55 protein-coding genes and 3 pseudogenes (1 of these 58 only partly in view) are annotated in these 57,088 nt (G+C 55.3%); 35 read left to right on the top strand and 23 right to left on the bottom strand.

What is annotated here, in order from left to right; translation table 11 throughout:
- Positions 1-205 precede the first annotated feature (205 nt).
- The 6 genes and pseudogenes from T8A63_RS19870 to T8A63_RS19850 all read left to right on the top strand — a co-directional run bounded on the left by T8A63_RS19870 (position 206) and on the right by T8A63_RS19850 (position 3,509).
- Positions 206-772 (top strand): hypothetical protein, encoded by a 567-nt coding sequence (locus T8A63_RS19870; RefSeq protein ID WP_322346223.1) that lies wholly within the window; start codon positions 206-208, stop codon positions 770-772.
- A 23-nt stretch (positions 773-795) separates the two neighbouring features.
- A complete protein-coding gene (locus T8A63_RS19865; RefSeq protein ID WP_322343857.1) occupies positions 796-2,019 on the top strand; it encodes an IS256 family transposase in 1,224 nt (407 codons plus the stop codon).
- Positions 2,020-2,122: 103 nt separating this feature from the next.
- Positions 2,123-2,464 (top strand): hypothetical protein, encoded by a 342-nt coding sequence (locus T8A63_RS19860; protein ID WP_322346222.1) that lies wholly within the window; start codon positions 2,123-2,125, stop codon positions 2,462-2,464.
- Positions 2,465-2,550: 86 nt separating this feature from the next.
- Positions 2,551-2,640: pseudogene (locus tag T8A63_RS22450) on the top strand (transposase); the annotation flags it as partial.
- Between the two features lie 99 nt (positions 2,641-2,739).
- A complete protein-coding gene (locus tag T8A63_RS19855; protein WP_114294110.1) occupies positions 2,740-2,937 on the top strand; it encodes a hypothetical protein in 198 nt (65 codons plus the stop codon).
- Positions 2,934-3,509, top strand: a complete 576-nt coding sequence (locus tag T8A63_RS19850) for an IS630 family transposase (RefSeq protein ID WP_322346217.1) — start codon at positions 2,934-2,936, stop codon at positions 3,507-3,509. The genes T8A63_RS19855 and T8A63_RS19850 overlap by 4 nt, the downstream gene beginning before the upstream one ends.
- A gap of 315 nt (positions 3,510-3,824) precedes the next feature.
- On the opposite strand, the gene T8A63_RS19845 is transcribed toward T8A63_RS19850, so the two are convergent.
- The 9 genes from T8A63_RS19845 to T8A63_RS19805 form a co-directional block, all read right to left on the bottom strand.
- Positions 3,825-4,220 carry a hypothetical protein gene (locus T8A63_RS19845; protein ID WP_322346216.1) on the bottom strand — a complete coding sequence of 132 codons (396 nt, stop codon included), beginning with the start codon at positions 4,218-4,220 and terminating at the stop codon, positions 3,825-3,827.
- 138 nt (positions 4,221-4,358) lie between these two features.
- Positions 4,359-6,131, bottom strand: a complete 1,773-nt coding sequence (locus tag T8A63_RS19840; RefSeq protein WP_416153263.1) for an ABC transporter ATP-binding protein — start codon at positions 6,129-6,131, stop codon at positions 4,359-4,361.
- Positions 6,131-7,078 carry an acetamidase/formamidase family protein gene (locus T8A63_RS19835; RefSeq protein ID WP_322346213.1) on the bottom strand — a complete coding sequence of 316 codons (948 nt, stop codon included), beginning with the start codon at positions 7,076-7,078 and terminating at the stop codon, positions 6,131-6,133. The genes T8A63_RS19840 and T8A63_RS19835 overlap by 1 nt, the downstream gene beginning before the upstream one ends.
- The gene (locus tag T8A63_RS19830) at positions 7,068-8,708 is read right to left on the bottom strand and encodes an ABC transporter substrate-binding protein (protein ID WP_322346210.1); all 1,641 of its coding nucleotides are present in this window, start codon (positions 8,706-8,708) and stop codon (positions 7,068-7,070) included. The genes T8A63_RS19835 and T8A63_RS19830 overlap by 11 nt, the downstream gene beginning before the upstream one ends.
- A gap of 39 nt (positions 8,709-8,747) precedes the next feature.
- On the bottom strand, positions 8,748-9,668 hold the full coding sequence (locus T8A63_RS19825) for an ABC transporter permease (RefSeq protein WP_322346209.1): 921 nt from the start codon (positions 9,666-9,668) through the stop codon (positions 8,748-8,750).
- Entirely contained in the window at positions 9,665-10,546 is an 882-nt protein-coding gene (locus T8A63_RS19820) for an ABC transporter permease (RefSeq protein WP_416153262.1), read from the bottom strand. The genes T8A63_RS19825 and T8A63_RS19820 overlap by 4 nt, the downstream gene beginning before the upstream one ends.
- A complete protein-coding gene (locus tag T8A63_RS19815) occupies positions 10,542-11,141 on the bottom strand; it encodes an ANTAR domain-containing response regulator (protein ID WP_322346206.1) in 600 nt (199 codons plus the stop codon). Before T8A63_RS19815 ends, T8A63_RS19820 begins: the two co-directional genes overlap by 5 nt.
- The gene (locus T8A63_RS19810) at positions 11,141-12,217 is read right to left on the bottom strand and encodes a transporter substrate-binding protein (protein WP_322346204.1); all 1,077 of its coding nucleotides are present in this window, start codon (positions 12,215-12,217) and stop codon (positions 11,141-11,143) included. Before T8A63_RS19810 ends, T8A63_RS19815 begins: the two co-directional genes overlap by 1 nt.
- Positions 12,218-12,437: 220 nt before the next feature.
- The gene (locus T8A63_RS19805; RefSeq protein ID WP_322346203.1) at positions 12,438-12,578 is read right to left on the bottom strand and encodes a hypothetical protein; all 141 of its coding nucleotides are present in this window, start codon (positions 12,576-12,578) and stop codon (positions 12,438-12,440) included.
- A gap of 118 nt (positions 12,579-12,696) precedes the next feature.
- Between T8A63_RS19805 and T8A63_RS19800 the strand changes: the two genes are divergently transcribed.
- Entirely contained in the window at positions 12,697-13,344 is a 648-nt protein-coding gene (locus T8A63_RS19800) for a hypothetical protein (RefSeq protein ID WP_322346201.1), read from the top strand.
- A gap of 282 nt (positions 13,345-13,626) precedes the next feature.
- On the opposite strand, the gene T8A63_RS19795 is transcribed toward T8A63_RS19800, so the two are convergent.
- On the bottom strand, positions 13,627-14,655 hold the full coding sequence (locus T8A63_RS19795; RefSeq protein WP_067629924.1) for an IS110 family transposase: 1,029 nt from the start codon (positions 14,653-14,655) through the stop codon (positions 13,627-13,629).
- 177 nt (positions 14,656-14,832) lie between these two features.
- Between T8A63_RS19795 and T8A63_RS19790 the strand changes: the two genes are divergently transcribed.
- Together T8A63_RS19790 and T8A63_RS19785 are read left to right on the top strand one after the other, a co-directional pair.
- Positions 14,833-15,486, top strand: coding sequence for a 5-formyltetrahydrofolate cyclo-ligase (locus T8A63_RS19790; RefSeq protein ID WP_322346199.1), 654 nt, complete (start codon positions 14,833-14,835; stop codon positions 15,484-15,486).
- Between the two features lie 804 nt (positions 15,487-16,290).
- On the top strand, positions 16,291-16,590 hold the full coding sequence (locus tag T8A63_RS19785) for a hypothetical protein (protein WP_322346198.1): 300 nt from the start codon (positions 16,291-16,293) through the stop codon (positions 16,588-16,590).
- 238 nt (positions 16,591-16,828) lie between these two features.
- On the opposite strand, the gene T8A63_RS19780 is transcribed toward T8A63_RS19785, so the two are convergent.
- The 5 genes from T8A63_RS19780 to T8A63_RS19760 all read right to left on the bottom strand — a co-directional run bounded on the left by T8A63_RS19780 (position 16,829) and on the right by T8A63_RS19760 (position 20,074).
- Positions 16,829-17,002, bottom strand: coding sequence for a hypothetical protein (locus T8A63_RS19780; RefSeq protein ID WP_322346196.1), 174 nt, complete (start codon positions 17,000-17,002; stop codon positions 16,829-16,831).
- Positions 17,003-17,232: 230 nt separating this feature from the next.
- The gene (locus T8A63_RS19775) at positions 17,233-17,571 is read right to left on the bottom strand and encodes a hypothetical protein (RefSeq protein ID WP_322346194.1); all 339 of its coding nucleotides are present in this window, start codon (positions 17,569-17,571) and stop codon (positions 17,233-17,235) included.
- Positions 17,572-17,709: 138 nt separating this feature from the next.
- Entirely contained in the window at positions 17,710-17,898 is a 189-nt protein-coding gene (locus T8A63_RS19770) for a hypothetical protein (protein WP_322346191.1), read from the bottom strand.
- A gap of 1,104 nt (positions 17,899-19,002) precedes the next feature.
- Positions 19,003-19,404: a plasmid mobilization protein gene (locus T8A63_RS19765; protein WP_322346189.1), complete on the bottom strand. Its 402-nt coding sequence runs from the start codon at positions 19,402-19,404 to the stop codon at positions 19,003-19,005.
- A gap of 274 nt (positions 19,405-19,678) precedes the next feature.
- Positions 19,679-20,074, bottom strand: coding sequence for a hypothetical protein (locus T8A63_RS19760; RefSeq protein WP_322346188.1), 396 nt, complete (start codon positions 20,072-20,074; stop codon positions 19,679-19,681).
- 126 nt (positions 20,075-20,200) lie between these two features.
- Between T8A63_RS19760 and T8A63_RS19755 the strand changes: the two genes are divergently transcribed.
- From T8A63_RS19755 to T8A63_RS19735, 5 genes are all read left to right on the top strand, one after another.
- Positions 20,201-21,031 carry a hypothetical protein gene (locus tag T8A63_RS19755; protein WP_322346186.1) on the top strand — a complete coding sequence of 277 codons (831 nt, stop codon included), beginning with the start codon at positions 20,201-20,203 and terminating at the stop codon, positions 21,029-21,031.
- The gene (locus T8A63_RS19750) at positions 21,024-21,824 is read left to right on the top strand and encodes a hypothetical protein (protein ID WP_322346185.1); all 801 of its coding nucleotides are present in this window, start codon (positions 21,024-21,026) and stop codon (positions 21,822-21,824) included. The genes T8A63_RS19755 and T8A63_RS19750 overlap by 8 nt, the downstream gene beginning before the upstream one ends.
- A gap of 383 nt (positions 21,825-22,207) precedes the next feature.
- Positions 22,208-23,500, top strand: coding sequence for a type II toxin-antitoxin system HipA family toxin (locus T8A63_RS19745; protein WP_322346183.1), 1,293 nt, complete (start codon positions 22,208-22,210; stop codon positions 23,498-23,500).
- Between the two features lie 12 nt (positions 23,501-23,512).
- Complete coding sequence (locus T8A63_RS19740; protein ID WP_322346182.1) at positions 23,513-24,334, top strand: metallophosphoesterase; 822 nt, start codon at positions 23,513-23,515, stop codon at positions 24,332-24,334.
- Positions 24,335-24,512: 178 nt separating this feature from the next.
- Complete coding sequence (locus tag T8A63_RS19735) at positions 24,513-25,328, top strand: hypothetical protein (RefSeq protein WP_322346181.1); 816 nt, start codon at positions 24,513-24,515, stop codon at positions 25,326-25,328.
- Positions 25,329-25,470: 142 nt separating this feature from the next.
- Here T8A63_RS19735 and T8A63_RS19730 read toward each other — a convergent pair.
- Both T8A63_RS19730 and T8A63_RS22445 read right to left on the bottom strand, forming a co-directional pair.
- A pseudogene (locus T8A63_RS19730) lies at positions 25,471-26,601 on the bottom strand (IS3 family transposase).
- A 30-nt stretch (positions 26,602-26,631) separates the two neighbouring features.
- Complete coding sequence (locus T8A63_RS22445) at positions 26,632-26,877, bottom strand: helix-turn-helix domain-containing protein (protein ID WP_416153258.1); 246 nt, start codon at positions 26,875-26,877, stop codon at positions 26,632-26,634.
- Between the two features lie 69 nt (positions 26,878-26,946).
- Between T8A63_RS22445 and T8A63_RS19725 the strand changes: the two are divergent.
- Both T8A63_RS19725 and T8A63_RS19720 read left to right on the top strand, forming a co-directional pair.
- Positions 26,947-27,167, top strand: a pseudogene (locus T8A63_RS19725) (SDR family oxidoreductase); the annotation flags it as partial.
- Positions 27,168-27,992: 825 nt separating this feature from the next.
- The gene (locus tag T8A63_RS19720; protein ID WP_322346179.1) at positions 27,993-28,289 is read left to right on the top strand and encodes a hypothetical protein; all 297 of its coding nucleotides are present in this window, start codon (positions 27,993-27,995) and stop codon (positions 28,287-28,289) included.
- Positions 28,290-28,508: 219 nt separating this feature from the next.
- Here T8A63_RS19720 and T8A63_RS19715 read toward each other — a convergent pair whose 3' ends face one another.
- From T8A63_RS19715 to T8A63_RS19705, 3 genes are all read right to left on the bottom strand, one after another.
- The gene (locus T8A63_RS19715; RefSeq protein WP_322346178.1) at positions 28,509-28,712 is read right to left on the bottom strand and encodes a hypothetical protein; all 204 of its coding nucleotides are present in this window, start codon (positions 28,710-28,712) and stop codon (positions 28,509-28,511) included.
- 613 nt (positions 28,713-29,325) lie between these two features.
- Positions 29,326-30,408, bottom strand: coding sequence for a ParB/RepB/Spo0J family partition protein (locus T8A63_RS19710; protein WP_322346175.1), 1,083 nt, complete (start codon positions 30,406-30,408; stop codon positions 29,326-29,328).
- A complete protein-coding gene (locus T8A63_RS19705) occupies positions 30,386-31,789 on the bottom strand; it encodes an AAA family ATPase (RefSeq protein WP_322346174.1) in 1,404 nt (467 codons plus the stop codon). Before T8A63_RS19705 ends, T8A63_RS19710 begins: the two co-directional genes overlap by 23 nt.
- Before the next feature lie 577 nt (positions 31,790-32,366).
- Between T8A63_RS19705 and T8A63_RS19700 the strand changes: the two genes are divergently transcribed.
- The 3 genes from T8A63_RS19700 (at position 32,367) to T8A63_RS19690 (ending at position 35,355) form a co-directional block, all read left to right on the top strand.
- Positions 32,367-33,644 carry a replication initiation protein gene (locus T8A63_RS19700; protein WP_322346172.1) on the top strand — a complete coding sequence of 426 codons (1,278 nt, stop codon included), beginning with the start codon at positions 32,367-32,369 and terminating at the stop codon, positions 33,642-33,644.
- 645 nt (positions 33,645-34,289) lie between these two features.
- Complete coding sequence (locus T8A63_RS19695) at positions 34,290-35,060, top strand: hypothetical protein (protein ID WP_322346170.1); 771 nt, start codon at positions 34,290-34,292, stop codon at positions 35,058-35,060.
- Positions 35,061-35,082: 22 nt separating this feature from the next.
- A complete protein-coding gene (locus T8A63_RS19690; protein WP_322346168.1) occupies positions 35,083-35,355 on the top strand; it encodes a hypothetical protein in 273 nt (90 codons plus the stop codon).
- A 151-nt stretch (positions 35,356-35,506) separates the two neighbouring features.
- On the opposite strand, the gene T8A63_RS19685 is transcribed toward T8A63_RS19690, so the two are convergent.
- The gene (locus tag T8A63_RS19685; RefSeq protein ID WP_322346166.1) at positions 35,507-37,633 is read right to left on the bottom strand and encodes a GumC family protein; all 2,127 of its coding nucleotides are present in this window, start codon (positions 37,631-37,633) and stop codon (positions 35,507-35,509) included.
- 596 nt (positions 37,634-38,229) lie between these two features.
- On the opposite strand from T8A63_RS19685, the gene T8A63_RS19680 reads away from it, so the two are divergent.
- Positions 38,230-39,528, top strand: coding sequence for a hypothetical protein (locus T8A63_RS19680; protein WP_322346164.1), 1,299 nt, complete (start codon positions 38,230-38,232; stop codon positions 39,526-39,528).
- A 36-nt stretch (positions 39,529-39,564) separates the two neighbouring features.
- Here T8A63_RS19680 and nusG read toward each other — a convergent pair whose 3' ends face one another.
- Both nusG and T8A63_RS19670 read right to left on the bottom strand, forming a co-directional pair.
- On the bottom strand, positions 39,565-40,080 hold the full coding sequence (gene nusG, locus T8A63_RS19675) for a transcription termination/antitermination protein NusG (protein WP_322346162.1): 516 nt from the start codon (positions 40,078-40,080) through the stop codon (positions 39,565-39,567).
- Positions 40,081-40,319: 239 nt separating this feature from the next.
- On the bottom strand, positions 40,320-41,663 hold the full coding sequence (locus T8A63_RS19670; protein WP_416153261.1) for a polysaccharide biosynthesis/export family protein: 1,344 nt from the start codon (positions 41,661-41,663) through the stop codon (positions 40,320-40,322).
- A 681-nt stretch (positions 41,664-42,344) separates the two neighbouring features.
- Between T8A63_RS19670 and T8A63_RS19665 the strand changes: the two genes are divergently transcribed.
- From T8A63_RS19665 to T8A63_RS19595, 15 genes are all read left to right on the top strand, one after another.
- A complete protein-coding gene (locus T8A63_RS19665; RefSeq protein ID WP_322346160.1) occupies positions 42,345-42,986 on the top strand; it encodes a metallophosphoesterase family protein in 642 nt (213 codons plus the stop codon).
- Positions 42,987-43,128: 142 nt separating this feature from the next.
- The gene (locus T8A63_RS19660; protein WP_322346158.1) at positions 43,129-43,488 is read left to right on the top strand and encodes a MarR family EPS-associated transcriptional regulator; all 360 of its coding nucleotides are present in this window, start codon (positions 43,129-43,131) and stop codon (positions 43,486-43,488) included.
- A gap of 160 nt (positions 43,489-43,648) precedes the next feature.
- Positions 43,649-44,833: a glycosyltransferase family 4 protein gene (locus T8A63_RS19655; protein WP_322346156.1), complete on the top strand. Its 1,185-nt coding sequence runs from the start codon at positions 43,649-43,651 to the stop codon at positions 44,831-44,833.
- Positions 44,834-45,125: 292 nt separating this feature from the next.
- Positions 45,126-46,430: a UDP-glucose/GDP-mannose dehydrogenase family protein gene (locus T8A63_RS19650; RefSeq protein WP_322346155.1), complete on the top strand. Its 1,305-nt coding sequence runs from the start codon at positions 45,126-45,128 to the stop codon at positions 46,428-46,430.
- Positions 46,431-46,444: 14 nt separating this feature from the next.
- A complete protein-coding gene (locus T8A63_RS19645; protein ID WP_322346154.1) occupies positions 46,445-47,455 on the top strand; it encodes an NAD-dependent epimerase/dehydratase family protein in 1,011 nt (336 codons plus the stop codon).
- A complete protein-coding gene (gene tviB, locus T8A63_RS19640; RefSeq protein ID WP_416153257.1) occupies positions 47,452-48,726 on the top strand; it encodes a Vi polysaccharide biosynthesis UDP-N-acetylglucosamine C-6 dehydrogenase TviB in 1,275 nt (424 codons plus the stop codon). Before T8A63_RS19645 ends, tviB begins: the two co-directional genes overlap by 4 nt.
- Positions 48,723-49,280, top strand: a complete 558-nt coding sequence (locus T8A63_RS19635; RefSeq protein WP_322346152.1) for a GNAT family N-acetyltransferase — start codon at positions 48,723-48,725, stop codon at positions 49,278-49,280. Before tviB ends, T8A63_RS19635 begins: the two co-directional genes overlap by 4 nt.
- Positions 49,273-49,707: an FdtA/QdtA family cupin domain-containing protein gene (locus T8A63_RS19630; RefSeq protein ID WP_322346151.1), complete on the top strand. Its 435-nt coding sequence runs from the start codon at positions 49,273-49,275 to the stop codon at positions 49,705-49,707. Before T8A63_RS19635 ends, T8A63_RS19630 begins: the two co-directional genes overlap by 8 nt.
- Positions 49,704-50,807, top strand: a complete 1,104-nt coding sequence (locus T8A63_RS19625; RefSeq protein WP_322346149.1) for a DegT/DnrJ/EryC1/StrS family aminotransferase — start codon at positions 49,704-49,706, stop codon at positions 50,805-50,807. The genes T8A63_RS19630 and T8A63_RS19625 overlap by 4 nt, the downstream gene beginning before the upstream one ends.
- Positions 50,804-51,703 carry a hypothetical protein gene (locus tag T8A63_RS19620; RefSeq protein ID WP_322346147.1) on the top strand — a complete coding sequence of 300 codons (900 nt, stop codon included), beginning with the start codon at positions 50,804-50,806 and terminating at the stop codon, positions 51,701-51,703. Before T8A63_RS19625 ends, T8A63_RS19620 begins: the two co-directional genes overlap by 4 nt.
- Entirely contained in the window at positions 51,654-53,198 is a 1,545-nt protein-coding gene (locus tag T8A63_RS19615) for an O-antigen translocase (protein WP_322346145.1), read from the top strand. The genes T8A63_RS19620 and T8A63_RS19615 overlap by 50 nt, the downstream gene beginning before the upstream one ends.
- A gap of 177 nt (positions 53,199-53,375) precedes the next feature.
- Positions 53,376-54,566, top strand: coding sequence for a hypothetical protein (locus T8A63_RS19610; RefSeq protein ID WP_322346144.1), 1,191 nt, complete (start codon positions 53,376-53,378; stop codon positions 54,564-54,566).
- Positions 54,566-55,645, top strand: coding sequence for a glycosyltransferase (locus T8A63_RS19605; RefSeq protein ID WP_322346143.1), 1,080 nt, complete (start codon positions 54,566-54,568; stop codon positions 55,643-55,645). Before T8A63_RS19610 ends, T8A63_RS19605 begins: the two co-directional genes overlap by 1 nt.
- A 62-nt stretch (positions 55,646-55,707) precedes the next feature.
- The gene (locus tag T8A63_RS19600; protein ID WP_322346141.1) at positions 55,708-57,060 is read left to right on the top strand and encodes a hypothetical protein; all 1,353 of its coding nucleotides are present in this window, start codon (positions 55,708-55,710) and stop codon (positions 57,058-57,060) included.
- On the top strand, positions 57,057-57,088 hold the 5' end (the start) of the coding sequence (locus T8A63_RS19595) for a glycosyltransferase (protein WP_322346139.1). The gene runs 1,174 nt beyond the window's last position; the window shows 32 of its 1,206 coding nt (coding positions 1-32); it begins with the start codon at positions 57,057-57,059; its stop codon lies beyond the right edge, outside the window. Before T8A63_RS19600 ends, T8A63_RS19595 begins: the two co-directional genes overlap by 4 nt.

The raw sequence follows: 57,088 nt of genomic DNA, 5'->3' as shown, positions 1-57,088 counted from the left end.
GAGGCAAACAGCCCCTTCGCAAAAATGCACAGGGGAACGCCAAAGATTAGTGTCTACAATACGACCTACGGAGTAATGTTACGGGAACAATAACGCGCTCATATGAAGGAGCTTAAGCCACCTCTGGCCTACGGAAGGCTTTGACACATAGAAAAATGATGTCCGAAGCAACCCATACGAACCACTAAGGGACTGTTTGCCCATCATGCCACAGCCACGCCCTAACAAGACTGCAATCCCAAGCAACTTAAACTTCGAAGGGATCAAGCGGGACGTCAAAGAAGCCGGTGGCTTTCACCACGAGACCGAGCATCACGTTATCACCTATACTCCGGGTAAAAGCCGGCTTCTCGTCAGCTTTGACAACCTGGCCTCCTTGAAATCGAAGCTCCCCCGGAAACCATGGGGACAGGATGTGGCCCAGAAGAACGGGTGGGGTTCACTTGGGGTGATGACCAAGAAAAATGATTGGTTCCGTTCAACCGAGCTTACCGACTACCTTTTAGGACTGCGCGCTCAAGGACTGTTTGAAAGCTATCCTGTAGTCTCTATGTACGGGGCTTCCATGGGGGGCTATGCAGCCTGCTTATTCGCGCCACTCGCTCCAGGATGTATCGTCGTTGCCTTCGCCCCTCAGTCATCGCTGTCCGCTGAGGATGCGCCATTTGAAAAGCGCTATCGTTTTGCGCGCCGTACTTATGATTGGAGCTCAACGGAGTGGCGCGATGCAGCACAAGGGGACTGTCCTGAATTTTGTGCTCTGGCGTGGTAACTGCTCTATAAGGAGACCCACGTATGAGCATCGACAAAAAGCTATTAGACCAACTGATGGAAGGCCGGTCCTCTGGCGACCTATTCGGCAAGGAGGGCATTCTTGCCGAGTTGACCAAAGCATTGGCAGAACGCGCTTTAACAGCTGAGATGGAGGAACATCTTGGGGCAGAGCGCGAAGAAGGTGTCGCGGAGGGCCAGAACCATCCGCCCAATCGTCGTAATGGCAGCAGCCAGAAGACTGTGACCACCGACAGTGGGAAGGTCATCTTGGATATTCCGCGCGACCGCAACGGCACCTTTGATCCGCTGTTGATCGCCAAGTATCAGCGTCGTTTTCCCGAGTTCGACCGCAAGATCGTCAGCATGTATGCACGCGGAATGACGACCCGTGAGATCCAAGGGCACATTGAAGAGATTTACGGCTTTGAGGCATCACCCAGCTTGATATCGGTGATCACTGAGGCTGTGATGGACGAGGTCACCGCCTGGCAGAGCCGGCCACTGGAACCCTGCTATCCCGTCGTCTTCATGGATGCGATCCGCGTCAACATCCGCAGTGATGGAGCGGTCTCGAACAAGGCGGTCTTCGTAGCCTTGGCGATCCGTCCAGACGGCACCCGGGACGTTCTGGGGCTGTGGTTCCAGGCCAACGAGGGTGCCAAATTTTGGGCAAAGGTTCTGAATGATCTACGTCACAGGGGCGTTCAGGACATTCTGATTGCCGTGGTCGACGGCCTCAAAGGCTTCCCCCAGGCCATTGAGGCGGCTTTCCCGGAAACCCAGGTCCAGACGTGCATCGTTCATTTGCTGCGCCACTCTATGAGCTTTGCCAGCTACAAGGACCGCAAGGCCGTGGCGACAGCCCTGAAGGCAGTCTACACCGCCTTGGACGTCGAAGCAGCAGAGGCTGCGCTGGCCGAGTTCGAGGAGAGCGATCTGGCCAAGCGCTATCCGGCCATTGCACCGAGCTGGCGCCGAGCCTGGAACGAGGTGATCCCGTTTCTCGACTACCCGCCCGAAGTGCGCCGATTGATTTACACAACGAATGCCATAGAAGCCCTGAACTCAAAAATCCGGCGTGCGGTGCGAACCCGAGGCCACTTCCCGAGCGATGAGGCGGCAGCAAAGTTGATCTTCTTGGCGCTCAATGCTACTTCCGTCGAGTGGAAGCGATCTGTGCGTGAATGGCACCGTGTTAAAAGCCAACTCGCCATCATGTTCGAAGAACGCTTTCCCATGGCGTAACTAAAGGCGTCAGGGCACAAAATTACGCACACTCCCAGCACAAGGGCTGAAAGCCGCAGGCAAGGCTTACCTGATTTATGACCCCACCATACCGGAGGATTTCATGCATGCACAGCGCCTCGCGGGGCCGCAAGTTACGCAACTGACCTGGCCGGGTTTGACCCATAAGGTTCCTCCGACCTTACGGCGATTGGGGATTTTGGGACCCCTGGCCAAAGAAGCCCTAACTGGAACGATGTCTCGTAAACGCTTCCATGATCTCATGCGGGTGAGGATGGAAACGCCCCTCTATGTGTTTCGTTTGATGGAACGCGCGAGCGCCAAGGGACATTACCGTTTGGTAGAACAAGCGATCGCGAGCCTGCCCGAAGGCTTTGCCAATTGGAAAATTCGCCAACTGCGGCGCAGAAATGCTGAGATGCTGAAAGGCTCAGTCCCCTCTTAGAACTAAAGCGTTTCTAACAAAACCTGAATCGCTGGGGATTCCCAAACTGGTCTGATTGTGATTCATCCTGTTTGGGAGGATGAACTATGTCAGCACCTTTGCCATCAGCGCTACGGGCACGGTTTCAAAGATATATTGAGGAAGGGTTAAGCGGGCGAGCGGCGGCAGCGCGCTTGAAGCTGTCGCCGGCAACGGGCGCACGGTGGCGGCATCAGATCCAAACGACGGGCCGGGCTGATCCTGCCGTACAGGGTCGTCCAAAAGGGTCAGGGAAATTGGCACCCCATGTTGGTTTTTTCGAAGAGTTGATTGCTCAAGACCCTGATATCACATTGTTTGAGTTGCGTGATGCGCTTGCTGATGCAACCGGACTGCAGGTCCAGCACTCTGCTATCGGGCATCTGCTAAAGCGCCTCGGGTTCACGCACAAAAAAAGTCACTGGTCGCTACCGAACGTCACCGTGCCAAGGTGAGGCGACGACGTGAGGACTGGTTCACACACCGTTTGCCAGCCATTGCGCGGATGCCGGAACGCGTTGTCTTTCTTGACGAAACAGCGGTCAAAACGAACCTCACCCGGCTGCGCGGATGGGCCCCGCGTGGCGAGCGCCTGAAGATGGATGCGCCCTTCGGCAGTTGGGGAACCCAAACCCTGATTGCGGGGCTGACACATGAGGCCCTGATCGCACCTTGGGTGATCAAAGGCGCGATGGATGGCCCTGCCTTCGCGGCCTATGTCCAAAAGGTCCTGATCCCTGAGATCGCGCCAGGCACGGCAGTCGTTCTCGACAACCTCGCGACGCATCGCAACAAAGAAGCCGCGGCGGCGCTCAAGGCCCATGGATGCTGGTTCCTCTATCTGCCGCCATATTCGCCAGACCTGAACCCAATTGAGTTGGCTTTCTCCAAATTGAAGTCTCACCTCAGACGCATCAGTGCGCGATCATTCACCTCGGTGTTCGAAGCCCTTGGTGATATCTGCGCAATGTACTCCCCGCAGGAGTGTTCAAACTACTTTCAGGCTGCCGGCTATGCCTCAGGTTAAATTAGAAATGCTTTAAGAACCTGCTTTTTTGCTATATCAAGCACATGTCTCGGCCCCCCAAACAGCCCCTTTAAAAGACGCCAAGGCCACCGTGGCACAAAAACCAGCGTGACTAGTGATCCATGGCCCTCAGATCACCTAAAGCCTGCAGCACATACATGTTGACCGGTTTAGCGCGGTGAAGTCTCGCCTCATATCGGAAGTCACCCGCGCATAAGCTTATCGCCAATAGTGTTTAGCGAGTAAAGCCAATGAACATTGCTCCAGCGGCGAATGAAACCCTTTACCCTTTTATCAGAACGAAGGCACCTGGAATTACCAAATAATATCAATAAGGCGTCCATCGCTATGTTGACACACCCCTACCCCACCGGCCCCAGTGAAACCACTGGAGTCAGCATATTGCAGCTGACAAGATAGAGTTGATCCTCGGCTGCCAATCAACGTAGCAACAAAGTCTCCAGTATAGCTAGACGTCACCAACGTAGACACACCAACATTACCAATCGTCGTAGAGCCTCCGCGCATGACAGCCTTGCCTGCGAATGCTTCCTGATCGATCCTTGCTGTTAGCCTGTCACTAGACATGCCTTGTTCGTATGTAAACGCTACCGGTTCGCCTGTACCCCGAACCACACCCTGCATGTTGCCACCGCAGGCCGAAAGCATGGAAAGCGCCAGTGCGGGCACTGCGATAAGTGATTTTGACATAAAAAGCTCTCTGATATTTCTAGACAACTTTAGAGTGGTAGAGGCAGTTGTGCAATTTGGACTTCTCCAGCACGAGAAAATTTGCGGAAAATGCGCCAAACATATTTCTCAACACTTCCCGGTATCGGTCTACCTCAACTACGAACGTGCCACCAAGTGGCCTTCGCCCACATTATCTAACGTCACAATATCAGGCGGGTCCCCAACGGCGCGAACCGGGCTCGGCGGATCGCTTGCGGCGAGCACCCGCGCGGGCAGCACGCGGTCAGGATCAGCATGAGGCACGGCTTCGATCAATCGTTGCGTATAGGGGTGGCGCGGATCACCGAAGACCTGCGCACCTGTCCCCATCTCTACGATCTGGCCCAAATACATCACCGCGACCCGGTCCGCGATATTCTCGACCACGGCCATGTCATGGCTGATGAAGAGATAGGACATGCGCATCTCGCGTTTCAACTCGGCCAGCAGGTCTAGCACTGTAGCTTGAACCGATACATCAAGTGCCGAGACGCTTTCGTCTGCGATAATGAGTTTCGGATCCAGTGCGAGCGCGCGCGCGATACAGATACGCTGACGCTGTCCTCCCGAGAACTCATGCGGATAGCGATCAAGCGCGTCCTCGCCCAGGCCCACACGTTCAAATAGCGCGGCAGCCTTCTCGCGACGGCTCGCTGCTGTGCCCACGCCGTGGATCACCAGTGGCTCGCGCACCAAATCACCCGCGGTCATGCGCCCATTCAAAGCGGCCATCGGGTCTTGGAATACCATCTGCAGCTCGCGGCTGATCTGTTTGCGCGTCGCGGCATCATTGCCCAGTGGTTTGCCTTGGAACCGGATCTCGCCACTATGCGGCACCAGACCGGCCAGGGCCCTTGCGATGGTTGATTTGCCACAGCCACTTTCGCCCACAAGGGCAAATGTTTCGCCGGGGTAAATATCAAAGGACACAGATTCAACCGCATGCACCCTCTGCACCACGCGGCCCAATAGCCCACCGTGCAGATCATAGGCCACCCGCGCTTCGCGCAAGCTAACCAAGGGCTCAGCATCCTTATCGGGATGTGCCCCATGCCCCTGCCCCATGCGCGGAACAGCTGCCAGCAACTGGCGAGTATAGGGCTGATCGGGGTTTGAGAAGAGCTTGCGCACGGGCGCGTGCTCCACCATCCGACCGCGCTGCATCACCAGAACGTCATCGGCCATCTCGGCCACCACACCCATGTCGTGGGTAATCAGGATTAGTGCTGTGTTCATATCGCGCGCCAAATCACGCAGAAGGTCGAGCACCTCGCGCTGGACCGTCACATCGAGCGCGGTCGTCGGCTCATCTGCAATCAGAATATCAGGACGCAGGGCGATGGCCATGGCGATCACCACCCGTTGGCGCATGCCGCCCGAAAGCTCATGAGGATATTGCTGCAAGCGGCGCTCTGGCTCGGTCAGACGCACGGCGCGCACGGCTTCAAGTGCGCGTTTACGGGCCTCGGCCTTCGATACGTCTTCATGCGCGCGGATCGCCTCAATCAGTTGCGCACCGATACGCATGACCGGATTGAGTGCGGTCATTGGCTCTTGGAAGATCATCGCGATGCGATTGCCGCGCAGCTGTTTTAGCTTGCCTTCAGCGAGCTTGGTCAGGTCTTGCCCATCGAAATTGATCGCACCGCCCGTGACCCGCACCGCGGGCGGCGGCAGCAGACCCATGATCGCAAGGGAGGTCAGCGATTTGCCCGACCCGCTTTCACCCGCAATCGCCAAGGTCCTGCCCTTATGCAAGGTGAAGGACAGGTCTTGCACAAGTGGCAGCATGCCCTGCTCGGTCCGGACCGAGATCGACAGGCCGTCCACCGTGAGGACCGGTCGGGCCCCCGCGGGGTGCGCCGCGGGGGAGGTTTGCATCGCCGCCATCATTCGAAGACACAGCGTGGGAAATAGAAGGACACGATCCAGTTTGGCATGTCCACGATTTCCGAGATGCGCAGATCGCCACAGGTGGAAACCAGCATATAGGCATCCTCCGGCGCCAAACCCTGCGTGGCGCAGAGCAGGTCGACCATTTGGCTCACTGCATCCCGTGCGCCCGTCATCAGATCCGGCCCGATCCCGGTGGTGACCTCATAGCCTTTGGCGTCAAGGTGGTTGGTCACCGGCCCCGGTGTTGTGAACCGTGGCATCTTAAGTTGTGCATCTTTGACCAGATCAAGCGTCACCGTGGCGTTCATTGGGCTCTCAATGGCGGTGCCGCAGACCTCGCCGTCGCCCTGTGCCGCATGGGTATCGCCGATGGAGAACAATGCGCCCGCCACCTCAACCGGTAGATAGAGCGTGGTGCCTGCTGCCAGATCGCGAATGTCGAGATTACCGCCCACACGCCGCGGCGGCACGATGGAATGCAAACCGTCTTCGGCCAGCGCACAGCCAATGGTGCCCGCAAAGGGTTTAAGCGGTACGCGGCCATGTTTGCCAAAAAGCGCCGGCGCCAGCGTATCGGGGTCATAGTCCCAGATCGTCAGCGCGGGGTCAGTGAATTGATCAGCCAAGAGCCCAAAGCCCGGGATATTGGCGGTCCAGCCAAACCCCGAGGGGGTGAACCCCTCGATGGTAATCTTGAGCGCATCGCCCGGCTCCGCGCCTTCGACATAGATCGGGCCCGAAACCGGGTTGATCTTGCCAAAATCCAGCGTCTCCACGTCCTTAACGGTGCTGTCTTTGGTCAACTGACCGGCAGAGCTGTCATGGCAGTGGAATTCGAGCGTGGACCCAGGGGTCACCGTCTCGGCTGGGACAAGCGCGTTGTCCCAGCCAAAATGGTGATGGCGTCCGTGGATCGTATAGTCAGGACATTTATTGCACATCGTTTACATACACATAGTCATAGTTAACGGGGATCGAGACGGGATCGACGTAGAGCGCATCGGCGCCGCCCATCCGCTCGGACTTCATGGTGTAGCGCTGTTCGTTGAACACCGGCACCCAAGGCGCGTCTTCCATGATCTTCATGTAGACGTCCGACCATTTTTCCAACCGCGCCTCCGCAGCATCGGGATCGGTCATGCTATCGGCCTCGGTGGCCATCGCATCGACCTCTTCGTTGCAGTACCACGACCAGTTCCAACCGCCCTGAACTGCACCAGCACAGCCCAAAATTGGGCCATAGAAGTTCGATGCATCGGGGAAGTCGGCAATCCACGCCATTCCGCCCGACCAGATCATCGGCGCTTGGTCTTCTTCACCGCCCGCAGCAATGACGCTGGCCTGCGCCAGCGATTGGATCGACGCGTCGATACCGATCTTGCTCAAGTCCTGCTGGATCGCCTGTGCGATACGCGGATTGGGGTCCGTGTTCATCACGTAGAGCTCTGTCTCGAACCCATCGGCGAAGCCCGCCTCAGCCAACATCTCTTTGGCTTTTTCCGGGTCATAGGCGTAGCCTTCATAACCTTCTGTATAGCCGGGCATGGAGGGGGGCAGCGGTTGGGTCGCAGGCACGGCGCGACCGTTAATCACTTGCGTGATCCGCTCTTTGTTGATCGCCATGTTCACCGCGCGACGCACATCCGCGTTGTCGAAGGGCGGCATCTTAGTGTTGAGGGTGATATAGCCGGTATGCAACTGGCCTCCTTCAACCACACGGGCCGCCTGCTCAGGATCATTCATGACCTCTTGGAATTTGGCCGGCGGGATGCCATCGCCGGGCACGTCCACTTCGCCGTTCTGAAGGCGCAGAAGTGCCACGATTGGCTCTTGGCCCACTTCAAAGGTCACGCGGTCGAGATAGGGCAGCCCTTCGCGCCAGTAGTCTTCGTTCTTTTCAAATACGAGGCGTTGGCCGATGGTCCACTCCCCCAGCTTAAACGCACCGGTGCCCATCGCGGTCTTGCCGAAATCGGCGCCCGCTTCTTCAACCGCTTCTTTCGCCACCACCGCGGCAAAGTTTAGGCCCATGACATGCAGGAAGGTTGCATCGGGGCGCGACAGAGTAATCTCCACAGTCAGCGGGTCGATGACTTTGACGCCCTCAAGGGTCTCGGTCTCACCGTTAGAGATCGCATCAAAGCCCGCGATGGAGGCAAAGAAACCTGCGCCCGGGCTTTGCGTTTTGGGGTTGGTGACCCGGTCGAGCGAATATTTGACGTCCTCAGCGGTCATCTCGCGGCCGTTGTGGAATTTCACGCCCTCGCGCAGTTTGAAGGTAAAGACCTTACCGTCCTCGGAAATCTCATAGCTCTCCGCCAGACCGGGGCGCAGGTCGGTGGTGCCGGGGGCATAGTCCATCAATCCGTCATAGAGCGATTTAATCATCGACCAGTTCTGCCAGTCATAGCCAATGGCCGGGTCCAGTGTGGCCACATCATCTTTGTAGGTGATCGTGATATTGCCGCCGGCTTTGGCGTTGGGGTCCATGTCGGAATGGCCGTCGGCAAACACCGTGCCCGGCAAGGCAAGCGCTGCGACCAGCGCCGTAGAGGTCAGGAACTTCTTCATTTTCGTCTCTCCTTGTTGGATCGTTTTTTGATTTAAGGTTTAGCGGACCTTGATCCGCGGGTCGGCAAACAGCGTGGCAATGTCGGCCACGAGATTGCCAAGCACGATGGCGCAGGCCGAAACCAGCGTGACGCCCATGATGATTGGAATGTCGACGCGCTGGATCGCTTGCCATGCAAGCTGACCGATGCCGGGCCAACCAAAGACAGATTCAACGATCACGATACCGCCCATAAAGATACCGATATCGATGCCGATCATCGCAATGACGGGCAGGATCGCATTGGGCAGCGCGTGGCGCAGCAGCACCCGCGCCCGCGACAGGCCTTTTGCATGGGCGGTGCGGATGAAGTCTTGGCGCAATACGTCGATCATCGAAGACCGCATCATACGGCTATACCAACCCGAGCCGAGGATACCCAAGGTCAGCGCGGGCAGCACCAGATGCGCGAAGGTGCCGTAGCCGCCGATAGGGAACCAACCCAGTTGGACCGCAAAAACATAAAGCAGCAAAAGCCCTACGACGAACTGCGGCGCGCTCACGCCAATAAAGGACGCGATCATCAGCGTGTTATCGGTGGTGGTGCCTCGGCGCAGGGCCGCGATAATGCCCATGCCCAACCCCAGCACCAGTTCCGCTGAAATCGCGCCGACCATCAACAAGAGCGTTGCAGGCAGACGCGCTGCAATCAGCGCGCTCACCTCGGTTTTCTGCAGGTAAGACCGGCCCAGGTCGAACTGTAGAAGGTCCATCAGGTAGCGCCAGTATTGCACGATGAAGGGCTGATCGAGGCCCAATTGCTCACGGATGTTCGCGACGGTCTGTGCGGTCGCGGACCGTCCGGCGATCTGGCGCACCGGATCGGAGGGCAGCAGATAGAGCAACGCGAAGGTGATGAAGGACACCCCCAGAAGGATCATGGCGGATTGCAGCAAACGGCGGCCGAGGAAATTGATCATTGGTCCTGCCCTCTTTGTGTCGGGTCGAGCACATCGCGGAGCGCATCACCCACAAGGTTGAAAGCCAGCGCCAAAATCACGATGGCCAAACCTGGAAAGAACACGAGCCAAGGCGCGGCCTGGAAATAGGTCTGGTTCTCAAAAATAATGTTGCCCCAGCTCGGTGTGGGCGGCTGCACACCGACCCCGAGATAGCTAAGCGTCGCCTCCAACAGCACAGTGGTGGAGATGCCAAGCGTGCCCCAGACAATGATCATCGGCACCAGATGCGGCAGAATATGGCGAAACAAAATGCGCAGATGCCCCGCGCCCAAAGTCTTTTCTGCGGCAATGAACTCACGCTGCGACAAGGATGACGTCTCGGTATAAATTACCCGCGCGGTCTGCACCCAGTTCACCGTGGCAATCACCAACGCCACGATCCACAACGACGGCTGGAAGATCGCCGCAAGGCAGATCGCCAGCAACAGCGCCGGAAAGGCCATCATCAGGTCCGTAAGCCGCATCAGCGCACTCCCAATGAAGCCGCGGAAATAGCCCGCCGTAATGCCGATCAGGGTTCCGATCACCAGTGCCACCCCATTCGCCACCAGCCCGATAATCAGCGATGTGCGCGCCCCGTATAGGATGCGGGCCAACAGATCGCGCCCCAACAGGTCCGTCCCCAGTGGAAACTGCGCTCCCGGTGGCATCGGCGCGCCCTGTAGCGTCAGCCCGTCAAACATCTGGTCATTGGGCTCATAGGGTGTGAGCCACGGCGCAAAGATCGCCCCAAAGAAGGTCAGCGCAATTAACGCAAGACCAATGAGCGCCAGTTTACGGCGGCGCAGACGGGTCCATACCGAGGGTGCAGCACTGCGCAGGGTGGCAGGTTCAATTGCAGTCACGCAAATTTCCTTCGTCTTTAGCATTTTCGACAATGCGCAGCGCGGCATCCTCAACATTGATGCGCCAAGCCATCGCCATTTGGCGCAGCTGGTCATAAGCGGCGTCTTGGGATTTGCCATGCGCCGACAGCAATGCCACGGCCTGCACCACGGTTTGACGCGCGGATACGCGATGGCGCAGTTGCTTGATCTCAGCGTTCAGGCTTTGGCGCAGTTCAAACGAATGATGCGCCATCAGCAGCGCTGAGAAGGCACCACTTGATCCCACCGGTTTGAGCAGCAATGCATCTGCGCCCATGCGCGCGGCCCATTCAATCCGCCCGGGCGCTTCGGACCCGACGAGGGCGATCATTGGCATCGGGGCTTGGCCCGGCTCCCAAGGAAACTGCGCGTCATAGCCCATGTCTGTATCGTAAAAGACAAAATCCGCCGTAATGGCCCAAGCTGGAAGGTCTGGCCAGGCATGGATAACCCTCAGACCGATCGCCTTGAGTTGGCGCAATAGGGCCGCAGCATGATCGGGCACGGGATGCACGACTAAGGCGCAGGCCTGATCGAGATTGGGGATACCAAGAAGACCCGCCATCAGGACACGACGCTCAGGCGGGGGCGGTCAATACGCGGGTGGCGCGCGGGCCGGGTCAGATAGGGATCAGGCGCCACGTCCGACCAATGGTGCAACACTTTGAAAACCCCATCACGCACCTGTGCCACATCAACCTCAAGCGTGCTGTGATGGGTTGCGGGATCTATTCCAAAAAGATCGCCCTGTTCGGCGATAAAACTTTCAAAGGGTTGTTCGCCTTGGGCCACGAGCATCGCCGCCAAGGTATGCACAGATTGGCGCGAGATATTCTCAAATGAGGAATCCCGTCCCCCCTCGCTTTGAGAGGCACAAAAGTGCGGCCCCACTGACACCAGCCCTTCAGCCGCATCCCCCAAGAGCGGGAGCTCTGCCTCTGTCAGGTTGCACGACACCACCGGGCATTGCTCTGCACAAAAATGCGGATCGCGCCGACCTAGGTCGGCATAGGCGCGCAGAAAAGCATAGGAGCTGGCACCCACCAATGAGTTCAGGATGAACCGGGGCCGCAGGCTTTCGATCTCAGCGATCAACGTCGCGACGTCTTCCTCGCCCAAGGGCAGATAGCGTTCGCCCAGAACCTGCCCGCCGGCGTCTTCAACCCTCATCCGCGCCACACGGCAGGTTTCCCAGCCCCAGATATAGTTCGAGCCGATCAGATACGGCATGGTGTCGAAGTTGCCGAAACACCAGCTTAGCAAAGGCAACAGATGCTGGTTCGCGCAGGCATGATTGTAGATCACCCTGTTTGACGTTTCGAACCCCTCGAAGGGAAGGTTGTACCAAAGCATCGCATTGGTCCGGTCTAGCGTGGGGATTACCTCTTTGCGCGAAGATGAGGTCACACAGCCAAAAACGTGACGCGCTTTTGAACTTTCCAGAATCTCAGCACAAAGCGGTGCATAGCGCTCCAACTGCCCCTTGGGGTCTCGAACAATAGGCTGGAAACGGATGGGATTGGAGGGATCGGCGTTGATCTCCTCAACCCCAGCGAGCGTCCCGCGCAGAACCGCCTGCGATATAGCCGCATAGGTGCCCGAACTTGAATAGAGCACGCCAAGATCAACGCTTCGCTTCACTTTTACCCCAAAAACAAAAAAAGCCCCACGCGCACTGAGAAGTGCGACATGAGGCCCGAATGCCATGCGGATGTATCCGCTTTGTCGACTTGCTATCTTGAAGGGTGCGATATGTCGAGAAAAAAATGGAATTTTGAAACTAAGTTCCACCCCCATGCCCGTTTTGGGTCAATTGTTACCCTATAGGCTCAAAGGATGGGCTTTGCCTTTGACAAGACGCCTAGAGAGCCAATCCCCCTTGCAGATTGCCCGCTTCCAAATCTTGCAAGCCGCGCAAGGCATCTCTCAGTCGCCCTAAGCAAAACAGCCTTAAAACGAATGTCAGCGGGTCGTGGTAAACAGCAGGGACTTCGACAAACATCACCAAACCCCTTGCGCACTGCAGGGTCACGCCTGAGCGCCTCCCTTTATAGTTGAACCCCCAGCGACGAGATGCCACTCAAGACGTCATATACCATTAAAGAAAGACATTAAGATTTATGAAGCCGTTCAGATTTTTGACGCTCGCCTCCTGCCTGGCCACCATGCTGGCCACCGGCGCCCACGCACAGAGCCCCGAAATCAATTTCCTCGGGGCCGGCAAGCAAATCGTATGGTATCAAGATATTGCTCTAACAGAGGTGCAGCAAAGCCAGTTCGACAAAATCAGCAAAGATATCGACTATTTTGGTGGCTTCGCGCTGAACACGGAAAACGGAGCCTGGGGATATACGACCGGCTTCTTCTCGCAAGATCTCGCAGAGCAAGCCGCCGTCAAAATTTGTGAAGGTAACGCAAGAGGCCGGCCCTGCACGCTGGTGGCTGCCGTCTTGCCGGCAACTGTGGCCCCCGGCACAAGGAATGCCTTTGGCTTTAATAAGTACAAAGAAAAGTACTACAAAAGTGAGTTCCTCCCAGAGGTGAAGCGCCAAAAATCAGGCAGATATGCCGCCTTTGCGATCGGCAGCCGCGCCTTAGGCTACGACACCAATGCCAAATCCGCCGATGTCGCAAAGCTTAAAGCGCGTCGAAACTGCGAAAAAGCGGAAGCTTGGAACAGAAAAAAATCTGAGATTTCCGTGAGGAACGCGATCTCAGCGATGGACGGCCAAAAATGCAGAGTGATCGAAGTGATTGGCCCCTCATAAGGGCTTCTGTGGTTGCCGTCCGTGATGCAAGAAGTTTTTCAATCTGCGTGAGTTGGTGATCGAGTGCGAGCTTCTGTCAGGCCTTTGAGTGCGGCGTTACCAGAAGCCGCTGGCCGGGATGGTGATCTGCGGATCGAGGCCAGACCTAAACAACGAGCTTTGACGCTCTTCCCCTTATCCTGGTTTTCCCGATCCAGATCTGTTCGATCATTTTGCCCATTCAGGTCGTTGACTTCTTACACCTCCTTCACCGACGTTGCTCAGCCCTGTGCTACAGTATGGTCATGCAGCGACAGTCTGCGTCGGATCCCGATAACTCTCCTTCGTCATTTGCATTGCCCAGAGGGCGCGGGCCATCTTGTTGGCCAGCGCAACCGCGACCAGCATTTTTGGCTTGCGCGCAAGCATGCGTTCCAGCCAGGACCCTTTGGGTATGGATTTGCGGCCTAACCTGCTCAAGCGTGACATCGCGCCGATGATCAGAAGGCGCCTGATGTCAGACTGTCCTGCCTTCGACATGCGCCCCAGACGGGGTTTGCCGCCGGATGAATGCTGTCGCGGCACGAGTCCCAACCAGGCCGCAAAGTCGCGGCCCCGGGCGAATGTCTCCAGTGGTGGAGCAAACGCCTCAATGGCGAGGGCGCTTAGAGGGCCAACCCCCGGCATCGTCTGAAGACGTTTGGCCGTTTCCGTCTCCGTGGACAACGCTTTGATCCGCTTTAACTTGGCCGCGATCCGTACCGTGGTCTCTTCGATCAGTTCCAAAAGGTCTCGACATTCCTGGCGGACTAGGTCCGGAAGATCGCAATTTGGGTCCTCAAGGATCTCATACCCGCGGCTCACATTCCCGATGCCCTGCGGGATAGTGTGCCCGAACTCGTAGAGGATTGATCGTAGACTGTTTACCAGCTCGGTGCGCTGGTTCACCAAACGCTCCCGGTTCCGGAACAGGATCGCACGGGCCTGTTGTTTCTTGGTCTTGGGCGGAACAAACCTCATCTCCGGCCGCTGCGCGGCGATGACGATAGCTTCAGCATCCGCAGCATCATTCTTCTGGCGTTTCACAAATGGTTTCACATACTGCGGTGCGATCAGTTTCACCTCGTGACCCATCCCGGACAACACTCGCGCCCAGTAGCTGGCACTGCCGCAGGCCTCCATGACGATCACGGCAGGCGGTTGCGTAGAAAGAAACGCGCGAAACTGTGGCCGGGACAGCTTCTTGCGAAATTTCAACTGCCCGGTCATGCTGGCCCCATGAAGATGGAAAACATTCTTCGCCAGGTCCACTCCGATCATTGTATCTATCATTAGCCGTCCTTTCCTTCTTGTGGCTTTGAACACCACGACCTTGGCACATTGCGATGCCGTTTGGGGAGGACGGCAACCACCCCATCTATTCACCCATGGGCAGCCTCGCAGTCTCACAACCTCGCGTGGTGCCTTCGTCTTCGGGGGCCGCAAACTGTGTTACAGAAGGGCTGAATAATGGAAGATGACGACATCGGCGGCGCCGAGCCCTGCCTGGCTCATCTTTTGGTCGACGGGCACCCTGTCGACCCTGAAACACTGCGGGATGTGGCAAGGTTTCGGACAGCAGAACGCGCCCGTTTGATGAAGGCACGGCAGAAACTATCCGTAGCGGAACATGCCGCGGCGTCCGCAAAGTTAACCGCTATGCTAGAGACACGGATCTCTTCGCAGCAAGGCATGAGGATCGCTGTCTACTGGCCAATTCGCGCAGAGCCGGACCTGCGCGATTGGATGGCAAAGGCGCACACCGCCGGTGCCGCTATCCTATTGCCGGTCGTCACGGAAAAACACGCCCCCTTGAGCTTTCGCAGCTGGCAGCCAGGCTGCGCAATGCGCCGCGGTGTCTGGAACATTCCGGTACCCGCAAGCGGCGCGGAAGCGGTGCCGGACGTTGTGATCTCGCCCCTGTTGGGCGTGGACGAAACCTGTTTCCGGCTTGGCAATGGCGGGGGATATTACGACCGAACCTTGGCACGCCTTGATCCCCGACCAAAGGTTATCGGCGTCGGATTTTCCCATTGCCTCATGCCAACAATTTTTCCGATGCCATGGGATATCCCAATGGACAGTGTCATCCTTTCTGATGGAACAGTGTTTGATCGGCCATAGCTTAGCGCAGTTCAAAAGCTGACACTTTTCAACACCAACCCCCTCCTAGCTCTTGCGGTACTGTTACAAAAAATCGAGGCAAATATGATCCGGGTTATTGCGATATTTTTAGCCACCGTGGCCTCTCAGACATGGGCGGAGGGCAGCAGCAACTATTCTGATCCCACCCCCAAAGCCATCGATTGGCTCTTAGCCCATCCCTCCACAGCCCCTCAATTTGACGAAGTTTTTGGGCCGGGTAAGGCTGCAGAATTTCTTTCCAAAAAGGCCGACCCCCTAAAAGAAGTAGCGCCACCAAAGGGTCCATTTGTAATCTCATCCGCAGAAAAAACCCTTTGGATGGCAGACCCAATCTCAGGGCGTGTCCGCTTTTGCACAACAGACGGGCTAAAGAAACCGCCTGTATGCTCGCCTTGGTCCCAATGAAAACCATACTGATAGCCCCTCAGAAAGACGGCAGCAAAAAACCACGCCAGCTGCAACCTGTGCGTCGCCGCCGCTCTGGATAGCAGGCAGGTGCTTTGCCTCGGTCTGGACCGACAAACGTTTGCCAATTGCGAAACACCAAGGCACAAAATACGGCAAAATTACGACACCGTTTCACAGACAGCGACAATCCCCCTACCCTGCTTGACGGGCTTCCTTCAGCAAGGATAGCCTCTCCTTAAAATGTCTTTTCGAAGTGAAAGGCGTCATCGCGGCACTGCTTAAGGGGTTCGCCCTTTCGCAGTCCGGCGGGAGTCCACCCCACGGGCAGAAGGTTTTCGCCCGCTTTGCAGCCCTGGCCGCGACGAGGGAAGTACAATGATCGCAACAGACCGGACCAAGGGACTTCAATGGGATTGCGCCATCGGTTTGACACCCGCAAAAGCCAGCGAAGCCCCCGGACCGAAAGCTGCGCTGGTTCCAGACACGCTGCATGACTGCGACCAGATCGCCGTAATCTATGACAAGGGCCAGGCCCCGCCGCGGATCACCATAGCGCGGGTGTCGAGCTCGGTTCATAAGGTTTTGGCGGACGGGGTCGCCGTGGCGGTGGTCGCGCAGGCCAATGGTTCGGCGCCTTTGGCAAGAGATGTGCTTTTGGTCGAGCGTAGCTGCTAGCGCTTACCGCCCCTAAAACCTCGGGCTGCAATTTTGGATAAAGACTGTAATCCCGTCGGCGAGCCCTGCGATTTACCGCAGTTCCCCTGCGCATCGACCTCCAACTCATATTGCCTCAAGGCGCGCGGATCGTTTTTCTGTGCCACAGCATAGACCGCTATGGGACCGGCGGACAATGCGCGCGCGATCAAGTCAGCATCCGCTTTATCGCCTGCAAGATGCAGTATCAGAGCACCGGTCAGCCAGTTGGCCCGCCGTCAATCGCAGAGGCAAAGTCCCCTTCGCCTTCAGTGTTATCTGCAAGGTCGGAACTGGTGGGCTGCGGTCCAGACATCTCTAATGAACGCAGCAAAGGCAGCATTTCCTCAGGCATATCATTCAGCGCCTCGGCGTCAAAATCGACCCCCCTCACCCATCCCCCTTCCAGGGCCTGCTTTAGAACAGGCACAATCTGCGGCACCAAGGAAGGGACGCAAAGCAGCCTGCACGTGGGGCGCCGCCCCGTCGCTGATGGGGTGGGTCTATTGCCCACCTTCGCAATGCAAAGCTCCAGCCTGGGGGGCCAGCAATAAGAGCCCTCAAAGAACTGTAGCCTCACTTCGGCGCTGCACTCTCTTTTTTGAACTTCCGTCCTGAGATAGTTCAGGAGCCCTGCTCGGCTGTTTGGGGCTGCGGGCCGCCCCACCATGCGTGCAGATCGCTCAACAACTGCATCTGCAGAACCTGCTGTTGGCTGAGGATCTCCAATCTGCGTTCCAATGCCAGCGGAACCTCGCGCCGCTCCGCGTTCATCATGTTTACCGTGCGCTCCAACGCATTGGCGATTTGATCCAGCGCGTCGACCACGCTCTTCAGACGGTCCGTGGTTTCGTCGTAGCTGCCCTCCAAAAGCGCGTGCAGCGGATAGATCAGCCCCGCCAACTCTCTCAGCTGCAATTCTATTTGCTTCATTGGGTCTAAGGGCGTGGGGTGATGTTCCATTGTAAACCTCCAAGGCTTCCTGTGTATGTGCGAGGGTTCTTAAAAGACTGTCGGGAATTGCCGCAGAAATACGCTTCAGCAGCATGCGGGACCGAATGATCCTCACCAACTGCGAGACCCGGGTACTTATCGCCGCGATCAGCCCTTTGGCAGGAAGGGTCTCAACAAGCTGTTTAAAGTCGTCACAGACTCTTCTTGCTGTTGAAGCTGCAGCGTCAAAGCGTCGATCTTCGCGTCCAACGCTTTGTCGCGCGCCAATGCCGTCAAGTTCATCTGCTCCACCATATCGAGCAAAGCGCGTTCCATCGGTGTCAATCTCGAAGTCATGGCGGCTGTCTCCCGTGAGGCTATTCAAATGGTGTTTCATTGGAATCATGAGGGGCTCATCCCCGGGCTTCACGATCTCATAGTGGCTCGCCGCAAAGGTTTTGACGGGCCATCTGTTCACCCCATAGCGGCTCCGATTAAAGGCAGCGCGCCGGTTCCAAAGCCTCTGAACCCGGTCTGGCGCAGTGCGAAGCCTGCGCTGCCGTGCCGCGCGCGCGATCTCGATAGCCTCTTGTCCAGGCGTCGGCGCGCCTTGCCCGAAGCTCTCTTCAAAAACGACGCCCTTCAACTTGAAGCGTGCCGATGGCGCCGCATCCGCAGGCCCAATGGTAACCGACGTAGAGGTTGCCCCATGCAGGATCAGACCCGTATCCTCTAGGCGCGCTTGAAGCCAATTCAGCAGGCTTGAACGATCGGTGATGACGCCCGCCGATGTTTGCTCAAACACCTCTTGCGTGATCTGTTCACGAAGGCCTTCTTTAAGCGGCCCTCCCGCACGACGCGTTTCGGCGGCAACTTTCAGCATCCAATTGGGCAAGACCAGCTCTCTGCGCCGGTCAGGGCATTCTGGCTCCGCCCAATCGAACCGGTGGTTCAGAAGGTCACGGACCGCATCCCAACTCGCATGGGTTTTCTCGGGAGGGGCCGGATTGAAGCCCCGCTGCTTGCCATCAGGCCCCATGATCCAGCGCGGGATCGCAACATTGATTTCCAAAGCGCCTGTATGCGTATGGGTGGTCGCATAGACCGGCGGACGTGCTTGGCGCGGGATGCCGGCAAGCGCCATCTCCAACAAAAGTTTCAGAGCGAGGTCGGCCTTAAAACGCGCGTCAGTGTTCCCCGCATTGAAGGCATCCACATCAATGTCACTGGCCGCAAAGCTCATGACACATGAGGCGTAGCGGTGGACACAGCCGCTAGACCCGATCGCCATGCGCAATTGGGTCGCATCTCCAAACAAGATTTCCGGCGCAGGGCGGCGCCGCACAGGTGCGCGCCGCCCATCGGAAAGGCGTTTGATAACCGTTTCGGCATCCATATAATTGCTCAAGGCACGCGGCCCATCGGCCTTACCTGCGGTGCCGCTGTGAGAGGACCAGGCAATCAGCATGGCGCGGCCTTCGCGTGATCTACGGGGTCCAGCTGCCGCGGCCCTTGCCATGGCATGACCTGGCTTCGGATCAAACGCTCAATCTCCAGCAGTGATGCTGCAATCTCTAGGCGCCCGGCAAGTTCGTCGCACGCCTCCGCAGTCCTGGGCTCTTGAGGGATCGATCTTGCGATCAGTCCCAGCTGCTCAGTGACAACGTTCAAAAGCTGAATGTTGCGACGCCAGTCGCTACGGTTGCTCACCTGGTTCTTTGCATGAAGCGCGACAAGGTAGCGGCTTACTGAAAGGTCAGCCTTCTTCGCTTTGGATTGGATCGACGCACGCTCTGCAGGTGTGACATAGAGCGCATCCCATCGTTGGCGGCGGTCTGAGGGGTCTTTTTGGGGCCGGGGCATGGCGGGTCTTTCTGCTGCGGAATTTGCGTTTTACCCCCGCGGTGCGAGGAGCCTTGCTGCCAGACCTATTCAGCAAGATCGCACTTCCAAAGCACTTACGCCCCATCCCGCCGCACCCTCTGCGCACCTGTCTGCACTTGCAGCGCACCACAAGCGCATCACAAGCGCATTAGCAGTGCCCCACCCCTCAGGTCTATGAATTCAAAGGGGGTTTTCCACAGCTTAATGCATTCAGGCGCATTCTGGTGCTCAAAATTTTCAGCCGATCACCGTATTATGGTGAGGAGAATTTTACGTAGATCGAGCAAATGCCATGACACATATCAACGACGCCGAAATCGCTTGCGGCCTGAAACAGCGGGCCCAAGAGGCCGCAAAATCCCCTGAACGGTCCCTTCTGGAACGCGTTATCGCGCTGCGCAAAACAATCCTGGAATTGCGCGACAAAGGCCATGCCACCAGCCAGATCAAAAAATGGCTTGGCGAGCAACACCTCCATATCGCTGAAGGGACGCTGCGCAATTACATCGCGCGGATCGTTTCGGCTGAACGCCAAGCGCGCGATGAAGGCATTCAGGAGACCAGCGACGCGGATATCCTGCGCATCTGTAAAGGGATCGTACGGGCCAAGATCGCGCCTCCGAACAGCAATGAGCTGCGCGCCGATCATCTCCCCAGCCCCCCTGCCCCGCGCCAAAGCGCGCCCATGCCCGCAAAAAAGACCCCGCCCTCCCCTTCTTCTTCCACGTTCACGCCAAGACCCGACAACGAACTCTAAACATAGAAAGACGCCCCCATGCCTAATCTCCCCACCCCCGCAGCCACACTGTTGATGACCACCTCTTTGAAAGGAGGCACCGGCAAAAGCCTCTTTGCTTGCGCGCTTCTTGATCACCTGCGCACCCAGGGCCACCCTACCGGCGCATATGACGGCGACGGCGCCATCGGAACGCTCTCGGCCATGCATGCGACCCGCGAGGGCGGCATGATGAGCGCGTCTCAGGATCCGTTGACGGGCGTCTTGGCCTACAATGTGCGCGAAGAAAGTCGTGACACGCTGATCCAGTCCGCTGAGCATCATAAAGGGACGAACCTGCATGATCTCGCCGGAGGGGCGCTCGCGGATCTCAAGCGTATCTTTGATGACCAGGGCGGCCTGGAAAACCTCTTCGCGGTTTTTGCAGACCTCAATATCTACCCCGTCTTTTGCCATCTCATCACCCCCGACAAGGCCACCGTTGAATCCGTCGCTGTCCATCTGGACATGATCGAGGGCCTGGGTGAGCTTGGTCGCATCGCCGGACATATTGCGATCCTGAACCAGCGCGGTCTGCTGCAGAAAGATGACTACCCCTTCTGGTATGGGATCAAACATAAAGACGGGCATGAAGCCGGCGGCAAGACCCGCGGCCGTCTCTTGGCCCAAGGCGGCGCGGAAATGGTCTTGCCGCATATGAATGAACGGACGCTCGCCCTTACGAAAAATCTCAACATGCCGTTCTCTGAGGCAATCCATACCCCCAAGCTCGATCTGGTCGACCGCCAGCGTATCCGTCAGTTCACGACCGCCTTCACAAACGCAATCACCCCCGAAGTGGGCGCGATCTTGGGGGTGCAAAATGCCTGACCGTCCCCATGATAGGCTCGATCATTTCTTGAACGCATACAGCTTGACCGACGCGCAGCGCGCTGACATCCGCGGCCGGGTTTATCACGCCGGCCATAATCCCGATGATCCTTTGGCAATTCTGACCGCTCAGGATGCGATCATGGAAGGGCGCGGCACCGAGGTTATGGCCGCTCTTGAAAAACTGCCGCGCCAGCTTGAAGGCGTAACCGCCACCCTGGCCAAAAAAATCACCGGCAAGGTCACCGCTGATATCAATAAACGCAATGCAGCGCTGCAGGCCGGGCTGAGCCAGCAGATGAACACCCTCATAGATGAGACCCTTAAGCGCTCAGCCGCAAGGGCTGACATCCGCAATCTCACGCGGGCCGCGCTACATATTGGGTTGATCTGCGTGATGCTCGGCGGGTTGGCGGGCCTGTTTGGCTACGCCCTCGGGAAACAAGAAGTGCATGATCTCGACCCGCAATATGCACATGTTCTTCCGCGCGCCGATGCCTCTACCTGGTTGGCCCTCATTGAAAGCAACCCGAACATCGACGACACCCTTTGGGAACATTGTCACAATGGCGGGCCCCAAAGCTATCTGGCCGAAGACAACCGCGCGGTCTGTGCCGTGCCCTTGTGGATGGCCCCGGAACGCCAGCACTCCAGCCCCAAGCCCCCCTATTTGACAACCCTTTCGAGCCTCATCCCTGCGCGGACCTCCACATGGGTACTGCTTTGCATCACCTTGTGCATCGGGGTGCTTCTTGGCGGAGCCACAAAAGGACGGACACCCTGGTTTAAATAGGAAGACCTGGACTAGCTTTTGGGGGCGCAGCGCTCGCCGGCGGGCGACGCGTAGCGAGCCGAGAGCACCTGATGAAACCATCCGGATCAAGGCAGACCAACCGCATCTCAAAAAAACTTGCGCCTCCTTCCTTGCGAAAAAATTGAGGGCCAGCAGGGCAAAATGGCGCCGCTTCAACACCTTAGGCCGCAATATCGCTTCCTGAAAAATGATAAGCCATTGAAAAGTATGTATTTTTCATGTTGCACCGTCGGCTTTTCGTCGGTTAACTCATTCTAAAGGGGCACAATCCCCTCGAAAAAATCCGCATCTTAACCCCTCCGCGCACCACGGTGACGGGCTCTTGGCCCGCGGCCGGCGCACGCCCGCATAAGAGAATGACAATGCCCGAGCATCTTGAAGACCTCGATGTTTTGATCTGGCTACCAGGTCAGCCCGAAGCGGTGCTTGCAGGTCAGGTGCGCTCTGAAGGTGCCTCGACATCATTCGTCTACGACCCCGGCTATCTCCTTCTGAAACACGCCATACCAATATTCCAAGCAGACCTGCCTCTCATCCATCGCAAACATTACCCGGCAGAACCGCACCAGCTTGCACCCAGTCTGAGAGACGCTCTGCCAGATAGATGGGGGCGTCGCGCCATTGCCGCCAAACTCAGCAATCCACCCAGGCCCAGGGTCCGCGAAGACGACCTTGATGACATCACCGTCATGCTTGGCTCGAACTCGGACCGCATCGGCGCCTTAGAATTCCAGCGCAAAGGCCACACCCTATCTCAAAGGGCCGATGACACAATCGCTCTGGGAGAACTGTTCCGCCTCTCGCAGCAGATTGAGCGGGGCGAAGCGATCTCACAAGACCTGATGCGCTTGATCCCGCACTGCGCATCCGTGGGCGGGGCCAGGCCAAAAGCCCTCTATACCCAAGCAGAAACCGGCAGAAAATATATCGCCAAATTCCCAGCCGAAGACGACACTTATCCGGTCATCGCCGGCGAATACATAGCGATGAGGCTGGCGGCCTTAGCAGGCCTCAACGTGGCACCGGTGGCAATCGCCAAACTGGGCAAGGTGGATGTTTTGCTCGTAGAGAGGTTCGACCGCAAGCCTCACCCTGACGGCAGCCAGACGCGCCGGGCCATGGTCAGCGCGCTGACATGGACCCAGGAAACGGAAATCTCTGCGCATCACATCTCCTATGGCGAACTGGCTCAAATTATCGAAACCCAATTCCGCGATCCACAGCGCGATCAGGTGGAAATGCTCAAAAGGCTCGCCTTCAATATCCTCGTCGGCAACTCAGACGATCATGCCCGAAACCACGCAGCGTTCACCAACGGACGGTCTCTCGAGTTGACACCAGCCTATGATATCGCGCCGCAACGCCGCACATCCCATGAAGCAGGGCAAGCGATGACACTGGCAAATGGCTCCCGCGCAGCGCAATTGCGAAACGCCGCCGCGATTGCCCCCTTGTTCGGCATCAGCAACAAGCAGTTCCGCCAAATCGTTGATCAACAGGTAGAAACGATAGTTGCGGCCTGGTCAGATGCCTGCGATGCGGCCTGTCTTGCACAAAAAGACCGAGACGCTTTTGCCGGAAGGCAAGTGTTCAACCCATATGCATTCGAAGGTTTTGGGCCGGTTCCCGAACTCCCTTCACCGCGCGCGTTCTAGTGGAAGCCTGTCATGTCTGTTCTTGTTCTCGCCGACCTACATCTTGATCGCTGGCTCAATGAGGGCCGCGATCCGTTTGCCGCCCTCGATCCCGATCTATTAGCCTCTCTTGATGCACTCTTCCTAGCAGGTGATGTTACCAACAAACCAAAAGTACGCTGGCCAAAAGCCTTTGTGCATATCGGAAAATACATCGATCTCAGACGTGTGCATGTCGTCCCAGGCAACCATGATTACTACGATTTTGTCCTCGATGATGAACCCAGGCTCGCCAAACTCTGCTTTGAGCATGGCCCCCATCTCGCACAAAAAGCAGTATATCTTAACGGGGACCTCAGAATCCTAAGCTGCACGCTGTGGACGGACTTCCAGCTGCATGGCGATCCGACCACAGCCATGAAGGTCGCGCAGACCACTATGAATGACTACCTATACATCCGCCTCAAAGATGCGGGATATCGGCGGATACGACCCCTAGATACGGCAAATATCCATTCAGACCATCGTATGTGGTTAGAGGAACAGTTGGCCGAGCCATTTGTCGGCCGGACAATGGTGGTCACCCACCATTGTCCGCACCCCGCTCTCGTTTCCAGCGCCCATCAAAATAGCGATCCAGCCTATGCCTCTGATTTGCGCTCTCTGATCGAAACCGCTCAGCCTGAGGCCTGGCTCTTCGGGCATACGCATGTCCGTGCGGAAGCGACTACCGGCCGGACCACCCTACGCAACGTCTCGCTTGGATACCCCCGCGAGGTGCAACCAGCAGAAGAGGCCAAGTTCCTCCTCAGGGGTCTTATTGACCTCAGATCTTCAGCAGGAGAGCCGAAATGATCAGCATGGCTGTTGCTGAACAACGGACCGGGCACCTGTTCACCTCCCCTGCGCCACCGAAAGGAGGGGGCTGTAAAGTGTTGGGAACGATCCCCCTACCCTATCAGGCTACCCACCCTCGCAAAGCGAGGCCCTATCCGATGCGGAGACGTGTAATTCAACATGCCAAGGAACGATCATGAGTTTTGTAAGCCGAACCCAAGAGATGGAGATCCAGTTCAGCAAAGAGAACCTCGTGCCTCAAAGGGTTCACGTATCCTCCCTTAACCGCAGGGAGATCGGCAGAACCGGCTATGGTCTTTATTTGTTCTACAAAGACAGCCCTCCACATTTCGTCTACTTAGGTCTGTCAGAAAATATCGTTGAAAGGATAATTCAACAGCGACGACTGCGGCAAAACTATAGCTACGTTCTAATTTATCGCCTTAGTGGCTATGTGGAGTTCGAAATTCTAAAAGAGCTAGAGATTCGTGCGCTGCGGCAAGCATGGAAGTGCTGGCCTTGGGCAAAGTGGAGCAACGAGAGAAGCCTCTGGGTCAAAGGCCACGATGCTTATAGCTACTCGGCAAACCCGGCCATGTCTATGCTTCTGCAAAGCATCCTCTTCGATGCCGAGGGATACATTGAAAGCGCCCGGCACTTCGACCCAACCCCTACCCGCCAGACAAGGGTCACACATCAGATCGGATCTGAAAGGGAAGATAGTTTTGCCATAGCGTCTTCGGCAGGCCGGGGGATAACAATTTTGAAAGGATCGCGACTGCCTAAGTCGATAAAGCGGCGTTCAGACATAGATGGACGCCTGTCGCGTAGTATGGATAAAGCCGTATCCCTCTGGCGCCTAGGAATTCTAGATCGCTGGAGATGGACGGTAAAACGCGATGACGGGATTTACTTTACCCAAGACTACCGCTGCAAAAGTCGAGCCGAAGCGGCTTCCATAATCAGCCTAAGCGACCGACCAGCAACCGACTGGAAGGTCCACAAAGGTTGATTCCGAGGGCGGTACCGAAATCGTCCGTAGCTTCCAAGACGCCATCGTCGCGACACCCGCAAGCTAAAGCCTAGGCGCGGCCCTGCAACGAGGCCGCACCGATCTGGACCTGCCACGCTTTAGTGCTGCCCCAAGTGCTCGTTTATGCCACTTTCCGTTCGAAAGCGATGGGGCTTTTCCAGCCCAGTGCTGAGTGCCTTCGGCGCGAATTGTAGGAGCTGTTGATATACTGGAAGATGGCCAGCTCTGCTTCTCGGCGGGTCTTCCACGACTTTCGCCGAATCAGTTCCGCCTTGATCGTTTTGAAGAAGGTTTCGTCCGCCGAGTTATCATAGCAGTTGCCTTTGCCGCTCATGGATACTTGGAAGCCGTGTTGACGCAGCAGTTTCTGATAATCGTGCGAACACTATTAGCTACCCCTGTCCGTGTGGTGAATGCAGCCCTTGGGCGGCGCTGCCGCAGGGCGACAGCCATCCTCAATGCCCGGATCGCCAAGTCACGTTTCATGCGATAGCTCACCGCCCAACCGATCACCCGCCGTGAATGCAGATCAAGAATGACAGTCAGGTAGAGCCACCCTTCACGCGTCCAGACATAGCCGATGTCACCGGCCCACTTCTGGTTTGGTTTATTGGCATGGAAGTCCCGGTTCAGCAGGTTTGGGGCGATGTTGGAGACGTGGTTGCTGTCGGTCGTCACCTTGTATCTCTTCGACCGTCAACCCGTATGCCATTCTCACGCATCAGCCGACCGACGCGACGGTGCCGAACGTTCCAGCCAAGCTCTTTCAGCTCTTCGGTCATTCGCGGCCTGTCGTAGCTGCCCAGGCTGAGGCGGGATTGTTCCTTGATGTGGGCCAGGACAACCATGTCAGTCCGTTGCCTTTGGCTGGCCGGGCGGCTGCGATATGCGCGCAGACTACGAGCGCTGACATCCAGAACCTGACAAAGGCGGTTGGTTGGGAATTCGCAGCCATGCTCTTCGATAAACCGGAACCACATGTTTTTTGGCTCGCGAAGAAGGCTGTGGCTTTTTTTAAGATATTCCTCTCCTCCTTGAGAATGGGGTTCTCACGGCGAAGTCGCTCATTCTCACGGGCAAGATCCAAGTTCTGGTCTGGCACAACATCAGTGTCACGATGCGCCGTAACCCATTTGTTCAAGGTCGATAGGCCAACCCCTAAATCCGATGCCACCTGCTTGCGTGTTAGGCCACTAGTCAGCGCGATCCGGGCCGCGTCAACTCGGAACTCGTTCGTTCGTTTCAGTCCCATAGTTCGTCTCCTTTGCTGCAATAAATGCTATCAAAGGAGCGGCATCAAACCGCGACACGCCCATTCCGCTTGTATCAGTTGCGCGGCGGCACCGTGATAGCCATCGCATCCGGGTATGTTTTCATCCGGGAAATGGTTGCGCTTTAGCTCACGGAATATCATTGATCTGCAGCGCTTCATGACGCGCGCCATCTCATCGACAGGCACCTTTGCATGCCTCCAGCGTTCTATCTCGCGTCGTTCTGTGATACTCAGTTGGCTGTAAACGGCTCCCATACCGATTCCTCCCGTTAGATAAACTACTGTTTTGTACAGAGAGTCGCACTTGAGGGTAGCGCGCGCCCGCTTGCCGTCCATTCGCCAATAACACGCGCGACCTATCATCACCCGATCCCCCCTTAACCGCTGCGGCTCCGAACGCGAAATCGCGGTCGCCATACGTTTCCTCGCCAGCGACCGCATCCTATGTCACCGGCCAGGTCGTTGCACCCGACGGCCGGTTCGACGCTACGGGCGTGGGCCTGCCTGCTTTGAGGGCTAACCGGCTACGCATAGGCGTGCTGTGAAGTTACAGTTTTCTCATCTCCCTTCCGCGGCCGCACCAAAATCAACGATTTGTAGATCGCCTGGCCACCTACGCTACCACTATGGCACTTCTGTGCCACTCAGATAAATCCGCCCGGCGCTGCCCCGTCGGACCATTTCCCGGTGGCGCAGCGCCAGTCTGCGAAGACAGCGTTAGCGCTCTTGCGATATCCCCTTCATCACGCGGGTCGAACCAAGGCGGCGCATCGCAGAAGATCACCGGCATCGCCTCGCTCCGAGGGCAAATCAATGGCGCACCCAACCGCTTCGCCTGAAGCGGTAGACTGCCAAAGCCCTAGTGCAGGCCCGCAAAGACAAATGCCAGCGCCCCTTAATAGAGCCCCCGTAGATCGCAGTCCGAGACTCGGCCGCGGGCTCTGACCCGATCCCCCGCATGCCGCTCGTATTTACCGTGTTTCAGATGATATCCGCGTGCTGAATGCGTTGGATGCGCTTCTGTGGGTAGAGCGGAACCACCGCCCCTTCACTCGCATCAGCACCGTCAGCCCCCATAGTGCCGCCCATTTGGCGGATTCCCCGAACCTCACGTTTGACCCGAACGGCATCCCTCACGCGGAACAATGGGTCAATTCCACTGACCCTTACTCCAAACTCTGTACTAGCCCCACCGCCGTCTGCGCGGGCACGACCCCGCTCGATTACCCCTGCCCTCATGCGCTTGACGGACGGCCCGCCGCACTGGCACATCCATGTCCTCGACCGCTTGCCCGAACCGTCGCCCGCGCGGGTCAGTATCATTTGGCACGGCGAGCCGGATTTCGACACTACTCTTGGCCCTTTCACCCATGCCGACATCGGTCTCGCCTCAAACCGCGATGAAACTGGGGAGCTCGGATCAAACGACCAACAGCAATCGCATCCTGCTCTACCGCCACCGTGGGCCGCCTACCCTCTTTCGAGATCGGCTCTTCCACCCGAGCATCCCCTCGGTCATCGGCTACAACAGCCCGCTTGACTTAGAACACAGCGATGTTTGGGAACGCACGCCCGAGGACGAGCCCGGATGGAAGGAGCTGGCTGAACGCCTGCCTAAGAACGGCGTGACGCCGCTAGATGTGACCTCTACGCCCCCGCCAAAGTAGAAAAGCCCCGCGTGGAAACAGTCCGGGCATTGGCCTGCAGAGCATAGTAATCGGTCTGGCGCGCAGCATTTCTCAACTCGGTATAGAGCGCCTCCGAGGTCAATAAATCGCTGCGAAACACCCGTCGGACCGATCTTTCATTGTCGTGAACATCCCGCCCATCGTTCCATGCCAAAACGAACGGTTCCGCGCGATTGCGCCGCGGCCCATCTCAACCGATCACAGCAACAGGCGGTTCGCTTTCATTACCATTGCGGGTGAAGGCCGCCTCGGCTTAATCCCCGGCTTGACCAAAACGCAATAGGCCGCACCCGTCGCGTAGCGCGCGGTGAAAACCGCTTGGAGCGTCCGCTTGGCATTAGCGAAATGGCTGTCCTGTACGCCGAGGTTTTGGCTGCCATCCTCCCCAGCAACGCCATCCATGCGGCTCGCCGTTCGACTCTAGATCGTTGAATTGCCTACATCACGCGGATCAAGCGCCGCTTGGCGCCACCCGTCGATTTGTTCGATACCGATATCTGAGCGCACCCGGTTCCAGCAAAAAGCCACCGGAAAGCCGATAGGGGCCCGGTTACGGCATACCGCAGAAGCGATTAATGCTGACCCTCAGCATCTGAACAACCCCTCGACACCCGTGGTTGTTATCCTGCCGCCAGCAATCTTTACGATGCGGGGCCGGTAAATCACGCCGGGCGGGCAGGGGGATCACATTCCCACTTTTCAGTACCACCGCCGAATCGCCAGCAGATGCGACCTCACACCGCGCGTCGTATGAGGGAGAGCTGCTGTATCACCGGGTGTTACATCGAACCTTCCACGATGTGGCTGGTCAATCCGTTGTGGTGTCTTTAGGAAACATAGCGAATAAGCATCGCCGTCTTCTTTGATAACCGAGAATTTGAACTTCTGATGCGCGGATCAACCACATCGCAAAACAGCCCGCGCCGCGGCATAGGGCAAGAGGTTTCGCGTGCGAAACCTAGTCGATCAATGGGGTTAGGGGAGGTTTCGCGCGCGAAACCTCCCTCCAGGGGGTTTAGATTTCCGCGAGCAGATACTTGATCCGGTCCATGATCAGCTCGATCATTTCTTCGTTCACATGCGGGCCTCGAATGCGAATGGCATAGCCATCCTCGGTGCGAACCCGCTCCATTGTGAGGTCATTGGCCAAGCTCACCGGCCTAGGCCGCTCCACACTTTTCCGAGGGCGTCCGCCGCGCTTGTGATCGGAGTCGGCACCCTCGACAACCTCGATCAACGGTTCTAACACCGCCCATTCATCCTCCGCGGTGGCAACGGCGTGCGTTTCCAGCGCCGACCGCATCCCCTCGCTCTGCCCCGCGCGCAGAACAGTCGCAATGCGCAGACACTGACGCTCGCTCAGCTCAGGGCCGAAACGCAGCATGTCACCCAGTTCTTCATGCACAAGAGCAAAGGATCGAATCTTCGACCGCTTCGCCTTACTGGCGGAGGAAAACAACGTCGCGACGGCCTCATCTATGGTGGAAAAAACCCCATCATGGACCGTGATCGCCGCAGCGCGACCGCGTTCATACTGGCTGAGCCCAGTCCGGACCTCATTCTCCTCGATCATAGACACGATCGCATCGGCCAGCGTATCCGGTTTGCGCACGAAGGCCAAAATTGTCTGATGCCGTTCACCCCCAGAAAGCGCGTTCAATTCGCGCATAGCGGCAAGCCTCCTGAAGCCCGAGATCAGCGCGTATTTCCCAGCGGCCTCGGGATTCGGCGGTTCGAAAACCTCAATTGGCAGGCGAAGCCCATGGTCCGCAATTGACCGCCGAAGTTCGGCCAGATCCTCTTCGTCCATTTTCAAACGGTCGCGACTAAGGGCATCGGCAGTAATCTCGTGCAACGGCACTTCGGTCAGGACAAGGCCCTTTTCCCGGGCGAGCCGGAGCGCCTTTGCATCTGCTTTGTCCCGCGCATTTTCCTCGCGGAGATGTTGGGGTAGGGGGTCTTTATGCCAGGCCGCATCCGCCGCCACATCCGCGATTGGCGCACGGGTCCCGATCTGAGAGGTTTCGCGCGCGAAACCCTCTTCGATCTCTTTAAGCGCCTCTGCCGAGGGGACCTCAAGCTGTCTGCGTTTTGCCATTCTCGGCCTCCTTCCGCTCTTGATCATCGCGCCACCAGGCGCCGAGCAAAACCTCTTTAAACTCGGCGTAGGTCCGGTCAAAGGTCTCTCGCCCGCGGGTATAGGTTTCGCGGTTAAAATCCCGATAATCAGCCTCGTAAATCCCGTTTACACTTTCCCCGGCCTGCCCGACCATCGCCGTGAACTCCTGCCGGTATGTATTTGTCATATCGCCGAAATAAGCTTGGATCACATTTGCCAGATCGGTCTGCTGGCTGGCATCGAAGCGCGTGATGATCGCTCGCACGACGTCCCATTCAAACTTCATCTCAGGCAAACCTTCACGCCGCCGCGCTGCGTTTTCACCCTCTTCAATTGAAGCGAAGGTGGAATAGAGCATATCGAAGAAACGACCGGTGGAATCGAACTCTAAAAACGAGGCGCCTAATGGCACCATAATGATATCGGCCGCGGCCAAAGCATTGATCGTCAGATAGCCAAGGGCAGGGGGCGTATCGAGCAGGATGATGTCATATTCATCTAAGGCGCCACCCGAATCCAGCGCCGAGGACAGCGCATCCCAAAGAGCCCAGTGCCGAAGAGCCATCCGCCAAACAGGAATTTGGAATTCGGCCCAATATAGGTTGAGCTGAGCCCCGATGAGATCAATGTTAGGCCAATGGGTCTTTTGAACGACGTCCTTGAGCGAGATCGTCATCGCCTCGGTCAGGGTTTCGTCCATTGGCATTTCGGGCTCTGCGGCGGCAGCACGGACGCGGTTTTCGGCTTGGAACTGCAATGCATAATCGCGCGCTAGGAGCGGAAAAATCGTCTGCCATTCGTCTTGAACCTGTCCACCCATGATAGAAGTCATCGAACCTTGGGAATCGAGATCCACGACAAGCACCTTGTAGCCGTCCAAGGCAGCCGACATTGCAAGGTGCGCCGCCGTCGAGGTCTTACCCACACCCCCCTTAAAATTAGCCACGGCGACCACCTTTGCGGGCAGCCCTTTGGGGCGGTAGGGGCGGTATTCTTTGGTGCTGACACCCTCTTCGGAGAAGTGTTTTCGCAGCGTAAGGATTTCTTCGAGGCTGAAGCGCTTGGCGTTCCCGGCCCCCTCACCTTGCGGGAGTTCGGGGTGCTTGTTTAGCACTCTGCGCAGATGAGCGGGGGCCACGGGGATGAGGTAGCGGCAAATCTCCCATGTCGAAAATTTTCGAAGCTTTTTCTGCCCGTCCGGGGCATAACCCCGTTTAGCAAGATCCGCCCTGCCGCGCCCGGCGAAAGCAGCGGCTTTGGCGAATCGGGCGGTGTCCACCGGATCGCTGAGCTTTGCCGCTGCGGCTTCGGGATCGAGATTGAAATAGGGGGGCAGGGGGGTGCCCGACTTCTTATCCATGTTGCGATGCCTCGGTCAGATCATCAATATTCGGTGTTATCATGCTAGTTATCGCACATCTTTTCGGAAATGGGAATTAGTAAGGCATACCGTACATATTGCGAGTGTTTGGGTAGTTTCGCGTGCGAAACTACCCTCTTCCATACCAAATTCTTGCTGAGAACAGCTCACATAGTTTGTTATTCTTTATTCGATTTAGAGTCTTTGTGTCCACTTATCTATTTATTATCAATGCTCTATAACTATACAGGTACCGATTTACAGGTCTATTGGTACCTGCTTACAGGTTCGCTAGTACCCGTATGCAGTAAAACGGGTTCCGATTCGCAGGGGGAGGGGGACCGTTCGTCGGGAGGGTCGCTTCTAAGCGTTTTTCGGGCTTCCGGACCCTTGTAATTTCCGATTGGCCCATGTGCATCAGGTAGATTTTCTGTAAGGAACCCGTTTCCGGGATGCCTCTGCCCTGGAAACGGGTCCCCATTGATAGATTGAGATCGGGCACCTTTTGCGCAATAATGGAGGGAGTTCACCTGAGAGCGCGAAGCGTCGGGGCGGTGACAGCAAAGCAGAGGCCGAGATGAGCAGCATCCCCCATAATAAATTGACCGGCGCGCTCCGCCGACAGTCGGTGAAGAAGAACGTGGCGGCGATCCATGTCTCTGGAAAGCTGACGCTATTACAGCGGAAGCTGAGCAATGTTCTTCTGCTCAATGCCTACGATACGTTGGTGACGCGCAACAAACATCAGATCGATGCGCGGACCCTGTGCCTGATGGTGGGCTATAACTCTAACGACATGGATACGTTGAAACAGTCCCTTCGCAGTTTGGCTGAGACCACGGCGGAATGGGATATGTTGGACGCTAACGGGCGGCAAGAATGGGGTGTTTCGGCGCTTTTGTCTTATGCGAAACTGTCGGCAGGGGTCTGTGAATACGCCTATTCCCCCGCTTTGGCGGAGAAACTGCACGATCCTAAGGTTTTCGCGCTGATCAATCTGAACATCCAGCGGCGTTTCACTTCTGGACATGCGCTGGCGCTCTACGAGAACTGCTATCGATTTCTGCGCACCGGATCGACGGGGTGGTGGCCGATCGATCTGTTTCGCCGACTCATGGGGGTCGAGGGCAGTGCTTATTACGAAAGTTTCAAGCATTTGAATGCTAAGATCATCAAGCCAGCCGTGGCGGAGGTGAACAAGACCTCGAATATCCTGATCACGCCCGAGCTGCATAAGATGGGGCGGCAGGTCAGTGAGATCCGGTTTCTTATCAAAGAGAACCCGCAACTTGCGATGCTCGACATCGATGATGGGGAAGGGCTGCGGCAGGGGGCCGTCTATTTAGCACTGATGGATTTGGGCGTGTCAGACCGTTTGGCGCGGCAATGGATTTCCGAACATGGTGAGGACTATGTCTCAGAAAAGATTTCCTATTTAAAGGGCAGGGGGGGCGTCGACAGCCCGGTCGGATATCTAAGGGCTGCGCTTCAGAATGACTATAAGTCAGAAAAATCCGCGGCACCTTCGCCCAAGGTCAAAGCCGCAGCGGTGCTGCGCAAGGCGCAAGCGGCGCGGAACAATGCGGCGGAGGAAGAGCGCGCGCAGGTGGTTGAAGAAGAACGCAAAGCGCGGGCGGCGATCATGGCGCGGGTGCAGGAGATTGCCGATTCCCGCTCGCCCACACAGCGGGATGCGGACCGGAAGCTGTTCTTGGCCTGGTTAAGCGATGAGCTTTTGAAATCCGAGTTCTCTCGGCTGGGATGGAAAGCGGCGCTCTGTGCGTCGGAAATGCAGGCGTTCTGGGAGGATTTGATCCCAGACGCTTTCTCGGAAAAGACAACGCCTGGCGATTAAGACTGCTTTTTCCTGGGCGCAGCAATCACCTTCCGGGGGGCATTGGAAACTGACGGGTAGAAAATAAAAGCATGACGCGCTACTAAATTATCCGGATCATAGTCGCCGACCGTGCCTCTTGGCAGTGACATATACGCACGATATGGTTGCGTTGCGGGCGTTCACCGCCAGCTATTCCAGGGCCGGCCATTTGGTATTCCATCCCTATGCTGAAGATGGCATTTAAAACTTGGTGCGGTAGGATACCCCACCTGACATGGCATCCGAAAAAACGACAGGCTGCAGTACTGAGGCTAGATAAGCCTCTTTGCAGTGCGTGCCGAAGTCGGCCGGCCCAACCGACCGATAGTTTTCGTCACACAAATGCGTACAGCTATGCCGAGATTGCAGGCACAGCCGGAGAAAATCGTAACCCTGTCCATGAGGGCATTTACCTCATAGCACCATTTGTTTCCGTTCACGGCCTTATACCATTAACCTTAGAAGCAGGCATATTTTCGAAATCGACGGTTGTCGGCGATGCCAGCGTTTGTCACGCCGCTATAGATATGCTCGCCTCCCTTGCGGAAAATGCTATTCTTGTAAAGTCCCAGTTGCTATTCTACAGGTTCAGAGGGACCTGAAAATTCAGATAGGCGGAATGGAATGTCGAAAAAGATCTTGTTAGTTTCTTCAATGTTTGCAACCTTTGGGGCATCGGTATTTGCGCAAAGTGAAGCGGTTATGGCACCGCAGCCTTCGCTTCCCAGCCCAAGTATGCAGTTAGCCTTTCCTACGGTAGCAGGCGCACCCTCCGCGGTCGCACCAAAATCTGGGAGCGGTTTTGTAGGGCTGACCTACGCAACGCCGCGGGGCGGAGTATCCGGCGCGGGTGGCGACGGGGACTTTGTTGCAGGCTATAGTGTGGGCAGCCCCCTTGAGAACCTAAGTCTGACGTTCGGGTTGGCCTTGACGGGCCTTGATCCTTTGGGCGACGCCGGTTCGCTCAGTCTCTCTGCCTCTCGCCTCGCGCATGTGGGCGAGAGTTCTGCTACTTTTGTCGGCGCAACCGTCTCCAACCTTGCAGCATGGGGGGTGAATTCAAACCGGTCTGAACAGTTTACCGTCTACGCATCCCATATCTTGGCCGTAGATAGGGGTAATGTGGAAGTCCCGCTCCAATTTGTGGTTGGGTATGGGACTGATAATACTCGACAGTCCGACGGTATCACGGTTGAGGATGGCGCCTTTGCGGGTGTTGGAGTAGGGGTCACTTCGAATATGAGTGCTAGTATGTCCTTTACCGAAACCCAAATGAACCTCGGCGCGTCATTCAATATTCCGGATTCGACCATCAGTACATCGCTAAATCTTCTTGACGTAACTGACAACACCAACCGTCAGCAGGTGACTCTGTCCGTCGCCTACGGGTTTTGAGATTCATATAAGGGTAAGCAAAATGATTAAAAGAATTCTGGTATCCGCGACGGTGTCCTTGGTTTCCGCCAATAGTTCGTTTGCGGGGGATACCGTAACGATTACAGCGCCTGGTGGGGCGGGGCAAACAATTGGGCCGGGTGTGATCGCAGCAGCAATCACCCGTGCCACGAGTGTGCCTGTCAGCAGCGTTTCAAGCTTAACTCCCAGTGGGGAGATTACTGTGGTGGCAGGGGGTACTACCTATGTGGTGACATCTGGCTACATTGCGACGCTGCTCGCCTATTACGAATAATGTCTTGGTGGTTGCGGAAGATAGAGTCATCTTAGGTTCCTCTCCAGGCTTTCCTCATACCACTCGGAAACTTCTTCAGCTTGATCTTCGCCTCAAGCTGAAGACGAGCCTATAGTATCAAATGAACAAACGGCCCGCTCGGTCACGAAAATTAGTTTATGTAATAACGCGAATAAGCTTTATAACTATCTCCATAACCATAGCGCTTTAACTTGTTCCGGTCTATCTGGCTGAGGATCAAGCCGCTCGGTGTGAGATTAACACTTTCTAAGGATTTTAACCCATCCAAAACTTGGCGGTGGGTAACGCTGTCCCATTGAACGGAATAGATGATCGCGTCAGCAAGCTGGCCGAGGACACGCGCGTCCGGGACGACTAGCACCGGCGGAGAATCAATAATGATATAATCGTAATAGTTGCGCAAATCCTGGATAAATTCGCGAAATGTATTCGAAGAAAACAGATCAGCTGCATTCACACGTGACTTTTGGCCGTACAGAATATCGGCATTCAGTCCTTCATCATATACTATTGCGTCTTTCAAAGAGATATCGCCAGCCATTACGGATAAGAAGCCGTGGGGGTGGGTATGAGAGAAATACTCGGAAAGCACCCGTCGCCTCAGGTCTCCTTCGATAAGAAGTACTTTGGCCCCTAGACCTGCGAAGTTCTGGGCCAAGGCAATAGATTGAGTAGTCTTCCCTTCACCCGGAACCGATGACGTCGACATGATCACCTTCGGCGGCGTATCAATGTTTGCAAGGAGAAGGGAGGTTCGCAAGTTTCGGACAGATTCGGCCGCTGCCGAGTTCGGTTTCCGTGTAAAGTACTCTAGTACATTCCTCCGCGCCTTCACTGAGATCTTAGGGATCTGGCCGATCACAGAATATCCCGTTTTGGCTTCGAGGTCCTCTGGTGTACGGAATGTGTTTTGCGCCATTTCTCTAAACAACACTGCAGCAGCGCCTACAATTAACCCTAGAATGAGAGAGAGTGCCAACACGCGCTTCTTTTGGGGTGCGGAGGGGGCAGGAGGAACGACAGCCCGACTCAGGAGGCGGCTATCGGCCTGTTGAATACCTTGCTGAATGCTGGTTTCCTTGAGTCGGCTCAAGAAGGCTTCATAAAGAAGACGGCTGGCCTCCACTTCGCGCTGCAACTGTTCCAATGTCACCAACTCTTGGGACTGATTATCGATGCGTGATGTGACATCAGCGATAGACGCTTCAATGGCGGCTAGCTGCGACTGCGCACGGGCCGTTTCCAGTTCCGCTTGAGCAATGAGTGCCTCTCTCCGCAAGCTAAAAGCCTCCAGGCCGCCCTCTTGTCCTTCTTCTATCCGCGACAAGGCCTGATCGAGAAGTGTGTCTTGGGCAACTTCGGCAAAGGCGGCTGGATCGCCCGCTTCTGCAGCTTTCCGCAATCTTTCTAAATTTGACCCTGTTGCGTCTGCTTGGGCTGCGAGCATTAAACGCCGATCCCTAAGGTCTTTTACTTGCCGATTAAGCGCTGCGAGTGCATCTGCATTTATAAGATCGGTATTAGTGGAAAAGTTCTTCAGCTCCGCTTGAGCCGATTCCAATTCTATCTGTAAACCACTGACTCTTTCACTAAGCCAAGCTGTAGCCGCTTCTGTCTTCTCAAATTTCACAGAAATTTGGTTCTCTATGTAAAGTTCGGCTAGCCGGTTCGCGATCAAGGCAGATTTTGTCGGATCTTGCGTTGTTGCTGTTAACTCAAAAACGAAACTTTGGCGCAGATTAGAGACAGAGAGGGCGCCAAGAACTGCGTTGATGGTCCTGTCGAGCGTAGCTCTTTCGGAAACGACAGAAGAAGGCTCTTGGGCACCAAATATTCCTCGTATAGCTCCAACAATCATGCCAATCGAAAACCGAGGACTGGGCTGAAGGCTGCTGTTGAACTCTGGATCGTCAAGCAGATCCAAATCCAATACCAACGTCTCAATCAAGCCCCGTGAACGAAGAACCTCGACCTCGGTATTAATTGTCGATTGATCGCCGCCAAGTCCGGTAACGACGCTCTCGATATCCATCACTTGCTCTTGCCTGCTTTCAAGAGCTACGGCAGATTTAGCTGTGTAGACCGGGACCGCGATCCCATAGGCATAGAAACCTCCAAGACAGAGCGCAACAAATCCACAGAGGGCGATCCACAATTTGCCCCGCCATAGAGTTTGTAGCAGGTTGCCGAGGTCAATTTCATCGCCGTCGGTATGCTCATTGGCGGGGCGACCTGATGCGCTGGTGATCTGCTTCATGCTGTCTATGGGTAACCGTTATCAACTGCGTTGGCGTCTCCTACCCCCAAACACTTTCCAATGCCACCTTCTAATGAGACCCAAGCGCGACCTCGCTTGATACCAGGGTTAGGGTAGGGTGCAAATTAAGGGTAGAAATCACCCTGTTTTGGGGAGAGGGCCCATTCCCGCCGCATTTGATTGCCGCTACCTAGCCCTAGCGCATTCCTCGCTGATAGGAACGTAAAGGATATACAACCCGAGATGTATCACTCGTGCGTTTTTCCCACACGGCATTACTGGCGTTAATCCGCTTGGGGGCACTTGCTAAAAGGTGCCGGGAATGGCAATCAGCATGCGTTGGGACAACAATGTTGGAACAGGGCGGTGTGTGGCCCACTGATGTTTCTGCAGCGTAGCGTCAGATTTCTGTGTAGGGACAACTACAAGTTTTGGTGTTTGCCTCCGGAGGCGGGTAGATGGTTCAGATTGAAAAAACTGAGATGCCAAACTCTTGTACCATGACGTGATCTCTCTAAAGTATGTCGTTGTTTAATGTTATTCTCAGGCGCTTTGGCCCTTTGCGTCGATTTTCAGAGTACTAAGGTTTTGTTTTGATGTACGAGTTCCTGATATTCGGTATTGTCTTTCTTATTAGTATGGCATCGAGCATAGTCTTCATTGCGCGCCCGAATCTGCTCATGTCGTCTGAGCATATGCTGCGTGATCTGTCTGCACCTCAAGCCCAACATACACGTCCAACCCCGCGCGTGGGGGGTATTGGAATTATTTTGGGCCTTGGTGTGGGCTGCGCGTTTTACAACAACGACATCGGGCGTGACCTTCTTCTTGCCCTTGCGGCAGGTGCAGTTGTGTTCTGGGCGGGGCTGCTTGAAGATGTTTACCGGAATGTTAGTCCCCGGAATCGGCTCTTCGCGGCTTTCGTCGCTGCGACCCTTGGGATCGCCCTCACTGGGTCTCTTGTACCCGACTTAGGCCTAACCGAGGGAGCGTTGTTGGAATTGGTCGTCCCTGCCATCGTGATCACTCTGCTTTGGTCTGCTGGCACATGCCATGCATTAAATTTGTTGGACGGGTTGAATGGGCTTTCGGCGCTCTATTCTATGGCCGCGTCCATAGGATTTGTTGCGATTGCGGGTCACACTGGGGATACGGATATCCAGGTTGTGGCGGGGCTCCTGGCGGTTTCGATCTTTGGCTTTTTTATCTTGAACTGGCCGTTCGGGCGCATTTTCCTGGGAGATGCGGGAGCTTACGGTATCGGCCATATTATAGCCTGGCTTGGGATTGTTCTTGTTGCCCGGAACCCCTCTGTGGCTGGCATGGCGGTTTTGCTGTTGCTCTTTTGGCCGGTCTGCGACACGCTTCTTTCGATCGTGCGCCGGCGCGCCACCCGCCGCGCAACCGGCCAACCGGATCGGCTGCATTTTCACCATATCGCCGTACGAACGGTCGCCATGTTGAAGGGGCGCCGGGGGCGGTTCGATAATTCTATTGCAAGCCTACTCCTTGTGCCATTTTTCTCGACCCCGATCGCCGTTGGAGTCCTGCTGTGGGATCAACCCATCATGGCAACTATTGCATTGGCATGCTTCATTCTGCTTTTCGTAGTGACCTACATGTCCGGAGTAAAATTTTTCCCCGCCCGACGATTGCGTCGGGCCCGCTATTTTGGCAGTGGATCACTCGGCAAGAAACGGTCAAGCCTTCAGGTGTCACCGTTGTCTGGTACCTATGTTCGGGAAAGCGAAGTTCTAAATGTTAAGATTTTTCGAGCGTCTAGCCAAGGCAATTGGACACTGCAAGCCTCCGCTGCGGACGATGAGAACGTGCCCTACGAGGGTACCTTCCGAACGGATGTTGAAGCATACGATAGATTCCTCAAGAAAGGCTAGCGACTTCCGCATATGGGCCCCCGGCATATGATGTAGCTAGCTAAATTTGTTGATCTGATTACGGTGGAGCGACGTCCGGACGTCGCGCCCCATAAGGTCTAGCAGCACGCCGACTCTTTCGGAGTCTGGGAGGTGGTCAATCTGCGTGATGAAATCGGCAAAGGGGCCTGACAGGATCCGGATTTGGTCTCCAACTTGAAGATCGTCTGCAGGTTTCACAAGCTCATCTGGCCCACAGCGGGCCTGAAGGCCCGCCATCAGGCCTTGCGGCAGCGGGCGCGGGCGGCGTGGATCCTGTAAGAGAAGCCGCGCAATGCCGCGGGTACTGTTAATGGCAGTCCAGCCAGCGGCAGCTGGATCGAATTGGACAAAAAGATAACCTGGAAATAAGGGTTGGCGCTTCTGTACGAGACGGCCCTGATGCAGTCGGGTGCCCATACGTTCCGGGGAAAAACTTTCAAACCTCTGACGACGCAAGTGGACGCGTGCTTGTGCCAGCCCATTCGGGCGAATCTGCGCTACGAACCAGCCCATTTTAGGCGCATCCGACATTATTGGTCCTTTATCCGGAAGTACCATGCGTGGGTACAATGACAGGCGCGGTCACCAGTAGCCGAGTATGGACTGGGCTTAACTTACATGCAGTGCTGAAGGAATGTCGCCAGGCTAGGCTTCCCATGTTTGGGCAAATTTTTGCTACCTTAGCTCTGATAGGGGGGGGGAGACCCGATCAATGCCCCCCCAGAAATCATTTTCAGGCCCCTATCAGAAAAGCGTAGCGTAAAAGAGCGTCAATTCACAGAGCCAGCAACACTGGTCAGCAGAGATGGGGTGATCTGAGTAATGACGCGGTTCCACCGAGTAACAGGCTGTTCCGCGACGAAGATAACATCGTCGGGACGCAGCTCCATACGGGTGGCAAGGATGAGTTCCGCCGCATTTTTAGCATTTAGTTTAAAAGCGGTTACCTCTCCGCTGGAGCCTTGCGATCCTCGAAGGACATAGATTTGGGTTGGATTTCCAGTTCGCGTATCAAATCCGCCGTGGGAATAGAGCGCGTCGGCTAGGGAAGCGGTCCGGCCGAAAGGCAATGTGAACCGGCCCGGTTGGCTCACTTCACCAGTTAGATAGGTATAGTCGCGCGCAATAGCATCATTGTCCAATTGCGCCTCGAAGTTTGACCGGCTCTCTTCGAGCGCAGCCCGGCGCAGGGTCACCTCCGCTTGAAGTTCCGCAAGGGCCTGGACGCGTGCCTGCTGACGGAACTGGCGCAACGTGATCTGTTCTGCAAAATAAGCCTGCGCACGGTCCAGCTGATATTCGGTATCGACAAAGATACTGTCGCCAGCAACGAGCCGTGTTTTTTGCAGGTCGGGAGACTCCAAATAGCTTTCCAGCGGGATCTGATAGAGATCGCCTTGGCGGTAGAGACGGATGGAGGCATATTCTAGATCAGGTGTTTGGATGCCGTCAGCTGTTGCGATGGCTTGATCCAGCGTGAGGGGGGTGAGGGTGATCGGAATAACAGTCGCGGTTCCAACCGCACCGCCGATGGAGACTCGTTTTGAGTTGAATTCAGCAATTTCGAGGCTGAAGGAGGGGTCAATCTGAGCTTCCAGTAGGCGTTGGAACAGAGCTGCTTCAGCGTCCTCGAGGGTCAAGCCAGCAACAGTGACGCGCCCGACATCCGGAATCGCAATCGCGCCGTCGTCTTGAACGGTATAGCCTTGGCGCCGATTTTGTGCGGCCAATAGGCCACTCAGTTCCTCTACAGTGCTGCCCCCACTCCGAGAGGCCAACAAAAGCACATCGCCAACACCAATATCATAGGTGGTACGGGGTGGCGTAGGGGGCACGCGGAGCGCCAGTTCGGCTGGGCGGGTCTGAATCTCTGAGACTGGCGCAGGAGTAGGGCTGGTCCCGCTCAAGGCACCCGCGCCGCCGGCGTTCTGGAAAAAGGCCGCAGGGAGCTGCTTAGGGGCATAGGGGGCGCGGTTTGCCGCTGATACGACATCTGATGTCAAAGGGACAATGCGTACCTTGCCGTCGTCCTCGGAAACTATTGGCGAAATATACGCCACACCGCAGCCGGTAACGATGGATAAGAGTGAGATGGCGATCAGACGTCTAAACATGGACAAACCTTTGGCAAACATGCGGCGAATGAGATGTGCAATTGTTATGGGGCGGTTGTTGGCGTCTATACGCTCTGTCACCGGCGCCCCGTCAAAGCGACTCTCTGAAACTCTAGTTGCGTTTAACATCCCTAGACCGACGGTAGGACACAACCCGACCGGCTGATCCTAACGGCTTGTTTTAAACTTTATGCTGTTTTTGCAACAGGTTTTGGCGCGCGGCTCAAGTGGTCAAGAAGCTACAAAGGGGGGCCAGCGTAGTGAACGAGACCTGTTGCGACCGCCGTACCGTCAGACCATCGCCCATCTAGTTTTGCTTGATTGTGAGAGTGCCCATCAAAGGGTGTATGCAGCCGATCGGCTAGCGCGTTCTGGTACGCCTAGGCGGCGGCCAAAGCAAAAACTGACATTTGAGGGGCGACTGTCGGCAATTCTAAGCCAAGGCCACGCTCTGTAGTATTTTAATATGGCCTATTGCTCGCAGTCCGGCTACCCCACGCCTCGAGTATCTCTATAGCAGCCGTCATCTTTCCGGGACAAACCTTGCTACCCCGCATTTTATCGCAGTTGGACCCGAGGCGCCGTTCGCCGCCTGTGCCTGTCAATTCGGCGCGCATACGCCCGGATAGAGCTCTTTTCGCGATCGGGGATACGCATGGGTGTGTCGCCCAGCTCACACAGATGTTCGCCCGTTTGGATGAGGTGGCTCGAGGCGATGAGATCTGCGTTTTTCTGGGGGATTATGTCGATCGTGGCCCTCAGTCCCGGGAAGTTTTGCTTCTGCTTTACAAGCTGAGCCAATCGACGCCGGAGCGAGTGATCTGTTTGATGGGCAATCACGAGCGCATGTTGTTAGACTTTATTGACGATCCTGCTGGTGTGGGGGCGGGGTGGTTGCACAATGGTGGCGTGGAAACCTTAAGCAGCTTCGGTATCGAGGTCCCAAAAGATGCCATCCAATCAGGCGCGACCGTCGACCTCGCGCAAAGGCTGGAAAAAGCACTGCCCAAAGGTTTGCAGGAGTGGCTTCGTACTCTGCCCAGACAGTGGTCAACGGGCAATATACACTGTGTGCATGCGGCTATGTCGCCCAAACGCCCCCCGGATGATCAACGTGGTACGGTTTTGCTTTGGGGCCATCCTGACTTTTTAACAACGCCTCGCTCTGACGATAATATTGTGGTTCACGGCCATACCGTCGTCCGGCAGGCCGGCATGAGCGGGAACCGGATAGCCGTGGATACCGGTGCTCATCTGACGGGACGATTGACGGCCGCACATATCACGCTGGGACAATGTCGCTTTATAGAGGTGCGTTCATAAGCAACGCATGGCTAGCGCCTTAAACTTGGTCTTTCAATCGCTCCAGCATATCTGTATGCGTTCATCTGTGAACGCTGCGGTCGTTCACCTCTGGAGCTGCACCTTGCATGCTCCGGTGCGGTAGCCGTGGCGCAATGAGATAATGACCAAACCTAATGACGACGATATTCGCTTCCGTGTCATGCGGGCGCTCGAAGCCAATCCCAAACTTTCACAGCGGGGCTTGGCTCAGACGCTTGGTATCAGTCTGGGAATGGTCAATTACTGCCTGAAAGGATTGGTCGAGAAGGGCCAAGTGAAAGTCAGCAATTTTCGCGCCTCGGGCAACAAGCTGCGCTACGCCTATGTGCTCACGCCCCGCGGGGTGTTCGAGCGCGCGCGGCTGACCAAGAATTTTCTCCAAAGGCGTATGGCGGAGCATGAAGCATTGCGGGCGGAGATCGCGGCCTTGCAGGAAGAACTGGGTGCAGAGAACGCGGGGCAGGGGACACGTCGTGAGTAGCGCAGCACAAACCCCCGATAGTTTGCGTTATTGCGGGTTTGGCCTCAGTGCTAATGTCCAATTGTGCTGAAACCAGATCGATAAAAACTCCTGCGAAGCAGCGATATAAATAAGCTAGCGCCTAGCCTCAGGCGGGTGACACCTGACGGAAATTACGAACTTGCATCAAGAATTAGTGGAACGCGAACAAAGTGGGGCAAATAGCATCTGCGCATCCCTGCACGTAATGCTGACAGTGAATGCAGCTTGGAATGTTTGGAATTTCCGCCGGCCCGTGGTGAAAGCACTGCTCGAGGCAGGCCACCGCGTCACGATCCTCGCCCCTGAGGGGGAGAGGGTCGAAGACCTGCTGGCCATGGGATGCCGCTTCGTTCCACTTGAGATGAACGTCAAAGGGCTCAATCCCCTTCACGACTATAGATTGATGCAGCGCTTCAAACGAATTTTTCGCACGGAAGCGCCGGATGTGGTGCTGAGCTATACTATTAAGAACAACCTCTTTGGCGCTATGGCAGCCCGGGCTTGCGGCATTCCCTTTATACCAAATGTCACAGGTCTCGGAACGGCATTCTTGTCGGGCGGCGCCCTGCAGCGGCTTGCTGAATTTCTCTATCGCCGGGCTTTCCGGGGTCTGAAAACCGTGTTCTTCCAAAATACCGATGATCGCAATCTATTTATAGTGCGTCAGCTGGTCACGGCTGAACAGGCAACTATCCTCCCCGGCTCGGGCATAGACCTGGAGGACTTCCCTGCTGCTCCCTATCCTGCGGGCGAAAACGAAACACGGTTCCTGCTGATTGCTCGCCTGCTCAGAGACAAGGGTATTCATGAATATATCGATGCGGCGCGGCGGCTTAAGGTAAAAGGTATTCCGGCGCGCTTTCAGCTGCTCGGTGCCGCAGATTCGGAAAACCGGACCGCAATCAGCCGGGAGACACTGGCTGTTTGGGAGGCCGAGGGCGTCGTGGAATATCTTGGAACAACATCGGATGTTCGGCCTCATATCGCCCAAGCCCATTGCATTGTTCTGCCTTCTTACCGGGAAGGTGCGCCGCGCACCTTGATCGAGGCAGCAAGCATGGCGCGTCCGTTGATTGCCACTGACGTGCCTGGGTGCCGCTCTGTAGTTGAAAACGGGAACAACGGCTATCTCTGCACGGCAAAAAGTGGAGAGAGCCTTGCCGAAGTCTGTCAGCGTTTTGTCGACCTGCCGGAGACGGCAAAGCGTTCCATGGGACAGGCGGCGCGGAAAAAGATGGTGGCTGAGTTTGACCAAGCCATTGTTGTTGACGCTTATGAGCGAGCCATCACTGGACTGACGAGCACTAGTTCCTCTCTTCGATAACTCAAATCCGTCTAAGCTGCTGCGCTTGGCCTGCCAAGATCGTAGCCGCTTAAGATCGCACAAATCAGCAACCCGGGTAAAAGGCGTTATGCCTAAATCCTGACGGCGAAACGGGGAGTCGAAAAGCAGCGCTCACATCGCGGTTTCTCCGGCTTATGCTACAACAATACGGGGCGTTTGAGGAGTAAATTGATGCGCTGCAGAGCGAAACGGAACTGGGACCCGAGCCAGCGCGCTGTCCACGTAAATGAATTAACTGAACTAATTGATCTGAATTGAAGGCAGTTTAACAATGAAAATTGCAATGATTGGCGCAGGCTACGTTGGGCTTGTTTCCGGTGTATGCTTTTCCGATTTTGGTCATGACGTCGTATGCGTCGACACCTCAGCGGAAAAAATAGCCAAGCTGAACGCAGGCGAAGTTCCGATCTACGAACCTGGTCTTGATGTTGTCATGGCCCGCAACGTTGCCTCGGGGCGCCTACAATTTTCCACTGATACTGCCGCCGCCGTGAACGGTGCTGATGCGGTATTTATCGCAGTTGGCACACCGACGAGGCGCGGGGACGGACATGCTGATCTAACCTATGTAATGGCTGCTGCAGAAAATGTCGCGCGCGCTCTTACCGAATATGCTGTGGTTGTGACCAAATCAACGGTTCCGGTCGGTACCAATCGGCGTGTGGCCGATGTGATCCGGCAAACGCGTCCAGACGCCGATTTTGACGTAGCCTCGAACCCCGAATTCCTGCGTGAAGGCGCCGCAATTGAGGACTTCATGAAACCTGACCGCGTTGTCGTTGGTGTCGAAACCGATCGCGCCAAACAGGTTATGGGAGAGATCTACCGGCCGTTGTTCTTGCGGGATTTTCCGATCATCTACACTGATTTGGAAAGTGCCGAGTTGATCAAATATGCGGCTAACGCATTCCTTGCTACAAAGATTAGTTTCATCAACGAGATCGCAGCGCTCTGTGAGCGCGTGAGCGCTGACGTAAAGTCTGTTGCCAAAGGCATGGGAATGGACGGACGCATCGGAAACAAATTTCTTCATGCGGGCCCCGGATACGGCGGATCGTGCTTTCCAAAAGACACGTCTGCTCTTGCGCGCATCGGACAAGAGCACGGGATGCCCATGCGGATCACGGAAACCGTCATCTTGGTAAATGATGCAGTCAAGCGGCGTATGCTCGATAAGGTAATGGAATTATGTGACGGCACCGTGAACGGCAAGCAGATCCTTGTTCTCGGCGTGACCTTCAAACCGAACACGGACGACATGCGAGATGCGCCAGCTCTCACGATCGTTCCTGCGCTTGTCGGCGCTGGCGCAAAGGTTCGCATCGTCGATCCGCAAGGCAAACGCGAAGGCGAAGATTCGCTCCCAGGTGCATCCTGGCACGAGGATCCCTATGAGGCCGCTATCGATGCTGAGGCGATAATCATTCTAACCGAATGGAATGAATTCCGGGCGCTGGATCTCAGCCGCTTGGCAGACGCAATGGCGTCACCAAAACTAGCAGATTTGCGTAACATTTACGAAGAAGCGGACGCAGTCGCGGCCGGGTTTAGCGCCTACGTGAGTGTTGGGCGATGAAAGAAAGTAACAATATGCAACGCGTTCTGATCACAGGCACCGCCGGGTTTATCGGTTTCCATCTTGCCAAACTGCTGCTTGCTGAAGGGTTCATGATCCACGGCTTTGACGGGATGACGGACTATTACGATGTGGCCTTGAAGCAACGTCGCCATCAAATGCTGCTGCAGAACCCGAACTTCGCTGCAACCGAAGGCATGCTGGAGGATCAGGCGCTGTTCGACCGGACTGCAGATGAATTTGCGCCGGACGTGATTGTCCATCTCGCAGCCCAAGCAGGCGTGCGCTACAGCCTTGAGAACCCGCGGGCTTACCTCGACAGCAATGTCATCGGTACGTTCAATGTGATGGAAGCCGCGCGTCGTCTCGAAGTCCAGCACCTGATGATGGCGTCGACTTCCTCCGTCTATGGAGCGAACGTAGAAATGCCATTCGTTGAGACCGAAAAGGCTGACACGCAGCTGACGATATACGCCGCGACCAAAAAGGCCAATGAGAGTATGGCGCACGCCTATTCGCATCTCTATACTCTGCCAACCACAATGTTTCGGTTCTTCACGGTCTATGGCCCCTGGGGGCGTCCGGATCTTGCGCTCTATAAATTTGTCGATGCGATCTTGGATGGCCGTCCCATCGACATCTACAATCATGGCGAAATGTACCGTGACTTCACGTATGTTGATGATCTAGTCCTCGCTATCCGGCTGCTGATCGATGCGGTGCCCGCGCGTCCGAGCCATGGTGTAGTGCCTCAGGGGGATAGCCTATCGTCTGCTGCGCCCTACCGAGTGGTGAACATCGGTAATTCCGACAAGGTGCGCTTGCTTGATTTTGTCGACGCCATCGAAGACTGCTTGGGGCAGAAAGCTGAGCGAAATTATATGGGCATGCAAACCGGTGATGTGCCCGCGACTTGGGCCAATGCAGAGCTTTTGAAAACACTGACCAGCTATCGTCCGCAGACCGATTTTCGGGATGGCATTGCGCGGTTTGTTGAATGGTACAGGGAATATTCGGGGAAATGATGCAAGAAATGAAGAAGATAGCGGTCATCGGGCTTGGCTATGTCGGCCTTCCGCTTGCGGTGGAGTTCGGCAAGATCCGCCCCGTGATCGGCTTTGATATCAACCAAGCCCGCATTGATGCGCTGCACGACGGCCGCGACAGCACACTGGAAGTCTCCGGAGATGAACTTCGTGAAGCCGCGCATTTATCTTTCACGTCAGATCCCGCAGATTTGGCTGAGGCGAACATCTACATCGTCACCGTTCCTACGCCAATTGATGCCCACAAGCGTCCGGACCTGACGCCCCTGATAAAGGCCTCTGAAGCTTTGGGCAAGGTCCTAAAATGTGGCGATATCGTGATCTATGAATCCACTGTTTATCCTGGGGCCACAGAGGAAGATTGCGTCCCCGTGCTGGAGCGCGTGTCCGGTTTGACCTACAATAAGGACTTCTTTGCTGGGTATTCTCCTGAACGTATCAACCCGGGCGACAAGACACACCGTCTGCCGGATATTCGCAAGGTGACGTCTGGATCGACGCCTGAGATTGCAGAAGTGGTGGATCAGCTCTATGCCAGCATCATCACCGCAGGCACCTATAGCGCTGAAAGCATCCGGGTGGCCGAGGCCGCGAAGGTAATTGAGAATACACAGCGTGATCTGAACATCGCGCTGATCAACGAACTGGCGATCATCTTCAACAAGATGGGCATCGACACAGAGGCGGTGCTCAAAGCAGCCGGCACTAAGTGGAACTTCCTGCCGTTCCGACCGGGCTTGGTTGGCGGCCATTGCATCGGGGTGGACCCCTACTATCTGACCCACAAGGCCGAGACGATCGGCTATCACCCGCAGGTAATCTTGGCGGGGCGGCGCATCAATGACGGAATGGGCGCCTATGTTGCCGGTCAGTTGGTCAAGGCTATGCTCAAACGCCGAATCCAGGTCGACGGTGCGCGCGTGTTAATTCTCGGTCTGACGTTCAAGGAAAACTGCCCTGATCTGCGCAATACCCGTGTCGTCGACGTTGTGAGCGAATTGCAGGATTATGGCATTCAGGTTGATGTGCACGATCCGTGGACGAACGCGGATGAAGCGCGCCATGAATACGGGCTGGACCTCGTGCAGCCTCATAAAGATGGCGGTTACGACGGGATCGTTCTGGCCGTCGCGCATGAACAGTTCAAGGCGATGGGGGCGGACGTGATCCGCGGTTTTGGCAAGGCTGACCATGTCCTTTATGACCTGAAGAATGTTCTTGATACGCAAGAAAGCGATCTGAGGCTATGAAACACCCGGCTTTGTCTAAGATCGACGGAGTTCAGCTTTCTCTTCGGCTCGTCCGTCCGGAGGATGCCCAGTATATTCATGGGTTGCGGACGGATCCGACCTATAATGGCCACCTGTCCACCGTGACTGGCACAGTGGAAGATCAGCGCAGTTGGATCGAAGCTTATAAAACGCGTGAGGCCGCTGGTTCAGAATATTACTTCGTGATCGAACGTAAAGACGGAGTGCGCTGCGGCGTTGTGCGCCTTTATGACATAGCCGGTGATCAATTCACATGGGGAAGCTGGATCCTTGATCATAACAAGCCACGGAAGGCAGCATTAGAGAGCGCTGTTTTGTCATTCGGCTTTGGTTTTGACACTATCGGTCTTGATATAGCGAACATCGATGTGCGGAAGCAAAACACTCATGCAGAAGCCTTCTACCGGCGTCTTGGCATGACCGAAACTTACCGGACAGATGAGGACATATTCTTCATCTATTCTCGGGCGCAGTTTGCAGCAAATAAGCTGGCGCACATGGATGTTCTGCAATCAGGAAGTAACAATGATTGAACAAAACAAATCTTCAGCCGGTCATGTGCGGCTCATCGATCTGCCCGCTGTAACAGACCCGCGAGGCGATTTGACCTTCATCGAAGGGGAGCGCCACGTCCCATTTCCGATCCGACGTGTGTATTACCTTTACAACGTGCCGGTCGACGCGGAGCGTGGCGGTCACGCACACCGTGATCTGGAACAGGTGGTTTTTGCCTTGTCCGGCAGCTTTAGAATGAAAATAGACGATGGTAAGACCAAGTCTGAATATTGGCTGCGAGATCCGCGCAAGGGCCTCTATATCAATCGTTTAATTTGGCGGGAAATGGACAGTTTTAGCCAAGGAGCGGTTTGCATGGTTTTGGCATCGCACCCCTATGACGAAAACGACTACTTTCGCGACTATGATGATTTCACCTTGGCCGTAAACGAGGGCGTAAAATGAAAATCCCCTTCCTCGATCTTGGTGCATCCTACCGCGAACTGAAGCCTGAAATCGACACGGCAGTCTCGCGCGTGCTGGATAGCGGCTGGTACATCCTCGGGCCAGAAGTTGACGCGTTTGAAGCGGAGTGGGCCGAATACTGCGAGGCCAATCACGCCGTGGGGCTGGCCAACGGACTTGATGCGCTGATCCTCGCGCTGCGCGCACTCGATGTCGGTCCGGGCGACGAGGTGATCGTGCCGTCCAACACCTATATCGCCACCTGGATGGCAGTTTCCGCAGTTGGCGCTACGCCGGTGCCAGTCGAACCCGATCCCGCGACACACAACATTGACCCTCCCCGGATCGCCGCTGCAATCACACCGCAGACCAAAGTTCTGCTGCCGGTTCATCTGTATGGTCAGCCCGCCGACTTAGATCCGATCCTGACGCTCGCGCGGCAGCACGGCATTAAGGTGGTCGAGGATGCGGCACAGGCCCATGGCGCACGCTACAAAGGCAAGCGTATCGGGGCACATGGCGATATTGTCTGTTGGAGTTTTTACCCTGGAAAAAACCTTGGCGCCTTGGGCGATGGTGGTGCCATTACCACGAACCGCCCCGAGCTGGCGGACAAGGTTCAAGTGCTGCGTAATTACGGCAGCCGAGTGAAATACGTGAACGAAGTGCAGGGCGTGAACTCGCGCCTCGACCCGATCCAGGCGGCAGTGCTGCGGGTGAAGCTAAAGCATCTTGACGAGTGGACGGACCGTCGCCGGGAGATCGCGGACCTCTATACCAAGGGGCTGGAAAGCAGCGGGCTGATCCTTCCCCATGTCCCCGACTGGGCTGCCCCCGTGTGGCATCTGTATGTCATTCGCAGCACCGAACGGGATGCGCTGCAACAGCGACTTGCAGCGGCTGACATCGGCACATTGATCCACTATCCGATCCCTCCACATATGCAAGAAGCTTATGCAAGGCTCGGCATGGCCGTTAATGATTTCACTCTCGCACGGCAAATGGCTGAAGAAGTGCTGAGCCTGCCGATTTGGCCACAAATGGATGCGAAGAGTATCAACCTTGTTACTACTCAGCTTATGCAAGGGGAAATCTCGTGAAAGGGAAAATTATATGTCATATAGGTCCGCCTAAGACTGCAACTACTTCAATGCAAATCGCCCTTGGTTCCATTAAAAGCTCAGAATTTCTGTTTGCGGGAACATTTCAGCCGCGCGACCTTAATACAGGAAGTTTAAGTTATAGGTTACACGAGTTCTGTGCAAAAAAAACTAACTTTTCTCGGAATGACCAAATTGATCTTACCCATGAGCTTACAGTTCAAGTAAACTCTGGAAAGACAATATTTCTCTCAGAAGAAATGCTTCTGGTGCATCAAAAACACGCATCTGTCCAGGAAAAGATCAGCAGGCTGAAGGAAGTTCTTGGCAACCTGCCTTGTCGTATAGTGATAACGCTGCGGGATCCAAAACTTGCCCTACCGTCCTATTATCAAGAGATATTTCGATCATTGCCAATCGGCCTACAGCTAGATTTTTCTGCGTTTTGTCGTGACCAAAGAGCGATATGCTATGACTATGAGGAACTCTTGAAGATTATTAATGAGGCAGGCTTCGTAGATGTGAAGTTAATTGATTTTGAAACTCTCTCTGCTGGCAAGTTAGACTTGGGTGAACTTATAGATAAAGACGAGTATATAGGAACCACTTTGCAAATTGATAAACACAATAGCGGACTAATTGGCCGCGCTCCAACAGCCCGAAAATTGCCCAGCGTCTCCCTGAAGAATCTGGGCAGGCTGCGTCTTGTACAAAAGGCGATTAGCATCTTCGGATTACGGCATTGGCCCGGTTATCGGCGCTGCGTTGCGCTGATTGACAGAATAGTACTTCGTAAAGCTCAACTGCACGACTTGACTGTACCTTTAGACGTAACTGAACGGCTTGATGCTGGGTATCAGGGAATGCGGCGACAGATTTTGGGCAGAAATGTCTGAATCACGCGGCCTCATAAAATCGATGATGGTTATTGGCAGCGCCCAAGCAGTCAATATCGTAATTTCCATATTTCGGATCAAATTACTGGCGGTACTGCTTGGACCCTCAGGGGTTGGCCTGCTCAGCATATATACGAGCCTTCAGGGCGTGGTGACGACGGCTGCCGGTCTTGGCATTGGGTCTAGCGGCGTGCGACAGATTGCCCGCGCCAAGGGGGAGGAGCAGGCGCTTAGCCGTGTCAGGCGTGTGCTGTTGGCCGCCCATCTGGTGCAGGGCGCGTTCGCCATGCTTGGGGTATGGCTGTTCAGCGCGCCAATATCCGAATGGCTTTTCGGAGATCGGTCTTACGCAACCGAGGTGGGCTTGATTGGCCTTGCCATACTGCTGACCTTGCTCGGTACTGCACACACGACACTGCTGCAAGGCATGCGTCGAATCGGCGATCTTGGCCGCGTTACAGTCATCAGCGCTTTGGTCGGCACCATCGCCGGACTTGCAGCAGTGTGGCTTTATGGTGAGGCTGGGCTGGTTTGGTTCGTTGTGGTTCAGCCGCTTGCGACATTCGTGATCGCTATGCGATTTACTCGTCTCCTTCCAAAGCCCACCACAGACCGCCCCAGCGTCGCCGAGATCTGGGATGTCTGGAAGCCGATGGTCAAATTGGGCGCGGCGTTTATGCTAAGCGGTCTTGCCACGACGGCGACACTGTTGCTGGTGCGCGGCCGTATTACTCAAGAACTAGGACTAGAGGCGGCGGGTCACTTCGCCGCGGCCTGGGGTATCACGATGACTTATGTCGGGTTCCTGCTGGGGGCGATGGCTGCGGATTACTATCCCCGCTTGACCGAAGTTATCACTGACCGCGCCGCCGCGAACCGATTGATGAACGATCAGGCACAGCTCGGGCTGGCGATCGGCGGGCCTATTCTGTTGTTGCTGATCGGGCTCGCACCTTGGGCGGTCACATTGCTCTACTCAGCAGAATTCGTGCCTGCCGTGGAGTTGCTGCAATGGCAGACGGTGGGTAATGTGTTCAAGCTCGCCAGCTGGGCGCTTGGATTTTCATTTGTCGCCGCGGCACGCGGAGGAATTTTTCTACTGGTTCAGATCAACTTCAATGTTCTTTTCCTAGCAATGCTGTGGTTTGGCCTTGAGGCATACGGCTTGACCGTTGCGGGCCCCGCATTCCTGATTGCATACTTCTTACACTTCGCCTTAATTAACATCCTCGTCCATCTATGCCAGGGTTTTCGCTGGCAATCACTCTCTCTCCTTTTGGTAGGGCTACACGCAACCTTAACCTTGTGTCTCTTGATCCTCGCACGAACAGCGCCGGAGGTGGCGGCACTTGCCTCTATCGGTCTGGCGCTGCTATCCGCGGTGTTCGGCCTAAGGGTCGTGCTGGCAAAAATAGGATCAGAGGGACGGGTCGCCACGCAATTCGCTCGAGCCTTCCGTCGGATCAACTGGCCGATACGGTATAGGCTAGATTAAAAAAGCGAAAAGCGTATTGGTGCTACAAACGAACTTCGCATGCATAGCTCAGATAATGGTTGGCCTGTAAGCTGAATTCTAGCAAATAGAAATGTCAGGTCTTTCTGCGGCCTAGGGAGTAAGACGATTCAACAGAAGAGAAGTCAGCTCAAGACTTACGTACTTGTATGTAGCAATATGGATGTTCAGGGGGGGATCGAAAATATTGTGATCCGCCTATCGCAGCATCTGCATTTAACAGGCCATCAAGTAATCTTGATTTCTAGTGGGGGTGAGCTTGTAGAAGGGCTAAGGAAATACGCCACACATATTCGGTTTGATGGTAGGACGAGTCTAAATGCATTAGCGTGTAAGATTCTCGAAATCTCGTCAAAAGACGTGGTGATTACAGGATTTGACCCTTTCTCAACAGCATTAAGTTTCGCCGTAGCCCAAAGTATTTCACACACTAGAGGCAGGACAATCGCGTTTAGTGCGGGTGTTTTTCACCCGCGTGATTACTTTCGCGAACACGAAGCTTCACATCTGAAGTTGATGAACTTTTTTCTCGGACGATTTGTCGTCTCCAGCGGCTTGTTTTTTATGAATTCGGCGTGCCGTGAATCCCATGCAGCATTCTTCCGAAAGAATCTCGGCTTGCACAAAGTGATACCAGTGCCCATGGAGGCGCGTCGGGAAAGTTTTTCCGTTAAACGTAACGAAAGGATCAGGATTTGTTCGGTTGGAAGAATTGTCCCTTTTAAAGCGTACAATTTCTGTGCGGCAAGTATCCTCAACGATCTGAATGGTCCAGATCCTATATTTTCTTGGGATATTTACGGACACGGTACGCATGAGGCCCAATTGCTGGCCACTATACAGCGTGAATCGGGGGGGCAATTGCGCTTTCTTGGATCTCTTGCGCAGTCAAGTTTTGACAGAACCGTATTGGAATATGATGTATTTGTCGGCATGGGTACAGCAGCGATCCAATCTGCTCAGTTAGGTGTTCCAACGGTTTGTGCCATAGATCAAGAGCCCAAGCACTGCTATGGTTTTATATATAACGTCCCATTCGGAAATGTTGGAGAAAGACAAGAGGGAATACCAAAACATTTGCTCTCGCACGTCCTTTCGGACTATGCGCGCATGCCTTTCGAACAGAAATGTTATGTATCTAAGCGGTGTGCTCGGGCAGTAGAGGGATATGATATCTCTAGCTTTGTGCAGGGTATTTGCACTTTTCCTGTTTTGAAGCCAAGCCTGACTAATTGGTTGCGAGCTTCATATTGTAGGATGTACATCACAATCAATACGGAAACCCGCGCCAGAAGGATATTCCGAAAGTTGAGACACATTAAGAAGGTGTTTGATAGGAGGAGAACATAGTGAAGATCGCCATTCTCTTGCCTGATCTACGCGGTGGCGGTGCGGAAAGAGTAAATCTTGATCTCGCATATGAGTTCGTTCGCGGAGGGCATACGGTAGAATTTGTGCTTCAAAACGCTCGCGGCGAATTATTGGAAGAAGCCCAAACGCACTTCTCAGTGGTCGACCTGAAATGCGCGAGAATGAGGAATTTGCCCAAGAAGCTGTTTCATTATCTTCGCGGCAATCGTATTGAGGTTCTAATCTCAGCGATGTGGCCTTTGACGGTTATTGGCCCTCTCGTGGGGAAATTCGTTAGTAGGAAGATAGTGGCTATTGCAAGCGAGCATGCGATTTTGTCGAATAGCTCAAAGTCAGATAAGCGCGCCCACAGGGTTTTTCGTGCGATAAGTGCACTGGTGGGCTATCGTTTGGCCAACCACGTCGTGGCCGTCTCACGGGGAGTTGCGGCAGATATAAGTCGTATCTCGTGGATCCCTCAAAGTGAGATCAAAATCATCAATAACCCGTTGCGGAAATTTAGTATTGAGCGGCTCTCTTCACTAGAAAAACCAGCTTCGCTGAGATCGCCGGGGAGAACTATCATTGGGATAGGGAGTCTAACCCGCACCAAGAATTATGCGTTGCTTATTGAAGCGTTTTCTTGCCTGCCGACACCTCATAATATACGCCTTTTCATTCTCGGGGAAGGACCCGACCGACCTAACCTTGAGCAACTGATTCAGCGTAAAGGTCTCGAACGCAGTGTGTTTCTACCCGGTTTCATGGGGGATCTTCGGCCATGGTTCTCTTCTGCAGACCTTTTCGTCCACACATCCAATAGTGAAGGTTTTGGAAATGTGCTTGTCGAAGCCCTAAGTTTTGGCGTCCCAGTAGTAAGTACAGATTGCCCTACCGGGCCGAGGGAGATTTTACAGGATGGTAAATTTGGGGTGCTTGTCCCAATGAATGACTCAAACGCGCTCTGTGAAGCGATCATAGGAATGCTTGATTCCCCTATGGAGCCAAGCGTCCTAACTGAACGAGCCGCCGACTTCCAGAGCAGTAAGATAGCTAAGAAGTACAGCTCCCTGTTTTGATAAACCCATCTACGACGCACAAGCGCAATTCACTTTTCTTGGTTATGAATGAAATGAATAGATTGACAGCGAAATTTCGGCGCGAGATAGCTAGGGGATACTTCTCTTGCCTTGATCGCAAGAGGGGCTTGTTTGTAAATAGGGCGCTTGACCGCGCTGTTTATAATCAAACCATACCTCTAGATAGACTACTTGCGGATCAGGAAAGCGCAGCTTTTGCGATTGCTCAGTATGCGTGGGACGAAATCGATGGATATCGATCGGAATTTGGGCGATTTGACTACAAGTGTTTCCGTCAACTGCCTTTTTTAGAGAAGTCATTACTGATTGAGTCTCCGGACGCCTTTACTGCGAAAAAACCCGGCACTATTTTCTATGGAAGTACTTCTGGTTCAACAGGAAAATCGCTTAGATTCGCGTACGACGCTGCCCATGCATCGTGGGCCGAGGCTTGTAAGTTACGTGGTCGAACTTGGTATAACGTTCATAGGGGGGACCCGGTATTAGTTCTCTGGGGGAGGTCTGTTAGGACTCCAAGTGCCGGACGGAAGGTTCTTGACCGTACTAAGGCTTATCTCCGTAACGAACTTTACTTTAATACCTTTGCAAGTCTGGATGAACCCTTTCTGTCGGAGGTGGCGGCAGGAATAGGCTATCATCAGCCGAAAGTTATCTATGGATATGGTTCTAGCTTGGCTGCACTTGGACGGTATTTGTTCGAAAGGAGTCCGCTTGTGGCCCCATCCAAGGAGCGCTTACTTGTTCAATACACTGCCGATCACTTGGGAGCGGCCGATTCAAAAATTTTAGAAGAATCCCTTGGTTCAATGGTCGTTTCTGATTACGGTGCGAGCGAGGCGCCGGGGATTGCTTTTGAATGTCCAGAGGGGCATCTGCACATATCAGTCGACTGCTATAAGATAGAATTTCTTGATCAAGAAGGTAACGAAGTTCCTGAGGGGGAAATTGGTGATATCGTAGTCACCTCTCTCCATAATAGAGCAATGCCGCTCATCCGGTATCGAATTGGAGATCTCGGCGGCCCTATTAACGGTAGTTGCTCCTGCGGAAACACGATGCCCCGGATGAGGCTCGCAGTCGGTAAATCTATCGACACTATAAATACTAGTTTCGTGAAGGGGGTTTCGTCTCATTATCTTGATTATATTAATATTGAACTGATGAGACGCGGCGATGACGGCATTGCACAATTCAAGGTCATTCAGGATGGCACGGATAAATTTCGGCTCATGGTAGTCGCTAGAAAAAAAGGGTCAGCTGTCGACTTGGGCAACTTCATTCATCTTCTACGCGATAAAATAGGCCCAGTAGAAGTGAATACCGAGCTCGTCCAAGAAATTCCAAGAGAAGCTAGTGGTAAACATAGATATTTTGTCAGCGTGGTAAAAGAATGAGCTCTATTCTCTACTTGACCCGCAACGG

It is taken from the genome of Sulfitobacter sp. OXR-159 (assembly GCF_034377145.1).
Lineage (GTDB): Bacteria > Pseudomonadota > Alphaproteobacteria > Rhodobacterales > Rhodobacteraceae > Sulfitobacter.
Note: the sequence above shows the minus strand (reverse complement) of the source record. Positions and strands in the feature narration are given on the sequence as shown.

Excerpts from the sequence above, each read along its gene's own strand:
- T8A63_RS19870 (WP_322346223.1), top strand. The coding sequence starts at position 206 with ATGCCACAGCCACGCCCTAACAAGACTGCAATCCCAAGCAACTTAAAC.
- T8A63_RS19865 (WP_322343857.1), top strand. The coding sequence starts at position 796 with ATGAGCATCGACAAAAAGCTATTAGACCAACTGATGGAAGGCCGGTCC.
- T8A63_RS19860 (WP_322346222.1), top strand. The coding sequence starts at position 2,123 with ATGCATGCACAGCGCCTCGCGGGGCCGCAAGTTACGCAACTGACCTGG.
- T8A63_RS19845 (WP_322346216.1), bottom strand. The coding sequence starts at position 4,220 with ATGTCAAAATCACTTATCGCAGTGCCCGCACTGGCGCTTTCCATGCTT.
- T8A63_RS19840 (WP_416153263.1), bottom strand. The coding sequence starts at position 6,131 with ATGGCGGCGATGCAAACCTCCCCCGCGGCGCACCCCGCGGGGGCCCGA.
- T8A63_RS19835 (WP_322346213.1), bottom strand. The coding sequence starts at position 7,078 with ATGTGCAATAAATGTCCTGACTATACGATCCACGGACGCCATCACCAT.
- T8A63_RS19830 (WP_322346210.1), bottom strand. The coding sequence starts at position 8,708 with ATGAAGAAGTTCCTGACCTCTACGGCGCTGGTCGCAGCGCTTGCCTTG.
- T8A63_RS19825 (WP_322346209.1), bottom strand. The coding sequence starts at position 9,668 with ATGATCAATTTCCTCGGCCGCCGTTTGCTGCAATCCGCCATGATCCTT.
- T8A63_RS19815 (WP_322346206.1), bottom strand. The coding sequence starts at position 11,141 with ATGGCGGGTCTTCTTGGTATCCCCAATCTCGATCAGGCCTGCGCCTTA.
- T8A63_RS19805 (WP_322346203.1), bottom strand. The coding sequence starts at position 12,578 with ATGTTTGTCGAAGTCCCTGCTGTTTACCACGACCCGCTGACATTCGTT.
- T8A63_RS19800 (WP_322346201.1), top strand. The coding sequence starts at position 12,697 with ATGAAGCCGTTCAGATTTTTGACGCTCGCCTCCTGCCTGGCCACCATG.
- T8A63_RS19795 (WP_067629924.1), bottom strand. The coding sequence starts at position 14,655 with ATGATAGATACAATGATCGGAGTGGACCTGGCGAAGAATGTTTTCCAT.
- T8A63_RS19790 (WP_322346199.1), top strand. The coding sequence starts at position 14,833 with ATGGAAGATGACGACATCGGCGGCGCCGAGCCCTGCCTGGCTCATCTT.
- T8A63_RS19785 (WP_322346198.1), top strand. The coding sequence starts at position 16,291 with ATGATCGCAACAGACCGGACCAAGGGACTTCAATGGGATTGCGCCATC.
- T8A63_RS19775 (WP_322346194.1), bottom strand. The coding sequence starts at position 17,571 with ATGGAACATCACCCCACGCCCTTAGACCCAATGAAGCAAATAGAATTG.
- T8A63_RS19770 (WP_322346191.1), bottom strand. The coding sequence starts at position 17,898 with ATGACTTCGAGATTGACACCGATGGAACGCGCTTTGCTCGATATGGTG.
- T8A63_RS19765 (WP_322346189.1), bottom strand. The coding sequence starts at position 19,404 with ATGCCCCGGCCCCAAAAAGACCCCTCAGACCGCCGCCAACGATGGGAT.
- T8A63_RS19760 (WP_322346188.1), bottom strand. The coding sequence starts at position 20,074 with ATGATCGGCGCGCAGCTCATTGCTGTTCGGAGGCGCGATCTTGGCCCG.
- T8A63_RS19755 (WP_322346186.1), top strand. The coding sequence starts at position 20,201 with ATGCCTAATCTCCCCACCCCCGCAGCCACACTGTTGATGACCACCTCT.
- T8A63_RS19750 (WP_322346185.1), top strand. The coding sequence starts at position 21,024 with ATGCCTGACCGTCCCCATGATAGGCTCGATCATTTCTTGAACGCATAC.
- T8A63_RS19745 (WP_322346183.1), top strand. The coding sequence starts at position 22,208 with ATGCCCGAGCATCTTGAAGACCTCGATGTTTTGATCTGGCTACCAGGT.
- T8A63_RS19740 (WP_322346182.1), top strand. The coding sequence starts at position 23,513 with ATGTCTGTTCTTGTTCTCGCCGACCTACATCTTGATCGCTGGCTCAAT.
- T8A63_RS19735 (WP_322346181.1), top strand. The coding sequence starts at position 24,513 with ATGAGTTTTGTAAGCCGAACCCAAGAGATGGAGATCCAGTTCAGCAAA.
- T8A63_RS22445 (WP_416153258.1), bottom strand. The coding sequence starts at position 26,877 with ATGGGAGCCGTTTACAGCCAACTGAGTATCACAGAACGACGCGAGATA.
- T8A63_RS19720 (WP_322346179.1), top strand. The coding sequence starts at position 27,993 with ATGCCGACATCGGTCTCGCCTCAAACCGCGATGAAACTGGGGAGCTCG.
- T8A63_RS19715 (WP_322346178.1), bottom strand. The coding sequence starts at position 28,712 with ATGGATGGCGTTGCTGGGGAGGATGGCAGCCAAAACCTCGGCGTACAG.
- T8A63_RS19710 (WP_322346175.1), bottom strand. The coding sequence starts at position 30,408 with ATGGCAAAACGCAGACAGCTTGAGGTCCCCTCGGCAGAGGCGCTTAAA.
- T8A63_RS19705 (WP_322346174.1), bottom strand. The coding sequence starts at position 31,789 with ATGGATAAGAAGTCGGGCACCCCCCTGCCCCCCTATTTCAATCTCGAT.
- T8A63_RS19700 (WP_322346172.1), top strand. The coding sequence starts at position 32,367 with ATGAGCAGCATCCCCCATAATAAATTGACCGGCGCGCTCCGCCGACAG.
- T8A63_RS19695 (WP_322346170.1), top strand. The coding sequence starts at position 34,290 with ATGTCGAAAAAGATCTTGTTAGTTTCTTCAATGTTTGCAACCTTTGGG.
- T8A63_RS19690 (WP_322346168.1), top strand. The coding sequence starts at position 35,083 with ATGATTAAAAGAATTCTGGTATCCGCGACGGTGTCCTTGGTTTCCGCC.
- T8A63_RS19685 (WP_322346166.1), bottom strand. The coding sequence starts at position 37,633 with ATGAAGCAGATCACCAGCGCATCAGGTCGCCCCGCCAATGAGCATACC.
- T8A63_RS19680 (WP_322346164.1), top strand. The coding sequence starts at position 38,230 with ATGTACGAGTTCCTGATATTCGGTATTGTCTTTCTTATTAGTATGGCA.
- nusG (WP_322346162.1), bottom strand. The coding sequence starts at position 40,080 with ATGTCGGATGCGCCTAAAATGGGCTGGTTCGTAGCGCAGATTCGCCCG.
- T8A63_RS19670 (WP_416153261.1), bottom strand. The coding sequence starts at position 41,663 with ATGTTTAGACGTCTGATCGCCATCTCACTCTTATCCATCGTTACCGGC.
- T8A63_RS19665 (WP_322346160.1), top strand. The coding sequence starts at position 42,345 with ATGTTCGCCCGTTTGGATGAGGTGGCTCGAGGCGATGAGATCTGCGTT.
- T8A63_RS19660 (WP_322346158.1), top strand. The coding sequence starts at position 43,129 with ATGACCAAACCTAATGACGACGATATTCGCTTCCGTGTCATGCGGGCG.
- T8A63_RS19650 (WP_322346155.1), top strand. The coding sequence starts at position 45,126 with ATGAAAATTGCAATGATTGGCGCAGGCTACGTTGGGCTTGTTTCCGGT.
- T8A63_RS19645 (WP_322346154.1), top strand. The coding sequence starts at position 46,445 with ATGCAACGCGTTCTGATCACAGGCACCGCCGGGTTTATCGGTTTCCAT.
- tviB (WP_416153257.1), top strand. The coding sequence starts at position 47,452 with ATGATGCAAGAAATGAAGAAGATAGCGGTCATCGGGCTTGGCTATGTC.
- T8A63_RS19635 (WP_322346152.1), top strand. The coding sequence starts at position 48,723 with ATGAAACACCCGGCTTTGTCTAAGATCGACGGAGTTCAGCTTTCTCTT.
- T8A63_RS19630 (WP_322346151.1), top strand. The coding sequence starts at position 49,273 with ATGATTGAACAAAACAAATCTTCAGCCGGTCATGTGCGGCTCATCGAT.
- T8A63_RS19625 (WP_322346149.1), top strand. The coding sequence starts at position 49,704 with ATGAAAATCCCCTTCCTCGATCTTGGTGCATCCTACCGCGAACTGAAG.
- T8A63_RS19615 (WP_322346145.1), top strand. The coding sequence starts at position 51,654 with ATGCTGGGTATCAGGGAATGCGGCGACAGATTTTGGGCAGAAATGTCT.
- T8A63_RS19610 (WP_322346144.1), top strand. The coding sequence starts at position 53,376 with ATGGATGTTCAGGGGGGGATCGAAAATATTGTGATCCGCCTATCGCAG.